Raw genomic sequence first — 53,835 nt, 5'->3', positions numbered from 1 at the left:
AAGGTTGAGATATTGAAAAATTAATCGAATCTGTTGGAGCTAAATTAATTTATTTGCCACCATATTCTCCTGATTTTTCACCAATTGAAAACTGTTGGTCAAAAATTAAAACTTCACTACGTTCTATTGGAGCTAGAAGTTATCCAGACTTAGCAAAAGCAATTGAAACTGCTTTTACTCAAGTCTCGTTAACTGATATTTATAATTGGTTTACCCATTCTTGTTACTGTACTTCACCAGACTGAGAAATGCTATATCTCATCTGCTTAATGGTTTGTTCCCTACCTACCGAATTATTCAAAAATTAAAGTCATCGGAACTGGAAACTAATCCTGTTAAGCGTCAATGTGAAGAAAAGGAAACTCGTTTATTTGTAGCTGCGTATATTCTACATGACTTTGAAAAATTCCCTGACTATCCGATTTGGTTGGAAGAAAATGATACAGATGATGTATTTAAAAACCGTGATTGGCGTAAAGACCCTGCAAAGAAATCAGATGCACCAAATTTAAGACGCGGGTATGTAAAACAAAAAATTCAGGATTTTAGTTTAGATAGTTTTTTGGGTGAAGATTGGGAAAATTGTATCGATGATATTGTGTGGCTGAGTAGTAATGCTGGTGATGGCAGTGATGCTGATCGAGGTTTAGAAATTCGTGGTTTGCGTCCTAATTTAGATGGACGAGTGCGGAATATACTACAAAGATTGTTAAAAATGTCTGATTTATTTGCTTCATTATTAAAGCATCCTCGTGATGTAGAAAGTGATGGCAGAAATGAGAAATTACCTGAGTTATTAAACGACTTAAGTAATGGTCAGTTAACATTTAGCTACCATGCTCTATCAGATAATCGTGGTGTGCTGACGAATATCATTAATAATGCTTTGATGGATGCACATCCTCAGCAATACTACACACAGTTATTGTATTTGCCAGATGGTGTAGTATACCTTGCCAGTAACGATGCACCTGCAATTCATACTGCTGATATTCCCAATCAAGTTGTAGATAAAATTAAAATATTATGCAGTAAGCAGTTAACAAAGCGACAAACAGGTTTTAGTCGAGATGGTAAAGGTTTCAAGTTCGCTGATTACTACTGGTTATTTTTCCGTGCTAATGAGTTAATGGAAGTCAGCATTAATGCAGCTATCAGTATACTGCCTGATACTAAATTAGCCTCATCTGGTAAGCGGAGTGAAAGTTTACAAAGTTTTCAGACACAAGGAGAATTACCACAAAATATAGATGTTGTATTTGGTAATGAAATTCAAATTGATAGATTAGCTGAATTTGGAGATATTATATGTCGAGGTATTTGGAGTAAATGGCAAGAACGCGCGAACGAATACCAAAAACAATTTCCTAAAGCTGAACGTAAAAATATTCCTGATTTAAACTTGACTGAAAAACTAGCTGAATACTTGGGTTTGCCAGAGGAAATACCAGCTATAAGACAAATTCAATCTCTCAAGAAAACAGGAGGTGTTCCTTTAGATTGGTATTATTTATCGGCTAAATATTACCAGAAAAATCTAGGTAAAAATTTAGCGCAAAATATTGAGTTGATGGAAGGTATGGTTAACTATACTTCCAACCTCATTGAACCTATTTTAGAAGATTTTGCAATTCCTGATGGTTGGAGTGATTTACGCACTTATGTAAGTCGAGTTATTTCTTTACCAACAGGTGCAGTTTTTGAACCTAAGCCAGACCAATTTTTAATAGAAATAAGTAGGTATAACGCTGCAAAATTTACAGGAAGAGGTAGAGAAAATGTTTGTGCTATATCTAGTTCTCCCTACACTATAACGGAGCAAATGGAGTCAGCAACGTTATTTGCACCACAAGTTTACAGCAATCGCCAAATTTTATTTAATGCTCAAGCTGCAAAGCGGCAAATTTGCTCAATCTGGTCAATTGAAATCATGTTGAGACAAATTATGATGAGTAAGACTAACGCGACTGGTGCAGACTTTGAAGGTCGTAAATATCGCTATCTCTATCTCTATCCTGCTTACTTCTTTACTCCAGAAACAAATAAGTTTTTGCAAAAGGCTTATAACGCCATATCTCAAACTCGATTTGATGCTGAACTTCGCAAACATTTTGTTTCCAAAGAACAAGTTGCAAATTTAACAATTGACAACTATCAACAAGTCGATGATTTGTTAATTAAGCAGGATATTTCACCAGAAGATGATAAGACATTTAAAATTAGCTATCCCGATGATGAAACATTAACTTTCTTCTTCATTGGTTTACCGCCAGGAAGAGAAGCAACAGATACAGAATCGTGGGTAATGCCAACTTGGTTAGCATTTGCTTTACCGCTTGTTCTTGATGTAAAAGTCGTTGCATCAGAGTCACCTGTACCACCTTTTATTAGTGGTGCTGATTTTGAACAAACAGTTTTAATTGATGGAGAACATCAAGCGATTCGTTCTTTAATTCAAAAAGATAACTATCGTTTAGATAGCATTCTACCTAGAATTTCAGAAAAGCGTGAATTTTCTCCCCTCAATACTCTCACTGCTGCTTATTCTATTCACTTGGAAGTTAACCGTAAAAAGGATGGCGATCCAGATTGGGGAAAATTAGCAGATTTAGCACGGGATTTAGAAACTAGTCCTCTCTATGTCTTCTATTACCTTAATAAATGGTTGCGAAAGCAAGACAAAATTGATTCTGTACCTATGGCGAAAGTTCGCCTATACTTGGATTTTTATCACTATTTTGAACCAGAAGGAAAAGCTGTGAATCAACTGCGTAAGTTAACAGAACTCTACCGTCGTTTTTATCGTTCTAAAAGTCAATATGCGAAAGCTAATGCAATTCTCAAACCAATTGATGAGGCTGCTGATGTAATTTTGAAAATTGATAAATCTATGGCTAGTGACACTGATTCTTTAATAGATGTGGTAGCGGCTCGTCTAGCCAAGCTGATGAACAATGTGCGACGGAGAGCGGCTGAAGGAAAACCAACATTAACTTTAATTGATGGTAAGTGGAAACCTGCCTTAACTTCCGAAGAAGAACGTCAAGCAGTTTATGAGTTTTCTAAGTATTTTGTAAAAGAAATATTTGAGGGAAGCTTTAAAAGCGATCGCGCACGTTTAGCAGGTACTCAACTTAACCTAATTCGAGATACCTGTGAATACCTTTATCGCCTAGCAGATGATGAAGAACGTAAAGCACGTCCACAAGAGGAACCGGATGATATTCCTGAATTAGAACTTGAAGCATCAGTCTAATTTATTCTTTTTTTACAACTAATTAAATCGGAGCAATGAAATCATGAAATTCTTGAAAACACTCGATTCTAAATTTTTCCACGATGTAATTCCTGCTAAACCAATGGGTAAGTATGCTCATTTTATTACTATTCGTGTTACAGAATCTTATCCTTTATTCCAGACAGATGGTGAACTCAATAAAGCCAGAGTACGTGCTGGAATTGAAAACAAAGAACCTATTAGTCGCTTGGCAATGTTTAAGCGCAAGCAGTCTACACCAGAGCGTTTAACAGGTAGAGAATTATTACGTAACTACAAAATTGGTGACTGGGAAAAATGCGACTACAACGTAGATTTCAGCAAAACTACTCCTGATTGTATTCTCTACGGTTTTGCTATTGGTGATTCCGGTTCTGAAAAGTCGAAAGTAGTTGTAGACACAGCGTACTCTATTACACCCTTTGATGATTCTCACCTTAACTTTACCCTCAATGCACCTTTTGAAAATGGGACAATGAGCCGTCAAGGTGAAGTAACCAGCCGTATTAATAGTCAAGACCATATCTTACCTCAAGTCTTTTTCCCCAGTATTGTCACGCTGAAAGATCCCACTGAAGCTGGATTTCTTTATGTTTTCAATAATATTCTCAGAACACGCCATTATGGAGCGCAGACTACCCGTACTGGTAGAGTACGTAATGAGTTAGTTGGAGTCATTTTCGCTGATGGTGAGATTGTTAGTAATCTTCTTTGGACTCAAAAGATATATGACGTAATGAGTAATGCAACTCCAAAGCAAATTAATCCTCCCGATCCGCTCAATGAAGACGAGGTTTTAGAGGCGGCTACACAAGCAATTACTGCTCTAATGTCTCAAGAGTGTATTTCTCATACTGATTTTTTTGGTGCATCCTTCACACAACTTTTGAGTGAAGTTAAGTCTATTACCAGTGATGAAACTCGATTGCAAGAAATGTTGAATCAAGCAAATGCTGAATCATCTATTTATGCTCAAACATGGGTTCTTAAATCAGGTAAGAAAGACCCTAAGAAAGATACCAAGAATAATAAGAAAGCTGCTGCTGTCACGGAGTAAGCAAGATGGCAATTATTTATCGCTGTCAAATAGAACTTCATGACAGCCTCTATTACGCAACTCGTGAAATCGGGCGATTGTATGAAACAGAGCCAATAATTCACAATTACGCTCTTTGTTATGCACTGGGTTTAGTTGATAGCCAAATCTACTCTACTACCGTTGCTGAAGAACATTCTTATCGATATTTTTGCCCCGAACAAGTGCCAAAATATGAGGAGCATTTAACGCCACTCAATCAACAGCAAATTTACGTAACTCCGGCGCGATCGCTCAATCATTCTTCCATTCTCAACACCTGGAAGTATGCTAACAATAACTACCACGTTGAAATGGAGAAAACACAGAAAAATATCCCCAGTTTTGGGAGAGCAAAGGAAATAGCAGCAGAAAGTAGATTTGAGTTTTTTGTCATATCTCAAAAAGAACTCAAATTACCAAAGTGGATTCGTTTGGGTAAATGGATGAGTAAAGCCGAAGTGACGGTTGAACAATTACCGAAACATAAAATTTTTGAAGGTATATTCACTTGTACACATCCATTAAATCCTTTAGATGTCATGTTCACCAATCAAGTGATTAGCTATGATGTTGTGAATATGCCCCCAGTTAGCTTAATTCAGAATGTCCAAATGTGAGGTCAATACTATCAATTTGATGGCATTCAAAACTTAAAAATTCCAGTTCATATACAATATCGTTTTCGGAGTTAATTACTTCCCAAAACCTTTACTACGGCTTTGATTTTTTCGAGGTTATATCGTCATTAACTCGGCTTTAAAACCTCTGGAATCTTGCAACATTAACTTACGTATTCGCTGGCGTTGATAAGTCTGCACTTCAGCCGCTAAAGGATGATTAGGATCAATCTTTAGGTGAGTAATAGAAGAAACATATTGTTCTTTACTTTCGGGATTATTTGGCTCTTTTAGTCCGCACATAATCCCGCCTTCATCTCCTGAATAGCCAACGAAATCAATTTCAAATTCTCTGTCTGGATCGGCGTTTACTCCTTTTTGCTTTAATGTCTTCAAAAACTCCTTCCCGGCTCGTGCTTTAATGGGTAAGTTCTCTTTCAGTTTTTCAGTTAGTGCCTTTGCTGCATTGTAATCATCAATTCTCATTGGTTTTTCTCGCTATGTAGTTTTTCTCACTTAAAAGAATACTACTATCATCACTCGACAGTCTTTAAAATTTTAGATACCACATTCAGCGATCGCTCCTCTATCCCCAGTGAAACACTATCAACAACAAACCAACGCTTTCCCCAGCGACTACCTAAACAACTTGTGGGGAGAAATCCAAGCTTGTCCTTACTTTGCTATCAACAACCTCAACCGCGATTTTGTCGCCACTAAAGGATTTTCTGTAGTATTTCAGCGTTCTGGATTACCAAAAGTAGAACAGCAGTTTCCCTACTTCAAACCTTACCTAGATTTAGCTCTCCAACCAAATTGTAATGCTTTTTACCTCAATCCTTTACAGCTAAAAGAAGGCTCTCGCGTCGATCCGCATATTGATCGCTCTTTACGTTCCTACTCCAAAACCATTGAACCGCCTGCGGTTGTCAGTGTCCTCTATGTGCGCGTACCTGCGGATATGGAAGGGGGAGAACTGGTATTGCGATCGCACAAACGCCAACTTGGGCAAATTAAGCCCCAATTCAATACTTTAGTTTACTTTCAAGGTGATTTAACCCATTCGGTTAACGCTGTCAAAACCCCAGGAAATCGCCTAAGTCTCGTTTGTGAACAGTATAGTTTGAGTGAAACTGAACTCCAGGAAATCCCTGAGTTTACTGTAGAGTCAAGAATCACTCAGTCTACAACCAAAAAAAGAAAGTATGCCTCATAGTTTAGTGTTGAATTTGCTACCTCAATCGCCCATTCCACCACAGTATCTTACAGGTAGACATCTCCACGCCTTATTTTTAACCCTCGTTAGTTCTGTAGATAGCACATTAGGCGATCGCTTGCACGATTCCACCGCAGACAAAGCTTTCACTCTTTCTCCCCTACAAATAAGGGGACAGGGGATAGGGGATAGGGGACAGGATTGGGGGAAATATAAATCTAAAATTTCTAATAGCAGTAGTTTGCAATACTCACATCAACAACCCATTCCCGCCGGAACTCCTTGTTGGTGGCGCATCTCTTTATTAGATGACACTTTATTTGGCAAACTTACCCAACTCTGGCTAAATCTTAATCCCAATCGCCCTTGGCATCTTGGCCCGGCTGACTTGTATATTACCAGCATTCAGGGTACACCCCAATCTATTCAACCTTGGGCAAATGCCACTACTTACGCTCAATTATACGAAGAAGCTAGCGATCGCAATTCTTCCATCAACCTTAGCTTTTCCACACCTACCGCCTTCCGTCAAGGACAGTATGATACTACTCTTCCTACCAGAGAATCTGTTTTCAATTCCCTACTTTCGCGGTGGAATAAATACAGTGGGATAGAATTGAATCAGATTGCAATTGAGTCAATATTTCCTTCTTTTGTCAATATTCACACAGAAATAGTAGCCGACTCCCGCAGCAAATTTATCGGCATTATTGGCGAAGTTAATTACAAGATATTGGGAGAAATTGAACCAATACAAATTAAACAGATTAACGCTTTAGCTGACTTTGCTTTGTATGCAGGAATTGGTCGTAAAACAACAATGGGTATGGGAATGACACGTAGGTTAAAGGGGACAGGGGATAGGGGATAGGTTATAAATAATGTATCAAATAGAACTTGGCTTAATCTGTAACCTGTCACCTGTCCCCTGTCCCCTATCACCTCTTTCCTATCACCTATGAAAATAGAGTCGCATCGAGATTTGATTGTTTGGCAAAAATCAATGGATATGGTAGTGCAGATATATCAATTAACTGCCAAATTTCCAGCAACAGAAACTTATCGATTGACTTCGCAAATCACTAGAGCAGCAGTATCAGTACCAGCAAATATAGCTGAGGGTCATGCACGAGGAACGAAAAAAGATTATGCAAACTTTTTAGCGATCGCTAAAGGCTCGTTAATGGAAACAGAAACTTTTTTAATGCTGACTGTAAGGTTGAATTATATACCTCAATCACAAGCAAACTCCACTTTATTTTTGATTACAGAAATCAGTAAAATGCTTACTACTCTTCGTAATCGACTAATCAATACGCAATGATTAAAAATATGAAAAACTATCTGTCCCCTGTAACCTCTCACCTATCCCCTTCATTAGAATATATTTCTATTGCGGCATTGAATCAATATGCCTATTGTCCGCATCGCTGTTGGCGGATGTTTTGTGCAGGGGAGTTTATTGATAATCAATACACAATTGAAGGTACAACTTTACACGCTCGCGTCCACACGACGAGCGATGTACAGCGAGGAGAAACTTGGCAAGTTCGAGCAATTTGGCTAAAGTCTGAGCAATATAAACTCATCGGCAAATCTGATTTAATTGAAGCCGAATCTGGTCAAGTTTACCCAGTGGAATACAAACGGGGACGTAAAGGCGAATAGGATAATGATGAGTTACAAGTTTGTGCCCAAGCCTTATGTTTAGAAGAGATGACAGGACAACCAGTTAACACTGGATATATCTATTATGCCCACTCCCATCAACGGCAATTAGTAGAGATTAATGCAGAGTTACGGCAAAGTGCGATCGCAACTATTCAATCTGTCACAAATCTCCTAGAAACAGGAACAAAGCCAAAAGCATTTTACAGCAAACGCTGCCAAGGATGCAGTCTTTATTCGCAATGTTTGCCCAAAGCAACCGATAAGGTCAAAAGTTATCAAGAAGTCAATTAAATCATACCCCAATACAGTTTTCATATCAGCCCAAAACCATCATGTAGAGACGCGATTTATCGCGTCTTGAAAGACAAATTATCTACGCCAACAACCCTTGCTAAACGTATTTAATTATACCCAAATCTCTTTCCTCAAACCCAGATTATTATTAGGAAAAATAAAAAATGGGAACACTTTACGTAACACAAACCGATGCTTTTATCGGCAAAGTTGACGAACGTCTCACCGTCAAAGCTGAACAAAAAACTATCATGGATATCCCTTTAATTAAACTAGAAGGGATTGTAGTACTAGGGCGGGCTACTATTTCTCCCGCCGTCGTCAGTGAACTTTTAGATCGTCATATTTGTTTAACATTTCTCACCGAAAACGGACGATATTTAGGGCGTTTAGAACCAGAAGCTACTAAAAATATCTTTGTTCGTAAAGCCCAATGGCAAGCTGTGGGAGAATCAGAACCAGCAATACATTTAGTTAGAGGATTTGTCCGGGGTAAATTGAAAAATTACCGCCATAGCTTACTTCGCACTCAGCGAGAACATCCTGATACTGACCTGAATAATAACATCACTCGATTAGAAAACGCGATCGCACCAATCGAAAAAACTAGCAGTATTGATTCCCTCAGAGGCTTAGAAGGTGCTGGGAGTGCAGCCTATTTTGGTTGCTTTCAACAGCTAATCAAAACCTCAGAATTTCAATTTGAAGCCAGACGCCGCCGCCCACCAACCGATCCGGTTAATGCTCTACTGAGTTTTGGGTATTCATTGCTACGTCATGATGTGCAAAGTGCTTTAAATATTGTTGGCTTTGATCCCTATCTAGGATACTTACACGTTGAACGTTATGGTAGACCTTCCCTAGCCTTGGACTTGATGGAAGAATTTCGTCCTTTAATAGTGGATGCTGTAGTGTTGTCGCTAATTAACAAGCGATCGCTAACCCTAACTGACTTTACCACCGAACCCCTCAGTGGTGCGGTAAATTTAACCAAAGAAGGACTGCATACATTTCTTCGCGCTTATCAACAAAAGAAACTATCGAGTTTCAAACATCCAGTTATGGGAACCAAATGCACCTACCAAGAATCATTTGAAATTCAGGCGAGGTTATTAAGTAAATACCTAATGAACGAAATCGATAAATATCCTCCCCTAGTTCTCAAATAACTTGTAATTTCTCCCCATTCCCCATTCTCTATTCCCTACTCCCTTCATGTATATTGTTGTCAGCTACGATATTCCAGAAGATAAGCGTCGTACTAAAATCCATTCGATTCTCAAGTCTTATGGACAATGGATGCAACTGAGTGTGTTTGAGTGCGATATCACTCCCACTCAGTATGCTAAACTGCGATCGCGTTTAGCCAAATTGATTAAACCCGACACTGACAGCGTGCGCTTTTATTTTCTCTGCGGCTGTTGTCAGCGAAAAGTCGAACGTATTGGTGGAGAACAGCCACGGGACGAAACAATTTTCTTTGCTGAGTCCCCTTCTAGCTAGATTTCTGTATCTCAAATGCGCGGAAGGGTAGGTGTAAAAATTTCACAGCCATAAAAAAGTGCTTCTATCCCAACTCCAGTAAGGCTTTCAACCCATTATTCGCCTAATCCTCATCCGCGCAATCTCTGAAATGCTTATCAAAAAACGATTTCAGCCTTTAAATTTTCCTGACACTCTTCCCAAACGAATTCTCTAATGCTATGATTGCCCTTGAATCGCGCAACCGCACCTTGAAAACTAAATACAGCTTGGGTTTCAGGCTCCCGCCATTGCAATTAATCAAAATCCCTATTAGGGATTGAAACATTAAAAGTAAACTCATAACCCTTAAAAGAAATTGCAATTAATCAAAATCCCTATTAGGGATTGAAACGTTAGGAGCGATCGCCTATCATGAACAATAAATTAAATTGCAATTAATCAAAATCCCTATTAGGGATTGAAACGTTCCCTGGTAAAATAAGTAACTCGTAGCTGTCCCAATTGCAATTAATCAAAATCCCTATTAGGGATTGAAACTTTGCATCTGGTGCACATTCATCTTTACTGAATATTTTATTGCAATTAATCAAAATCCCTATTAGGGATTGAAACTAATAAATCCTCTTCGATAATAAAACAGTTGCAGCGCATTGCAATTAATCAAAATCCCTATTAGGGATTGAAACAACTATCTCTTTTATTTCATCCTTGTAAGCAAAAATTGCAATTAATCAAAATCCCTATTAGGGATTGAAACGTAAAGCAGTTTGATACCCAACAGCCTCAACACTATATTGCAATTAATCAAAATCCCTATTAGGGATTGAAACAATCCACAATGGTATGACCTTTTCAGACATACCAGCAGAGATTGCAATTAATCAAAATCCCTATTAGGGATTGAAACACCGCTACGGTTCCAAATTGGTGAGAATAACTGAAGATTGCAATTAATCAAAATCCCTATTAGGGATTGAAACAAGATATTATCTGGATGATGGAATCCTTGGCGCAGACAATTGCAATTAATCAAAATCCCTATTAGGGATTGAAACAGAAACTCAAGATCAAAGATTGAAGCACCTGAAATGCCCAATGTGTAGATTGAACATCATCTAATTGATTTACTGAAGTCACTTGTCCTTGTAGCATTGCGCCCGATTCTTGGGGAATACTTTCAGGAATTAGCTGGGTAATTGAAGTTGGAGTAAGAGGAGAAAGTTTTTCCTCAACAGTCTCGGCTAAGGTAGGAGTTGCATGATTTAGGATGAGGAAGCTCAAAAGACTCAAACAACCCATTATATGAAAATCTGCAAACCAATAATTTTGCATACTTCAGCAGTAGGACAAGCTCGACATCAGTGGCAGTCGTCAGATCGAAGGTATGATGTGCAAACGTCCTCGCCTCAAAACTGAGAGTAATAAATTCGTACTCGGTGTTCCAATAAGCCGAATTGAGGATATCAGCTGGCACAACCGTCACATCGCCATATCCAAATTGCCGCTTTTGAAAGCGATGCTCGATCATCTCTTCAACCATTGGCGGCGATGGACTGCGATCGTGAATGATAATGCGATGTTGCCTGGAATAATTTTCTGCCAACTGATGTGGTGGATGGCGATGATATTGCAGTTGAATGCCGTCCCATCCTGCTTTGTCACTGGAGAGTAATGGCGCTTCCGGGTAAAGCTTCAGCACATCATCCTGCTGAACAAAATCAACAACTAAGATATCTGAAGTTACCATTGCTTGGCTCCTTCTATGGAACTGGATACTGATCAAATTGCTGCATCAGATCCAGTAGCTCAGTTTGGCTGGGTTGTCGCCCGTTTTCGGTTAACCGGGCTAACCCCTCAAAGTACTGCTCCCGTGAGTCGGCAGGACAAAAGAGGATCAGTAGGGTCGATCTCACTGTTCCAGGATTAGAGAACCCATGCGGTGTATTTTCTGGCACGAGCATCATTGCGCCCGGTGCAGCCATAATTGTTTGCCGATCCAACAGCAACTCCACTTCTCCCTCCACCACATAAAATATCTCGGTTAATTGCTTGTGGATGTGTGGACTGGCTCCTTTCGTTCCTGGTTCCATAACAAATTCAAACAAGCCAAAGTGTCCATTTGTGTTCTCCCCAGTCACTTTGAATGTGCAGGTACTGGTGCCGAGTTTAACAGATTTTCCTTCACCGGGTTGCAGAATAATCGGTAACGACATCATAAGCTCCTCTGGATTAAGAATTGGGAATTGCAGCAACCGCGTCTATCTCAAACAATAGCCCCTCGACTGCTAATCTCGGTACAGGAATCAAAGTACTGGTGGGTTTGCGATCGCCCGACCACACCTGATTCCGTGTGGCTGAGATCAATTGCTGTTTTTCGGCATCGTGATCAACTGAGAGGACTGTAATTTTCACAACTTCCTCTGGGGTTGCCCCAACTGCTGCTAATGCTGCACGAAGGTTAGCAAATGCCTGTTTCAACTGAGCTGCAAAGTCAGCCGCAACCAGATTGCCCGTCTCATCCATGCCCAATTGACCTGCGATATAGACAAGAGTTGTTTGTGTTAGCGGGAACCGTTACAACATGGGTGAAACCGTAATGAGATGGATCGAAGAATCCAGGAGGATTGAGGTGCTGAATTTGTTGAACCATGATTTGACTCCTAAATCAATTTTGTTGAAAGTTGCCAGTGCATGAGATTAACTGAGTGGAGACACAATTGCTCAGGCATAGCGATCGGACATCGCCGGAATATCAATCTCTTTCACACAGGAAACGCGCGATAGTTGGCGTAAACAGCGCAGTAAGAGAACCAAATCCTGCATTGGAATTTGCCTGCTGTCGTAGGTTTGGATTGCTGCCTCTGCCCCAGCTTCATAGGCGATTTCTGCCGCAATACTACCTGGGTTGAGCGAAGTCACTGGAATACGATGCTCTCGTAAACATTCTCGCAGGGCATGAACCACACCCCGCAGACCAAATTTAGATGCGGTATTCGCAACTTCCGGTGTGCCAGAGTTATCTAAGCCCGAAAGCGAACTCATATAGACAACACGGGGATTGCTTGAACGCTTGAGATTTGGCAACAACCGATGAGTACAGAGAATAGCAGCCAGCAGATTCACTTGGATAATTTGTTCCATCTCTTCTAAAGTGGATTGTTCAAAGGAATAGGTTGGCTCAAACGCATTCTCCTCCCAAATCCCGGCGTTGTAGAACAGGAAGTCAACCGCGCGATCGCCAATTGCCTCAGCCACCTTGACCGCAGCAGTTTGAGGAACCGACAAGTCTGCCCAAATCCAAACTCTAGACACTTGATCGCCGCGATCAAGGCTAGCAGGGCGAGTTCTGGAAATGAGAAACACAGTATCGCCTGCATCTGGCAACCCAACGCTGAAGCCTAAGCCAACGCCGCGACTAGCTCCAAAGATCACAATATTTGCCATTACTGCACCAACTTGAGAAGTTGCGACTTTATAAAGAAAAACCTTTAGTAAGAATCATAAGTGCTTAACTTGACTTTGTAAAGCTTTTTCTTTAATTTGTTAAGTATGAAAGCAGAATCAACTAGCGTTCGGACTCGACGGGCGATCGTCCAATATCTCAAACAAGAAGGAGCGTTAGATGCGGAAACGCTCGCCTCCCATTTGAACATCACCGCAATGGCAGTGCGGCAGCATATCTACGCTTTGCAAAAAGAAGGATTGGTGACGTACCAGGAACAAGCACGTCCGATGGGACGGCCTGCCAAGTTATGGGAGTTAACGCCTGCTGCTGATCGTTTCTTCCCTGATCGCTACGCTGAGTTAACGTTAGGTCTGATTAACTCAATGAAACAGGCATTTGGTGAACAGGGATTTGATCGGTTACTGGAAGTCAGAACTCGCGAACAAATTCAAGCGTATCGAGCGATCGTGCCAAGGCATGCTCCGCTTCAACAGCAACTAGAAGCGTTAGCAGTGCGGCGAACTGAGGAAGGCTACATGGCAGAGGTCACGGCTCAAGCTGACGGCACTTTTCTCCTCGCTGAAAAGCATTGCCCCATTTGTGCGGTGGCAACTGCTTGCACTGGGCTGTGTCGGATGGAGTTAGAAATCTTTCAAGCGGCTTTAGGTAACGATGTGAGCATTGAACGAATTGAACACATTTTGGCGGGTGATAGACGTTGTGTATATCTGGTTATCAGTACTTAGAGATTGTCAGGTAACAACCTTGCCTTTTTTGAGTTATAAATGCTTTCTCAGCAAGCTTTTTAGACAATAAATTGTAAAAGTTATTTCTTGACAGGCTCTTAAACAAAACTGAACAATAAAAAATTCAATTCTGACTCCTGACTCCTAAATTCTGAATTCTCTATTATTAAGAAGTAGAGCTATTTTTTTAGTCAATGCCCAGCAAAACAATTGATGTCCGAGAGTACACCGTCAGAGCGCACAAGCGGGAAATTCATACTCGCGTTTTTAACTTTGTGTGTAAGCAATGTGAACAACCCACACAAACAACGAGAAACCTTTGGTGTGCGACCGCTCTACTGTGAAACATGCCGTCCACCACAAGCACCCAAGCAATCGAAAATAGTCCCTATAGGCAAGAGGAAACCCAGAGCTATGAACTACAAGAGTTGGAAGGATATAGCTGGGTGATTTTTTGTTTTGAGGTAAGGGCGATTACCTAAAAATATTGTTAGTACTTACGCCAAGTGATTGTCTAGCCATCTGTTTATATTCATCCAAGTCTGACTTCAGCGCAAATTCCGCGATGGCTATGGGATAAGAAGCAGCCAGTTCAATCGCTTGTTCTGCCATCTTCGACCAAATACGTCCACCTGCCTCGGCGTATGCCGATATCAGCTTATTCAGAGCGTCTTCACCAAAAGTGCGGTAATGGGCGACAAAATCACGGGCTGGGTCAGTGACGGCAGCCTCAGTCCAGTCAATGAAGCCAGTTACTTGTACTTGGGCATCAATCAAAATATGCCCAGCGTGTAAATCACCATGAGTTAACACTGTTTCTTTCGTCCAAACCTCATCCTTTTGGAGCCAAGATTGCCAACGGTTCCACAACTCTTCACCAACACCAAACTCATCCTTCACTGCATCCATCTTCTGTTTCATCGCCGCACGTGCTTCTTCAGCGGTTTCAATGGGAAGACCAATTGCGCGTGCTTCCTCAATGCTAACTAGATGAAGAGAGGCAATCCCCTTAGCTAGCGATTTATGAAACTGATCAGGTGGATTTGCTGGATCAATTTCCCACACATAAGCTTTTGCTTCTGAGTCAATTGTGCCTGTTGGCACACCGTTTAATGCCCGGTAAGCAATGAGTTCATCTGTGCAAATAGTCCATTGTGGCACTTCCACATTGAGAAGAGGGGCAATCAGTTCCAGCGTGCGTTTTTCCTTATCCACCGACGGTAGAACATCCTCCCGCCGAGGAAGACGCAAAATCCAGCGTTCTCCATCAGTGTCCCTTGCTAACACAACTTGAAAATCAAGACCCGATTCATTAAATTGCAGTGAGTCTTCTTGGATAGTCAAATTATGATTGTGGGCTAGTTCAAGCACTTCCTGCTTTGATTTTGTCTTTTTAATCATGTCTTCTTACCACTACGCATCAAGAATGCTGAATACTGCTGCATAATAACTATTTAATGCCAGATCAGAAAGGCTGACAGAATGGAGGCAATAGCCAATCAGTTAAACCTGATTAAAATCAAGATTGATGTTACATCTCCAATTTCAAAATATGGAGTTTTGCGTTTATCGCGTAGAGTATAACTTGATGGATGGGCTTCCCCCGGATTTCTCACCACATTTCTTAAAGCCTGCATTTGTGCCGGGGAGAAGTAATAAGTAATAAGTAATGAGTAAGAAGTAAGAAGTTTTTACTCATTACTTATTACTCATTACTCATTACTCATTACTTATCTTCTGCTCCATCAAACGCCTTGAGAAGAGTGAGAAATGCGGGTTCCTACCTCAGCCCATCCTACGGCGCTTGAGTGCAAACGACATTCTTATCTCGGTTTGCAGGTTGCGGTAAGTTCTATATTGTAGAAAGTCCCTGGTTTGGGATTAATTGAACGCAATTCTTGGATAAAAGCATTAAATCTTGTATTGCTGATCCCGAAGCCAGCTTCAGCACAAGCAGATAAACCTCCTTCGATAGGAATAGATCCGGACTTGGGGCTATATACAATGAATTTATCGACGGTACTAGTGCCGACTGCAAACCCGATAACCTGGCGAACTGTTCGCAAAGCGGCATTATCTAAGGAACCACCAATACTGCCAATACTGATATTAACCGCACGACTATTAACCGCAGGACTTTCAGCCACAACGGGTGTATTGATTGACAATACTGCCCCGACAATCATAAAACAGGTGAATTTCAACATTATCCTCTACTCCAAAAAATTGAAAAACTAATAATTAGGTTTCGACATGGATGAAGTACATTACAGATGCTAGCCATTTGGAGATTACTTCAGCATTACGTCTTTCCTTTTCTGAAGAATGTTAATTTCTTAAAAATTCTTTATCAAATCGCCTTTGCAGACCCTGGCTGTCTAATTGGTGAGAATGTTTGAAAAGCTCAAGATAGTTACAGTTCGCCATTCTGAGCGTCACAAAGTAAAAGGAAGAATCCTAGTTTTCGTTGCTCTGGGTTGGCTACGTTACTTTTGATACAAAACATACTTTTCAAACGCCCTCAAAGAGAGTAGAGAATTTCATCCAATACCGAATAGCAATAATGACGTTAGATATTGCTCCGATTAAGGCTGACCAAGAAAGTCTCCTTTGCCAAGTTCTACACCGCAGTGCCTAAGAATGTCATACGCTGTTGTGACATGGAAATAAAGATTTGGTAAAACAAAATATAAGAGAAATGGCATTCCTTGAAAAGAGAGAGTATTGTCACGCATCTGTAGGGTAATTTCTCTCTCTTCTGAACCGTCAATTTGCTCAGGTTTAAAAGTATTTAAATGAGAAATAGTTTTTTGAATGCGGTCAATAAGTTGACCAAATGTAGTTTCATTGTCCTCGAATTTAGGTGGTTCTATTCCTGCTAACCGTGCAGCACCTCTATTTACTATGTCAGAGGCAATCTGCACTTGTTTTGATAATGGAAACATATCTGGGGATAGACGACTATTAATCAACACAGAAGGGTCTATTTTTTTAGTTTCAGCATAAGCAGCACCTTTTTCAAGAATGTTTATAAGGTTATTTAGTGTGTGAATAGACACGGGTATTAAAGCTTGGTACATTGAAATGGTCATTGAGATTTCTCCAGAAAAAGTTCAAACGACTTTGAGCCGTCCCATCTAATATTAGGGGGTATTGACTGTGATATTGTGTCAAATGAATATGGAACCGAATTTAGTCACAGATCCAAAGATATTGAATGTTTTGAACGAACTTATCAATCCATTGCGGCGCATCGACAAGCAGTTGAGCAAATTTGTCCGGGCAAACATCCTCAAACTCCAGCATCACGCTGCAATGCTCATCACTCGTGAGGGTATTGAGTAATTCTTTAATAGAATTGCCTATTTTTGGGCTTGAGCGATTCTTCGAGAACACCGCAGGCATCGCAGAACTTTTTGGTGTAGTGAGTGTATCTTAAGTTGCCACGGATGTGATAGCATACCTTCAACAATTTTAGATAGCATATCCAATCCATGAATCAAGTTCGACTCCCCAAAGTTAGCGTCGCCGTGATTGGTTGGGTAGTTGCAAGCGTATTTTATACCACTCCCGTGTTGGGAGGTATTCTAACTAGACAAGATTTTTTGGGTGATTTTGCCTTAGTTGATGCTAGTAGCCCTTTTTTAGAGAACTTTTTGCCAGAAGAGAGCGAATATTCGGGATTTGTGGTTTACTCAGAAGACGGGATTTTGAGTGATTGGGAGCTATCCGTCAACAATCTAGACCTGAATTTGCAGCCAAGCTTTAATTCCGGCGATTTAACCCCAAATGTCGATTTTGAGCTTGATTCTGGGTCGAATTGGAATTTAGTAGTTGATTTTGGCATTGCTTTTGATGCTCCAAGATATACCTTAGAAAAAACTTCAAGCTCTGAAATTAGCTTGACGGGTGAAGTCGGACGGGCAGGAACATACATCTATCAAGATTCTGCTGCCAATATTACCCTGAGTTCTTCATCTACATCAATACCTGAACCCACTTCCCTGCTAGGTCTATTGTTTGGAGTTGGTGCAATTGCTGCCTCTAAAAAAGCTGGGGAGACTAAATCTAAAGCATGAATTAACTCGACTCTTTACCAAAGCTTTATCGATCTACACCCCCACCAGGCAATCGCACATCACAGACGTACACCTACTATCCATTGTTAACCCAAACCTGCCACTGCCCCAGGTATGCGTTCCATATTGGTTCACTATCAGCTATCCCAATAGCCGAGCCGATTATGGAGACTAGCTGTTGGTAATCTCTCAAAATTAAATAAACTTGTTCAATTGACATAGAAACGGCGATCGCTGGGGCTGAGATTGGGGTACGCTGTGGGTTACAGGGTTTACACGAGGACTCAGCCTTCAAAGGGAGCATCATCGCTTCGTTAGCATAATAAAAAGGATAATTGAACAGTAAAAATAAATCCACTAACTTTTATGAGTCAAACACAATCGGAACTAAAGCTACTAACCTTCGATTATCCATAATGCTAGTTCGGTCAAACTAATAGTTGAAGTAGTGTCAACCAACTGGCAGGATGATTATTACGATAAGCTTCGTGACTATTACACCTAAACATGGTAGTTGGCTCAATATTGCTGAGAACGAACTATCGGCATTAACTCGACAATGTTTGGATAGACGGACTCCAGATCGTGAAACTTTAGAACGAGAAACATCTGCTTGGTACATTCAGCGCAATCGCAAGCAATTGTCGGTGGATTGGCAATTCTCAACCGCAGATGCTCGCATCCGCCTCAACCGTCTTTACCCACAAATAGAAAACTGACAGACCACTAGAGGTATCTTGGAATCGTAGAAAACTCGTTTGAGATTGTCTTTTTAGCAAACACAATTAAAGCTTTAATCTCGACTCTCAAGTTAGTTTTACCGTTCTAGGATAGAAGCATAATTTGCAATAGAAATTGATGAAATATAGACATTGCATAGTAAATGACCTCAATCCTATCCCTCTATTATGCAATGCCGTTTTTGCTCTCTCTAACAAACTAAACTAAGCTATGACAACAATATCAGCATTAGTCATGGCTAGTCCGGTACTGAGATTAGCTATTTGGACTTGTGCTGATCCGCCTAATCCATCTATGTCAAAGAATAGTTTGCCGTTAGTATTGTCATAGATAAATCGATGGCTAGCATTTATAGCAGCTGTTCCGATAATGAACCGTGCTGATGGCAGCGTACCTACAACCAAACCGCCTCCGAAACCAGATGCAGAAACAGTGATGAGATCATTAATAACGCTAAAATCATTTATTGTGTCAATACCTTCATTGCGAAAATTAAAGCTAAAGCGGTCTCCACCACTACCGCCAGTTAGAATATCATTCCCTGTACCACCATTGAGAGTATCATTGCCACTGTTACCAATTAGGCTATCGTTTCCAGCCTTACCAATCAGATTATCATTACCTGCTTTACCAATCAGGATGTCATTCCCTGCATTGCCATCGAGAGTATCATTTCCCTCGGTGCCGAAGAGGGAATCATTACCTGTGCTGCCAATTAAGTTAATGTTGTTGGCAATCTCAATAATGCCTCTGCGATTAGTACTTTGAACGTCATGATTCCAGCCAGAACTACCCAAATAAACAAAATCTCTAATTTGGTCAGTGCTGGGTAGCCCTGGTATCCAATTTTGATAAGCACTTTGCTCACCAATCCAGTTAAATGTTCCCTCTTTCCCGGCATCAGAAAAACCGATCCACGGATTTTGACTGGCATACTTACCAGCTAGAAAAGTTTGTTCTGCTACATCATTAATAGTAACGAGATTACCACCAAAACTTTGAGCTTCTACTTGTGTTTGACCCCAACTGCCTACTTTTGATAATAGATAAGTTTTGCCACCAAAAGTAACTGCGTCGCTGGCTTCATAAATTGTAGCGATCGCCTGATTATCTCCTAAAATAGCATTGGTTGGTGAACTCAGATTGACAAAAAAGCTTTCTGCGCTAATTGTGTCAGCATCTTTGAGGATAGTAATACTAATTGTTTGTACATTCTGTCCAGGCGCAAAATTCAACGTACCACTAGTTGCTTGATAATCACTGTCAGCAAGCGCAGTATTATTAGACGTACTGTATTTCACAGTCGCACTATTACTAGTATTGCCATGACGACGGATAATAAAAACAGCTTCTTTCGTACCGCTACTAGATTCAATTATCCCTAAATCTTCAATTACCAAAATCGGGGTAGTGGGGCTCTTGATTTCAATAATACCTCTACGATTAGTACTTTGAACGTCATGATTCCAGCCAGAACTACCCAAATAAACGAAGTCTCTAATTTGGTCAATACTGGGCAGTCCTGGTATCCAGTTTTGATAGGTACTGGACTCACCAAACCAGTTAAATATTCTCTCTTTACCAGCGTCAGAAAGACCAATCCATGAATTTTGATTAGCAAATAAGCCAGCCAAGAAAGTTTGCTCTTTGGCATCGTTAATGGTGACGAGATTACCACCAAAACTTTGAGCTTCCACTTGGGCAGATCCCCAACTTCCCGCTTGTGATAACAGATAAACACTATCACCAAAAGTGTATATTTGCCTTCCAGTCAGATCGGGAATGGGAACAGAAACAGGGGTGGGAATCTCAATAATGCCTCTGCGATTAGTACTTTGAACGTCATGATTCCAGCCAGAACTACCCAAATAAACAAAATCTCTAATTTGGTCAGTGCTGGGTAGCCCTGGTATCCAATTTTGATAAGCACTTTGCTCACCAATCCAGTTAAATGTTCCCTCTTTTCCGGCATCAGAAAGACCAATCCACACATTTTGATTAGCAAATAAGCCAGCCAAAAAAGTTTGCTCTTTGGCATCGTTAATGGTGACGAGATTACCACTAAAACTTTGAGCTTCTACTTGTGCTTGACCCCAACTGCCTGCTTTTGATAATAGATAAGTCTTGCCACCAAAAGTCACTACGTTACTAGCTTCATAAATTGTAGCGATCGCCTGATTATCTCCTAAGATGGCATTGGTTGGTGAATTCAGATTGACAAAAAATTGTTTACCACTGAGGGCTTCACCATCATTGCGGATGGTGACACTGATGAGTTTCTCTGTTTCTCCAGGATTAAAAGTGATACTACCACTGGTGTTTAAGTAGTTGATGCCAGATAAGGCCGTATCAGGAGTGATACTGTAATTTACCTTTATGGACTGGCTACTGCTGCCGAAGACTTTGACTTTAAATTGAACTTGTTTGCTGCCAGTTGCAGGTTCAATTATCCCCAAATCTTCAGTTACCAAAATCGGGGTAGCGGGGTTCTTGATTTCAATAATACCTCTACGATTAGTACTTTGAACGTCATGATTCCAGCCAGAACTACTCAAATAAACGAAGTCTCTAATATTATCAGTTCTTGGTAGTCCCGGTATCCAGTTTTGATAAGCACTCTGTTCCCCAGTCCAAGTAAATACACCCTCTAATGCAGCATCAGAAAGACCAATCCACGGATTTCGATTAGCAAATAAGCCTGCCAAGAAAGTCTGTTCTTTGCTATCGTTAATGGTGACGAGATTACCACCAAAACTTTGAGCTTCCACTTGAGTAGATCCCCATGTACCCGGAGCAGATAGCAAATAAATGCTATTGGCAAATGTGAAGATTTGCCTTGTTGTTAAATCTGGCATATGACAATCTTAGATAAATTTCTTAGTACGCGGATACTAAATAGGGCAGGTAGAATAAGTTGTCCGCAGCTTTAAAAACTGCGAGCAAAAGCAACTTGCCTGCATTTAGAATTTTGTAAATCAAGCTTATATTCAGTGCAAATGCTTACTTAGCTTCTAAATTTAAGTAAAGTTATTATGTTTATGCACTGTAAAAATAATTATCTTGTGTGTCAACGTAAATACGTTGTTTCAGGCTTTTATCAATCTCCCTTGATTGGTTGTGATCCCCAAAATATCATTGAAAAATCTTGCTATAAGCCTTGAAAACTACACCTGCTATTTTGGATTTTCTGTCAATGCGTAAGTCCTAGCTATTATGTTTATGCAAAAGTTGTGTGAGTAATTTAGCAAAATAGCGTAGTTTATGTCTACTTAAGCATCGAAAATCTACTGAAAAGTTCACAATCTTACTATAGCAATCCGATTTGATTTCTGAATCACTCGTAGAGGTAAGGGACTGGGGATTGGGGACTGGGAAAGAGGAATAAAGGTATACTGAGTTTTGTTCAAAAATCAAATATGAGTCCTATAGAAAAAATACGTGTATATTGAAGTATTCGTAAAGTAAATAGCAATTTTGTCAGTTTACCAGTGCCTTTGGCGGCCGCTTTCCCAGATAGGAAGACGTTAAAAAACCCGGCTTCAACAAAGTAAGCCGGGGTAAGCACTTATAAAAAATGACAGTTAAACGTTAGCCGTGGATAGCAGGGGCATTGAAAGCTACTGGTGCTGCTTCACCCGCAGCCAAATCTAGAGGGAAGTTGTGAGCATTACGCTCATGCATTACTTCCATACCCAAATTGGCACGGTTAATCACATCTGCCCAAGTGTTAATTACGCGCCCTTGGGAGTCGATGATAGACTGGTTGAAGTTGAATCCGTTCAAGTTAAATGCCATCGTGCTGATACCCAAAGCAGTAAACCAGATACCAATCACAGGTAAAGCTGCTAACACAAAGTGCAGCCATCGGGAGTTTTGGAAGCTGACATATTGCCAAAAGAGTCGTCCCAGATAGCCATGAGCCGCAACTATGTTATAGGTTTCTTGTTCTTGACCGAACTTATAGCCGTAGTTTGCAGATTCGGTTTCGCTAGTTTCACGAACTAAGGTAGAAGTCACCAAAGAACCGTGCATCGCAGAAATTAAAGCACCGCCAAACACACCAATGACACCTAACTGATGGAATGGATGCATCAGGATATTGTGTTCAGCTTGGAACACCAACATAAAGTTGAAAGTTCCAGAAATACCCAAAGGCATACCATCAGAGAAAGAGCCTTGACCAATGGGATAAATTAAGAAGACAGCAGTCGCAGAAGCCAGAGGAGCGCTATAAGCTACACAGATCCAGGGACGCATTCCCAAGCGGTAGCTCAACTCCCATTGCCGTCCCATGTAGCAAGCGCAACCAATTAAGAAGTGGAAGATTACTAGCTGGTAGGGGCCACCGTTGTAAAGCCACTCATCTAAAGAAGCTGCTTCCCAAATGGGGTAGAAGTGTAAGCCGATCGCATTTGAAGAAGGAACAACCGCACCAGAGATAATATTGTTGCCATAAATCAAAGAACCAGCAACAGGCTCGCGGATACCATCAATATCTACGGGGGGTGCAGCAATAAAGGCGATGATGAAGCAAGTGGTAGCTGTTAGCAGGGTGGGAATCATCAGGACACCGAACCAACCGATGTATAGACGATTATCGGTGCTGGTGATCCACTCACAGAAGCGCTCCCAGACATTGGCGCTAGAGCGTCTTTGTAAGGTAGTAGTCATAGTTTAGAATAATTTCAATGATTTTGTTGATGATTTAAAGTTGTTGTTCGTTAGGAATCAACAACTGATAGCATCTTAAAAAAGTTGCTAAATCTTTGCAGTAACTAATAGTTATTGAAAGTTACAAGTTGAAGTTAACTTTAGTAAGCAACCTCTGGGTAAATGACTGTCGAAGAAGCCTTAGCCATTGTTGAAATAATTCTAGGAAAAACACCTCTAAATGACTTGCAAGAAATTATTTTTCGACAGTCATGGGAACAGAAAACTTATCCAGAGATTGCTGAAAAGTTTGATTATGATGCCGACTACATCAAAATTGTTGGCTTTCGACTCTGGAAAATGCTCTCTAAGGCGATGGGTGAGAAAGTTACTAAAGATAACCTCCGTTCGTCTTTGAGAAGATGGTGTTCTCGTCAGAAGAACACTGGAGAAATCAAGCCTGATAATCCCATAAAAACTTATCAAGACTGGGGTGAAGCGCTCGACGTTTCGATTTTTTACGGACGTTTCCAAGAAATTGCCACCTTAGAGCAGTGGATTAATCAAGACCGTTGTCGGTTAGTGGCACTATTGGGGATTGGGGGAATTGGTAAAACTTCTTTATCTGTGAAGTTGAGTGAGAAACTTCAGGAGAACTTTGAGTATGTTATTTGGCGATCGCTCTATAACGCCCCTACCATTGAAGCGCTACTCACTAGCTTGATTCAAGTTCTCTCTCACCAACAGCAGGGAGATTTACCCGAATCTGTCAGCGATCGCATTTCTCGACTACTTACCTATCTCCAAAAACATCGCTGTCTAATAATTCTCGATAATGCAGAGACAATCTTAACCAGCAATGAGGGTCGAACAGGTCAATATCGCTCTGGTTACGAGGGGTATGGCGAACTTTTTAAGCGAGTTGGTGAGTTTCGCCACCAAAGCTGTTTGGTGCTGACGAGTCGAGAAAAGCCTAAAGAGGTGGCGGTAATTGAAGGCGAAAAGTTGCCTGTTAGAACTATGCAATTATCTGGTTTATCAATCGCTGATGGGCAAGCAATTTTTAGCTGCAAAGGTAGTTTTATTGGATCGGTTGATGAATGGCAAACTCTAATTCAATCCTATGCAGGTAATCCACTGGCACTGAAGATTGTCGCAACCACCATCCGGGATTTATTTGATAGTAATATTTCTGATTTTCTTGCTCAAGGCACTGTTGTCTTCGGCGATATTCAAGATTTGCTCGAACAACAGTTTCAACGTTTATCAGCTTTAGAAAAATCAGTCATGTATTGGTTGGCAATCAACCGTGAACCTGTAAGTTTTGCCGAAATACAAGCTGATTTATTATCCTTGGTTGCGTCTTCTCAACTCCTAGAAGCATTGTCAGCTTTAGAAAGGCGCAGCCTGATTGAAAAAGGTAGTGCTTTATTCACACTACAGCCTGTGTTGATGGAGTACATTACTAGTCGTTTGATTCAAGAGGTTTGTGTTGAAGTAGAAACTCAAAATATTTCTCTTTTCAAAAGCCATGCACTGATGAAAGCGACGGCGAAAGACTATATCAAAGAAATTCAACTTTACTTAATCCTCAACCCTGTAATTAAAAAGCTACTTTCTGTGTTCGGAAGTGCAAATTGGATTGAAGCTCAACTGATGACAATTCTGGCATCACTTCGCGGCAAAAAACCAATGGATGCTGGTTATGTGGGCGGAAACACGATTAATTTACTTCATCAGCTGCAAATGGATTTAAGCGATCGCAACTTTTCTAGTTTGACGATTTGGCAAGCTGATTTAAAAGGTGTGAATTTACACCAAAGTAACTTTGCGTACTCAGATTTAACTAAATCTACTTTTACGGCAAATCTCAGCTATACCTTTACACTAGCAGTTAGTCCAAATGGCAATCTTCTGGCAATTGGGGATACCCTTGGTCAAATTTCCCTATGGCAAACAACAGATGGACAGCAATGTTTAACCTGGGAAGCACACACAGGTTGGGTGCGTTCTATTGTATTTAGTGCCGATGGACAAACCTTATTTAGTGGCAGTGATGACCAAACTGTTAAACAATGGGATCTCACAGGTCGATGCCTACAAGTATTCAGGATGCACACAGGCTTTGTTTGGTCTGTAGCCCAGGCTCGGCAAGAAAACTATTCAGTCCTAGCCAGTGGTGGTATGGATCAAACGGTTAAATTATGGGATATTCAGACAGGGGAATGTCTGAAAAGTCTTGAAGGACACACAGATTGGATCTGGGCGATTGCTCTGAGTAAAGATGGTAAAATTTTAGCTAGTGGCAGCGCTGACCATACTATCAAAATTTGGGATGTCAATAGAGGAGAGTGCCGAAAAACCCTGCAAGGGCACACGGGTATTGTGTGGTCTGTAGCATTTAATGCCGATGACAAAATGCTGGTAAGTGGTAGCGCTGATGGCACTGTGAGGATTTGGGATTTAGAAGCAATGCAGTGTTTGCAAACTCTCCAAGGTCACACAGCCCATGTCTGGTGTGTAGGTTGTAGTACTGATGGTCAAACTTTAGCTAGTGGCAGTGCTGATACAACAATTCGCTTGTGGGACATTTACACTGGAGAATGTGTGAAAACTTTGTCAGGGCACACCCACACAGTGCGATCGCTGACATTCACTCCAGATGGAAAAACCTTGATTGCCAGTGATGACAACCAAACTGTTAAGTTCTGGAATATTCATACAGGACAGTGTTTCCGAACTTTTCGCGGACATGGTAGTGGTGTGTGGGCATTAGCGACCTCTCCACTTGATGAAAATGACCGCAGCCAAGTCTTAGCCAGTGGTGAAGACCAAACAGTTAAACTATGGGATATTCAGACTGGTAAGTGTATCAAAACCTTTACTGGTCATACTAATTGGGTACGAACCGTAGCTTTTCATCCCCAAGGTAATACCATTGCCAGTGGCGGTGCAGATGAAACAGTGAGAATTTGGGACATAGAGACAGGAGAGTGCCTGCAAGTCTTACGGGGTCATAGAAACTGGCTACTTTCAGTTACCTACAGTCCCGATGGACAAACCTTAGCCAGTAGTGGTAGCGACAAGCAGGTACGGATTTGGGATGTCAATACTGGGAAATGTCTGGGTGTATTATGTAATCACACTAATATTGTCTCATCACTTGTTTATAGTCCTGATGGCAAGATGCTAATTAGTTGCTGTGCAGATTCCCTAATTCGAGCTTGGGATGTTGCTACAGGCGAATGCTTGAAAATTTTTCGTGGGCACACAAACGGCGTGTGGTCAGCTAAATTTAGTCCAGATGGGCAAACCTTGCACAGTAGCAGTCAAGATGCAACCATCAAAATTTGGGATTTCAAGACTTGCCAATGTCTAAGAACCTTGGAAGGACATACTGATGCTGTGATCAGTGCTGCCAGTCCTGATGGTTGTGTGCTGGCAAGCGGGGGAACCGACCAAACCGTGAGAATTTGGGATATGAAAACTGGGAAGTGCTTGAGAGTATTGATTGGACACACACGATGGATTTTTGCGATCGCATTTATCCATTCTCCGGTTAAAAGTCCAATTCTTGCCAGCAGCAGTGAAGACCAGACCATCCGCTTATGGAATGTCGAAACAGCTGAATGTCTGAAAATTCTCAGAACTCCTAGACCTTATGAAGGTATGAATATTACAGGGGTCGTTGGTTTGACGGAATCTGTGCGATCGTCACTTTTGGCACTAGGAGCTATAATAGGAGGTTTGTGAACTATAAATTTAAGTGGGATATAGACCCAAGAGGAAATAAAGGTAGTTTAAGCGTAAGCTAAAAATAAAAGACTTGGGTGCTATGTCGATTCCAGAAATTTCTGAAGCAATAATACGTCATAACTCCAACGCTTCATCCTACAGTCGTGGTGAAGAATATTACCGTAGGGGGGCAATCGCTGAACTAAAAAAACGAGGTAATCTGATTCAGGCAGAGATAGAGGGTAGCGAAATTACACCATATCAAGTCAGTATTCGTTTTGATGCAGGTGGAATTACCTCAGCAAGTTGTACTTGCCCTTATAATTATGATGGTTGGTGCAAACATATCGTTGCCACCTTATTAAGCTGTTCGCGTCAGTCAGATAGGATTGAAGAACGTCCAACACTAGAACAATTATTAAATCGCCTCGATATTCTTCAAACTCAGCGATTACTGCAAGAACTGGTGGAAAATAGACCAGAAATAATTGATGATATTGATGAGTTTGTCAGTTTGATAGACTTGCCAAAACCAAAAACCAAACAGCCTTCTACCCGTCAAAGCAAAATTGACACATCACCTTTTCGCTCTCATGTCTTGCGGATTTTGCGGGATGGATTGAAAGAATTAGAGTATGGTTCAGAAGAAGACCCATTTACAGATGATTTGCTGGCTGTAATTGAGAAAGCGCGGGAGTTAGCAAAAAATGGAGATGGCAATAATGCGTTAGCGAAGCTTACCGAAGGTATCGCAATTCTCGAAACTCGCAGACGGGCAGAACCAATTATGGAACAAGGAAAAGCTGACCGTTATGACGCTGCGGTTAATTGGCTCAAAAAAGTAAAAGCTGCTTATATTCAACTAGGGCAAAAATCTGAATGGTCTGCTTATCGCTCCAAACTAGAAGCGGCTCATGGACGTAAACGTAAATTAATGGAATTATTGAAAGAACTAAATAAATAATATGACTACTTTTGAGCCGAATTCCACAATCCAACAAGCACTAATCGCAAGGAAATATTTCGAGTTACATCCTTCCATACAAAAAATTATCCAGTTGTTTTCGGTAATTTATGCACCGATAGACAAAAATTCATTCGTAAGTTGTCTTAGTAAAATTGACGCTTTAGATGAAAACAATAAACCTTGGGTTACTAAAACCCTCAGTTTCCAAATTGATAAATTGTTAAAAGCAGGCTTGTTAATACAGGAAAACAGGCAAGGTGCTGAATGTCATCCGTTACTCACAGAAATTGCTACTCGCCATGCTGTACAAACCGGACAGTTTGAAATCCTCGTCACAGCAGTAGAGGAGAAGCTACCAATACGTACTCACTGGAACAGAGATTCCCGAATTTTTTACAACTTACGCCAGTGTATCAGAGAAATCCGCATTGGTATTTATCGTCAAGACCTTAGTTTTATTAATCAGCAAATTGAAGCTTACCAAAAGTACGCTGATAGTGAAGAAAAAATAGTAATAGAAAATATCTTTGAGCAGATATACAATAATCCATTTGATGCAGATTGGTTTAACACCCTACCACAAGGATTATATGAAAGTGGTATATCTAGTATCCTCTTCAATTCAGCCTTAAAATTATCCGCTTCGGAAGATGCGTTGATGCTGCTAGAAGAAGAATGTTCTACACCTGGAAAACATTGCTCAGATTATCTACATCTGATTTTGACAGAACAACTGTTGTTACAAGGTTGTACCCAAGAAGCACAAGAAAGTCTGGAGCGGATATCAAATGAATATCAAAATAACGCTGCAATCTTTTGGGGTTGGTTAAGTTTTCTGCGGGATGATAATGAACAAGCCATCAAATATTATAAAGATGCCCTGAAAGCCATCAAAAAGGCTACAGGCAAACGCCAAATATATTTCAATACAATTGGGGGCTTATTTTTCATCCTCGCACTTTTAAAAGATGGTTCAGCGCAAAGCCTCAAAGAAGCAGAAGAGTACACCAGTTTGATGTCCCGTCAATCAGATCATTGGCTGAGGTTCACTTATGGCAGACTGAAAATGGTACTGCAAGTCCACCAAGGTGATATTACTCAAAAACAATTTGTAGTCAGTGGTCATATTTCTTCAGTGGAAGAAGAAAATAGCTTACAAACATTGTTTTGTTCACTATGCCTTTACTGGATGGATGCTGAGAGTGCTAAAAAACGCTTACCTAATTTATTAGAACCATTGTATCGGCGATCGCTTGCCTCCGGTTATCACTGGTTGGCAATGGAAACCGCAGAACTCCTATCCCGACTCAAACCAAGTAGTAACTATAAACAACTTGCAGAGGCACTGCGAGAAGATAGCAATATCCAAACCATCGTAGACTTAATTCGACCCCAAGAAGCTTGGGAAATGTGCCTCAATGCCTTGGCAAATCTCCAAAAAGAACCACAAACACCAGGAAAACCAGAATCGGAACTGCGTTTAGCATGGTTCATAACCTTCTATCCCAGCAGATGTGTCTTACAACCACGAGAACAAAAAGTTAATGCTAAAGGAGAATGGAGTAAAGGTCGCCCCATAGCTCTCAAGCGTCTAAGCAGTGCATTATCTGAGTTTGATTACATCACACCCCAAGATATGCGGGTATGTAGTTGTATTGAGGTATATAGTGAAGGCTATTACGGCAAAGTTGATTATACCTTTGGTGAAAAAGCCATCTCTGCTTTAATTGGACACCCCTTGGTTTTTTGGGAAGATACACCTACTATCCGTGTAGAAATTGTTAAAGGAGAACCAGAACTACTAGTTAAGAAAGAAAAACTTGGCCGTCTCACCTTAGAATTTTCTCCCAAATTACCAGAATCACAAAATATTCTGCATATCAAAGAAACTCCAACCCGCATCAAAGTCATTGAAATTACTGCCGAACACAGACGCATTGCAGAGATTATTGGTATAGATAATAAATTAAATGTACCTGCGATCGCAGAGAAACAAGTTTTAGCAGCCATAAATGCTGTCTCTGGTATCGTTACCGTACATTCTGACATTGGTGGCGGTTCAGAAGGTGCAGAAGAAGTACCCGCCCAGACTCTACCCCATATTCATCTTTTACCTGCCAATGCCGGCTTGAAAATCAGCCTTTTGTCGCGCCCCTTTGCCCAAGGTGGCCCCTACTACCGTCCTGGTACAGGTGGTGAAACTGTAATTGCCGAGATTGACGGTAAACGTCTCCAAACCAGACGAAATCTGTCTGAAGAAAAGCAACTTGCCAAAGATGCTGTAGCCGCCTGCACCACCTTGACTCAAACTGAAGAACAAGATGGTGAATGGATTATAGACGATCCCGAAGACTGTTTAGAACTGCTTCTAGAACTGCAAACACTGGGAAATAACGTAGTCATAGAATGGCCACAAGGAGAAAAACTGCGTGTTAGCCATAATGCCGACTTGAAAGACTTTAATTTATCAATTCAACGTCAGCAAGACTGGTTTGCAGCCACAGGGGAGTTGAAATTGAATAACGACCTAGTGCTAGATATGCAGCAACTACTAGAACTATTAGAGAAAACCCCCAGCCGTTTTATCCCCCTTGGTGATGGTCAATTTTTGGCTTTAACTCAAGCTTTTCGGAAACGCCTCGATGAATTGCGGATGTTTTCAGAAAAACATAGTAAAGGTATTCGTTTTCACCCATTGGCAACATTAGGGTTAGAAGATTTTGTCGATGAGGTCGGTAAGGTAAAAGCAGATAAACACTGGAAAACACATATCCAGCGTCTCAAGGAGGTGCAAAACCTCCAGCCGGAACTGCCATCTACGCTTCAAGCAGAACTACGTGACTACCAGATGGAGGGTTTTTGTTGGCTAGCGCGTCTGGCACATTGGGGTGTGGGCGCTTGTTTAGCAGACCAAATGGGACTCGGTAAGACCTTGCAGGCATTAGCTGTCATCCTCAGAAACGCCCATGAAGGGCCAACCCTAATAATTGCCCCAACTTCTGTGTGCATGAATTGGGTGAGTGAAGCGCAAAAGTTTGCCCCAACTCTAAATATTATTCAATTTTCTGGTGCTAACCGCCAAAAATTATTGGATGGTTTACAACCTTTAGATATGTTGGTATGCAGTTATGGTTTATTACAGCAAGAAGAAGTAGCACAAATGCTTTCTGGTGTACAGTGGCAAACAATTGTTCTGGATGAAGCCCAGGCGATTAAAAATATGACCACTAAACGTTCTCAGGCAGCTATGAACCTAAAATCTAATTTTAAGTTGCTGACTACTGGGACTCCCATTGAGAATCACCTGGGTGAGTTATGGAATTTGTTCCGCTTTATTAATCCTGGGTTATTGGGTTCTTTTGAAAGCTTCAATCAACGCTTTGCTACCCCCATTGAAAAATATCAGGATAAACTTGCACGTAATAAACTCAAAAAACTGATTCAACCATTTCTGTTGCGACGGACAAAAAATCAGGTATTAGAAGAGTTGCCATCTCGTACCGAAATTCTCCTTCATGTAGAGTTAAGTCGAGAGGAAAAGGCATTCTATGAAGCGTTGCGCCGTCAAGCAATATCTAAACTGACCGAAAGTGATGCAGAAGCAGGAAAGAAACATTTGCAGGTTTTAGCTGAGATTATGAAATTGCGTCGCGCTTGCTGTAATCCCAGCCTCGTTATGCCTGATACTGAATTACCTAGTTCCAAGTTACAACTTTTTGGTGAGGTGCTAGGTGAACTGCTGGAAAATCGTCATAAGGCGTTAGTGTTTAGTCAGTTTGTTGACCATTTGCACATCATCCGCGATTACCTGGAACAGCAAGGTATTAATTATCAATATCTAGATGGCAGTACTTCAGTGGCAGAGCGCAAAAAACGGGTCGATGCGTTCCAAGCTGGTTCAGGAGATGTATTTCTGATTAGTCTCAAGGCAGGCGGTACAGGACTGAATCTAACTGCTGCTGATTATGTGATTCATACAGATCCTTGGTGGAATCCCGCCGTGGAAGATCAAGCCTCAGACCGCGCCCATCGCATTGGGCAACAACGCCCTGTTACTATTTATCGTCTAGTAGCAAAAGATACTATTGAAGAAAAGATTGTGCAATTGCACCACCACAAGCGAGATTTGGCGGATAGCCTTTTAGAAGGTGCTGATATTAGTGGCAAGATATCAACGGAAGCCTTGTTACAGTTGATTAGTGAAGGTTAAGCTGTCAACACCTTCTCTGCGAGACGCTACGCGAACGGGGAATTCAAAATTCATAATTTTGAACCCCATAAATAAATTTAGGGGCTTGAGAAAAGGACACCTTTTTCCTCTCTACGAGACAAGGATGTGATAGCATACCTTCAACAAATTTAAATAGCATGACCAATACATGAATCAAGTTCGACTCCCCAAGGTTAGCGTCGCTGTGATTGGTTTGGTAGTTGCAAGCATATTTCATGCTACTCCCGTACTGGGAGTGATTCTAACTAGACAAGAATTTTCAGGTGATTTTATCTTAGTCGATGCTACTAGCCCATTCCTTACGAACTCTTTGCCAAAAGAGAGCGAATATTCTGGATTCGTGGTTTACTCAGAGTCCGGGACTTTGAGCGATTGGGAGCTATCCGTCAACAATCTAAACTTGAATTTGAATCCAGGATCTACTAATGGTGGGAACTTAACCCCAGATGTTGATTTTGAGCTTGGTTCTGGGTCGAATTGGAATTTAGTAGTTGATTTTGGCATTGCTTTTGATGCTCCAAGATATACCTTAGAAAAAACTTCAAGCTCTGAAATTAGCTTGACGGGTGAAGTCGGACGGGCAGGAACATACATCTATCAAGATTCTGCTGCCAATATTACCCTGAGTTCTTCATCTACATCAATACCTGAACCCACTTCCCTGCTAGGTCTATTGTTTGGAGTTGGTGCAATTGCCTCCCGATTTTCACGCTTACCCAACCGACCGACATAATCCAGATAGCGACCGGGAATTTAGGATTGATGGAAACTGTCAGCTAAAATAATAAGGTTAGTTATGCAGGAGCGCCAATGAATATCAGTATTAATATACCTGATGAGGTGCGCGTTTATGTAGAGGCACAAGTGATGTCAGGTGCTTACAGCAGCATTGGCGAATATTTTCTCTCATTGGTACAGCAAGACCAAAAACGCAAGGTACAAGTGAAGTTAGAAGGACTTTTGAAAGAAGGTATTCATGGAGAAGGGTAGGAAGTAACACCAGAATATTGGCAAAACCTGCGTTCTACCGTTTTAGGTCAGAACAGCATGGGCAACCCAAACGATACATGAGCTATCGATTAATTGTCAAAGACCGGGCAACGCAAGATTTGCGACATCCGGCAAATTACATATTAGTCAATTAGTATTACCTGAGCTAGTCGGCGTACTCCCTCTTGAATTTTCTGCTCATTGAGTTCAGCATATCCTAAGATAAATTCGCTACCAGGGCTATGTTTTAAATATTGAGGATACGCTGCCCCAATACTTACGCCAGCAAGAGCAGCAAGGTGGACTATTTTGTCATCAGTGAGTTCAGTATTGATTTTGACCATCAGGTGCATTCCGGCATTTTCCCCAGATATTTCAATTTTGTCACCGAAATAAGAAAACAAAGACTGCACCAAAGTCTGCCTGCGTTGGTCGTAGAGCGCACGCATCCGTCTAATATGGCGTTCTAAATGTCCTTCGGTAATAAAATCAGTCAGGGCGTACTGTTCTAACAAACTACATTGCCGATCTGCGAGCCATTTTGCACGAGCAAATATATGCACTAAATTCTGTGGTAAAACTAAATAACCAAGACGCAAAGCCGGAAATAGTACTTTAGAGAATGTACCCAGATAGATCACTGAGTTAGCTTGGTCTAATCCTTGCAATGCTGGTATGGGACGCTCACCATAACGATACTCGCTGTCATAGTCATCTTCAATAATCATCGTCCCTGATTTGTGCGCCCAAGCTAATAACTCTAACCTGCGAGAAAGAGATAACGTAGCACCTGTAGGAAATTGATGAGATGGAGTGACATAAACGAATTTAATGTTAGGGATGATATTTGTTGTTAGGCTACTGACTATTAAGCCAGATTGATCTACAGATATAGGGAATAGACTAGCTCCCTGTGCCAAAAAAGCTCGTCTAGCGCTTAAATAACCTGGTTCTTCTACTGCTATCCAATCACCACGGTCAATTAATACACGTGTAATCAAGTCAAGTCCCTGCTGTGAACCAGCAACAATAATGATTTGCTCTGGCTTACACTTAACTGCTCTGGAGCGTGACAGATAGTCAGCGATCGCCTCTTTTAGAGGTTGATATCCCATAGAGTCATAAGTATAGTCAAGCACGTATCGACTAAAGCGGCAATGGCGAGACAAGAGCTTACGCCACAAGTCTATTGGGAATTGATCAAAAGCTGGTCGCCCATAACTAAAGCTAATTTCTACTTCTGCTTCTGGTAGGTGTAAAAAAGCTCGATCGCTCAAACTTTCGCCATAAGTTGATAAGGATATTGAAGAATGAGGTAGTTGTGATTTTGGCTGAATCGGTGTGATATTTAGTAATTCATCAGGGAGTTGACGACAGACAAATGTTCCCGATCCGACAATTGTTTCTAGATAACCTTCACTTAGGAGCATCTCATAACTTTGGGTAACAGTGGTGCGGGAAACACTAAGCAATTGAGCAAGGGTTCGCGTTGAAGGCAGTTTTTTTCCTGGGGTTAATCTTCTCGAAAGAATAGCCTGACGTAGTTGGGCGTAAACTTGACGATACAAAGGTAAAGCTGCTTTTAGGTCAATACTAATAACAAAATCCATTCGGGTTAGGAATTACAAATGAGATAAGTGGACTGGTAATTTATTCAAAAAGTGGCACTTGTATCATTCCACTTACCTGATTACTCTAACGATATAGAGTATAAATTTCCAGCCATGCCTCAACAAAAAGCCTCTAGCCAAAGAACAACAGTTAAACGCGTACCCCAACGAGCAAACTATGAAAGCGACACCATTTATCAAATATTGGATGAAGGATTAGTCTGCCATGTAGGTTTTGTCGCAGATGGACAGCCTTTTGTGATCCCTACAGCCTATGGACGAGTTGAGGATACCTTATATATCCACGGTTCACCTGCTAGTCGAATGCTGCGAACCCTGCAACAAGGTATTGATGTTTGCGTAACAGTGACTTTAATTGATGGGTTAGTATTGGCACGCTCGGCGTTTCACCACTCAATGAATTATCATTCAGTAGTTGTATTTGGAAAAGCAACACTGGTCGAAGATGCAGAGCAAAAATTAGCTGCCTTGAAAGCATTTACAGAACACGTTATTCTTGGACGGTGGTCGCAAGTGCGATCGCCTTGCCATAACGAATTAGCCAGAACTATAGTCCTATCTTTACCGCTCACAGAAGCATCAGCAAAGATTCGCACTGGTGGGCCCATTGATGATGAAGCGGATTATCAAATACCTGTATGGGCAGGAGAAATTCCCTTAAAATTGACGGCGGCTGTACCCATAAACGATCCCAAATTACATCCACATATTGAAGTACCTGCAAATCTGAGCAACTACGCTAGACCACAAAAACTTATTCAATATTAAGCGGGAGCTTTATTGGTCTAAGCCGCTTTGAGCCAATCACAGACCACAGACTTACACCCCCAAGCAAAGTTAACCCAAACTTGCCACTGCCCCAGGTATGCGTTCCAGTAAGGCTCACCATCAGCAACGCCAACAGCCTCGCCAACCTTGGAGATTAACTCGCTGTAGGAAGAGCCAATACTGTCCAAGCCTTGCTGCAATTTCAGTTTCAGCCCTTTCCAGGCTTGTCCTTGGGGGCTGGACACTACCTCTTCTAATATTTGAGAGGTTGTGTCAATCACTGGTGTCGATAAAACTATATTATTAGTGACTGACACCAACTCACTGTAGGATGCTTCATCCCGATTTAACCACTGCCCAAAAATCGAATCACGCTGGTCATCAGGGGCAACAAACTGATAAACACACTCCCGATTTTCACGCTTGCCCAACCGACCAACATAAGCCAATTTCAAATCAATCTTTGCAAGTAGTTTCTGAGCGATGCCTTCGGCAACCCGAAGCGGGAACGCAATCGGTGTGTGTTTTTCAGAAATGGAAACATTCAGGTAATTTTTGATAACGTGCCGATGCTTGTCATAGACATTTTATATACGGGGATGTAGAGACAATGCTAAAGCCGAAAAAGCAACAAGGATGATTACCGCAGATGCCAATATGAAATATGCAAACCAGCCAATGAAAAACCCCAACCTCAGCAAAAGGTTTGGGGAATTAATATCAATTTAATCACACCCCCATCATGGCACAACTCGATATTCGTTCAAGCACTGTTCCGCTAGAGGTGGAATAATGACTAAACCAACCTCTAAGCGCAAAAAAGCCACCTCTGCCGTATCCAGTGACAGCACACCAACTGATGACCTTGTAGAAGAGGATATCTCCCTTGAAGAAAACCCAGGTTCAGCAACAATTACGGTTACTGCTGTTGAAGTTCCAGAGTTGACAGAAGAAGAACTGCGCGATCGCCAACACTTGGAACGCAAAGTGGAGAGAGCAGTTTTTGAAGCGGGGAAGGCACTGGCGGAATTACGCGATCGCAGACTATACCGTTCGACGCATAAAACATTTGAGGAATATTGCCGGGAGAGATTTGCTCATAGTCGTCGCCAGTCTTATCTTTTAATGGATGCGGCTGTTGTTTTTGATAACTTGGTTGAAATTTGTGATCAATTTGATCACAAATTGCCCACAGCAGAGGGACAAGTTCGACCCATGACAAAGCTTGAACCCCAGGAACAGCAGGAAGCATGGCTAAGAGCAGTATAAGTTGCTGGCTCTAAAGTGCCAACTGGTAGAATCGTCAAAGATGTGGTGCAAAGGATTATGGAGCGAACCCAAGTACCCAATACTTACCAAATCGGCGAAGTCTGCCAAATCCTTGCTAAGGACAATCCTGATCTGAGAGGCAAAGGTGGGTGCTGGGCTATTGTCAGCGCAGTGAATGACTTTAGTTGCAGCGTGAGAATGTGGGATGGTGAGTATACCGTTGGATTGCAGTATCTGAAGCCGTACAACTACTTGCCTGCCGAGTGTGAGCAGATGCAGGTAATTTGCGATCGCATCAGTCGAGTGTATTCAGATTCACTAGAGGAGACAGTCAAAAGTCTGTTGCAGTCGTCGGGGAAGGTGAATCGACCTTATCTAACAGGGCAAAGCCCAATGCATAACTCTGAAAGCAACAAATCATTTTTCTCTTCCACCCAAGACTTAATCAGGCTAAGATGTTCGTTTTGAATTGTTGGCTTTTGGTATCCCCCACGTTGTTTCGCCTCAATTTCTCCATTTTGGCGATACTGACGTAGTAGATTTCGTACAAATGACAAGCTGACCTTGAATCTTTGAGCTAAATGGCGTTGAGAGCCATCATGAGCTTCCCACGCTGCAATCACACGACGACGCAAATCCTCTGAGTAAGATACTGGCATCGAATCAAACAATTACTTCATGTCTAGTTTACCTGACTTGTGGTTCAATTACTTGAAAATAGCTGTAAGGCATTAATTCCTTTCACCTTTCAAAAATGAGCGAACGTACAGCACTTATAGAACCGGGGGACTTAAACCCACCGAATTTGTTAATTATTGCTTAACTATCATTGTATTAACAGCTTATAAGATGTATATTTTTATGGTATTAGCTCTATATCATCAGGTTAATTCTCAATTTTCAAGTCTTATCTAGAGAAATTCAACAAAGAAAGGAAAAAGAAATGCCTAAAAATGTCTATTAGTATTGATTCCAGGATTATTAGGAACTAAGTTAAAAACGCCTAAATGATTTCTGCTGTATCCGCAAGACTTACAGTAAGGTTTTCTTTGCTTAACTTTTGAGTTATTTAATGAATTAGCTCCAAGTCATGGAAAATTGATGGGGGTAAAGACGCAGAAGAAGAGGAAGAAAACATAAATGTGCAATCTATATTATCAAATAACGATTTGATCGGTGTTTCATCTACCAGGACGACAAACACAAGGATTTTTAGAAGCACTATTTATGATCGTGAGTATTGAGCTAGAAGTACCGGATCGCTCTATGGTGTCCCGTCGTTTAAACAAACTATCTTTGGAACTACCGATAGTTCCAAAGAATAAGGTTATTCATGTAGTAGTGGATTCAACTGGAGTTGTGGTACTTAATCGCATGATTCAGTCGGACAAGCCAGACAACTACAAAGTTGAAGACTAATAATCTACTCTACGGAGAGAAGGTGTACCTTTTTTAATTCATGTAACAACACCATTACACACCATTCAAACACAGAATTAACAAGGGAGTAGAGAAATATGCTGTCTGTCAAGAGTAAAACCGTTCTGGTGAGCCAGCCACCATTAGTTGAGATGGGGTTGCCATACCTGCCCATAATGTGGGGTATTTTTAAGACTTATTGGGAGAACTACGGTACTGGAAAAGACTATGTACGTTGGCTTTCGCCAATCAACCAAGTAGCAGAGGTTTCAACCCTTCTGCGTCCTTATCAGGATACCTCAATAGATGTGTTAGTACTAAGTTGTTACATCTGGAATTGGAAGTTGCAATGCCTAATTGCACAGCAAATCAAAGCTCTCCACCCACAATGTTTAATAATCGCTGGAGGACCAGAACCAGATTACAAAGATGTAGATTTCTTTAAGAAATATCCTTATATCGATATGGTTGCAGTCAAGGATGGAGAAATCACATTTACCAAGATTCTCAAAAAAGTCCTTGAATATGACGACACTGGTGAACTGATCGCTAATAAAAACTTATTTGGAGATATTTCTGGACTTTATCTCCCAGGAACCGACGGAAAAGGACATATTTACACCGGGCCGACTGAGATACCAACGGAATTCTACCATAGCCCTTATATTGAGCAAAGCGCCTACTATCAAGAGATGCTTAGTTCTATTAGTAGTGATGTCATTGTCATTTGGGAAACCAATCGCGGTTGTCCATACAAATGCAGCTACTGTGATTGGGGTTCTAATACGATGTCAAAAATTCGGCAATTACCGATGGAGAGGATCAAAGCCGAGATCGAATGGTTTGGACAAATGAAAATCGGCTTTGTCATGTCAGCTGACGCCAACTTTGGGATGTTACCAAGGGATATGGAAATTGCGGATCTCCTGATTGCTGCTAATAAAAAGTACGGTTTTCCTAAATATTTTTCTTACAACACGGCTAAAAATAATCCAGACAGAGCGTTGACAATTGCTAACAAGTTTCTCAATACTGGTCTTTTGTCAGCCCATGTGCTATCTATCCAACACACAAATCGAGAAGTCTTAGCCGCTACCAACCGTTCCAATATTTCTACACAAAAACAGTACGAAGTCGCACGGCAACTTATGGAGGATGGTATACCAGTCTATGTTCAACTAATTTTAGGAATTCCTGGAGACAAATACGAGTATTGGAAAGCTTGTTTTTCAGATTTGATGGAATGGGGAATCCACACGTATTATTGGGTTTTTCCTTATAATTTACTACCGAACGCACCAGCAGCAGAACCAGATTATATTCAAAAATGGGAAATTGAAACAGTCGATCGCTACGTTTTATTGAATCATGGTATGCGTCTGCGGGGGCCATTTGATCCCTTGACAACAAAATCCCGACTCATCGTCAAGACGAAGACATTTTCATCTGATGATTGGGTGAAAATGAATACCTATGCAGCTTACATTAAGTCCCTACACAATTGTAGTGTGACGCAGTTAATCGCCATCTATCTCAGGTTTACCCACAATATTCCTTACGATCGGTTTTACAATGATTTATTTGATAATTTTATCCAACAGATAAATCCTGCTAGAAACTGGTATCAAGCAGTCCAGGAAAATTATCAGGCCTATTTGGCAAATGATGATGCGATCGCTTTTATGGATATCCCCCAATTTCCTCAATTTGAATACCAAATAGAACCTAGTCATTGGATATTCATTCAAATCTGTTTACAACTTGAATATTTTTTCGACACGCTAAAAGAATATTTATTGCAGAGATATCCGGACTTTCGCAATCTAGAAAGTGTTGTTGAATACCAAAAACAATTGATTGTATTACCAAGTTATGATAAGAGCAAAGGAAAAATATTCACCACCAACTTTGATTGGATAACTTACTTCACGACAGCACGTCGTCTTGTTTCATATACTCCATTAGCACAACCGCAATGTATTCCCAATACGGTGATTAAAGTCAGCGATGTATCTTGGACAGACGAAGGTTTAACATTACCTTTTAATTGGGGAAATGGCAATGAAGAAGAACGATGGATTAAATGGTTTCATACTATGGTTTTTGGACGTAATTCCAGCTATAAAAACAACTTTCAAATACTTGAAATTCAGCAACAGAATGCTTTGGTTGCCCACGGTTGAACAAATAATTACTAATTCGTAATTCGTAAGCAACTTGCCGTTGTGGTACTTTGCGTCGATAATGCAGTAAAGCGCAAGTCTTCTTTTGTCAGAGACGTTGTAAAAACGAGGGTCTGGCAAACTCGCTAACGCAAGTTTGCGAGCGTAAATCGAAGGGTAATTCTTAATTAATAGGGTGCAATACTCCACCAAAATATCTAATGTGGTGGTAGTTATTTTTATTTAATTTTTGTCACTAATTCCAATAAAATGACGCTTTATTTTCAGTTTTAACTGTTATGGAGGGTCTAATTTAATTTGCTGTTTTATTCGTAAACGAATTGGAAAAAGTTTAACTTTTTTTTATTTTTTTATTTCATCTCGTGTCACCCATTGCAGGTAAGATGATGAGCATGGGTTTTAATTTAGTAAGGGAACTGAATATTTATTGTCATTAGATGCAATATTTACTTTTATTTGCACACAAATTTCTATAATTTAGTGCAGATAATATTCCTTTACTAAAGGAAAATTCCATAAGTTGAAATTAGAAAATAAGGATTGCAATTGATACCAGTCCTGTATGATTATGCGCCTATAGAGCTTGCCCAAAAATAGACACTATTTGGGCAATTCCTAAATTGCTTTGAAGTGAAAAAAAGCGCAATATTACAGGAATTGGTATAAGCAAATTGTTCAAATCGTGTAATTTTTCAAAAGGAGTAAAAATCATGTCAAATCCAGAAGCAAACATGAAGATTATGTCTCGTTATATAGAAGCCTTAACCAAAGGTGACTACAAGACTTTAGAAGAATTACTCTGTGATGAACTGGAACACAATCTCAGTCGCAGCGGTATGGATGTCAGTATATCAGGGAGCGCAGATGCGGTTAATGCTGCTAGACAAGCAGGCCCCATTGATGTGAAAGTTCATGATGTATTTGCGAGTGGAGATAAAGTAGTTGGACGGTATAGCTACACAATTTCCAGCGATGTTGTTCCTAATGCACAACCAGGAAAAACAACAGAAGTTTCCGGGATTGTAATCACTCGTATAGCAAATAACGAAATCGTTGAAGTATGGCATGAGCAAGATGCACTGGGGATGCATCTTGCCTTTGGACTAGTTCCTCAACCAGTCGCTTAACGAAATCGTTTCTTTGCATCCCTTGTTACAAGATTCAACCCAACACAACCAAAACATCAAAAGAGAGACAGTATGGAAACCGCAACCTTGTTTGTAGAAAAAGAAGCTACGAAAGATGCACAGAAAGTAATCAGTCAAGTTTCAGCAATGGCTATGGTGGACGAAGAGTTCAAAAGCCGTTTGGTATCGGAACCGACATCTGTACTTGAGGAATACGGTTTAGAGATACCATCGGATATGAAAATCGAAATTCGCAAGTCTTTTGAAGAAATACCAGCTGAACGCAACTCACATACTCTCTATCTCGTCATCCCCCAGACTGATGAATTGTCACATGAAGACTTGTCGATGGCTATATATGCAGCTGCTAGTTGCCAAACAACTGCAAGTTCAGCTTGCACAACACCTTCATGTCTTTCCTCAGCTTCCACAGCATCGTCAAACAGCTGTAGTTAATGCTTAGAAGCAGAATTGAGAATTTAGAATGCGATCAAATGACGGTTTGAATCGTCACCTGATTGTAGACCTCGAAATCTGCGATTTGCTAAATCATTCATACACAATTCCTCCTTAATTCAGTGTTGCTGAATCAAGGGACAATTTTTGTGGGATGAGCATCTTGCCCATCCAGAAATACAAGGAATAGGCTTTGTGTCCCATCCCACAAAAGCAATGAAAGGGAACTGAGGTTGCAAGATCCCCCACTTCTTCAAGAAGTTGGGGATCTAACTACCGCTAACCCCTCATTCCCCGTTTCCGCCCCAGAAGGGCTTGGTAAATATGCAACGCCCAATCGTAATAGTTGCAAAATCCAGGATCGTGCATTAATGATTAAACAACCCAAACTGAAGAGCCACCTACACGTTGAAATTGTTGGCAATGACAAGGTTCTCTTGATTGCAGAAGGTCGTTATTTCGCCTTGTCTGGTCGTGTGTATGCCCGAATCATGCCTCTGATTGATGGGCAACGTCACACCGAGCAGATTGTTGACAAACTACAAGACGAATTTTCGCAGACTGAAATATACCATGCTCTGCTGATTTTAGAGCGTAACGGTCATATTGAAGAGTCATTCACAGGTCTACCAGACTCGATCGCAGCATTTTGGAATACATTCGGGGTAGACACGCAAACCCTCGCCAAGGTCTTGGCTGCTAAAACTGTGAGTGTGACTTGTTTTGGTGACGTTCCCAATGAAGAATTTCTGACTCTTTTAGAAAAACTCTATATCCGTATAGCACCTATAGAAACTGCCCAGTTCTCAGTTGCACTTGTTGACGATTATCTTCAAGATGGTTTAGAGGAGTTTAACCAACATACCCTAAAACTTGGCAGACCTTGGTTAATTGCTAAACCGAACGGTATTTACTCTTGGATAGGGCCGTTATTCCAACCTGGAGAAACCGGTTGTTGGGCCTGTCTGGCTCAAAGATTGCGTAACAATTACGAAGTCGAAGAGTTTGCACGACGGATTAACAAACGAATTCATCCCTACCCTGCTTTAGCATCCTTACCTGCAACCATGAACATGGGTTTAAGTATGGCTGCAATTGAGGTAGCAAAATGGTTAGTCTTGGGTGAGAATACGACACTCAAGAATAAATTAATCACATTTGATACAGGTAGGCTGCAAATACAAGAACATACAGTTGTACGCCGTCCCCAGTGTCTAGAATGTGGAGATGCAGAATATCAAGCATCTCGATCGCCAAGTGCTGTTGTGCTGAATAGCGTATGCAAAACTTTTGTTGCAGATGGTGGACATCGCGCTGTATCCCCAGAAGAAACACTCAAAAACAACAAACATCACATTAGTCCACTGACTGGAATCGCTAAAAGTTTAATTCGCGTTACAGACCAAGACAATTCACCTTTGCACGTCTACATGTCTGGGCATAACATGGCAGTACGCTATGACTCATTTCAAAAACTACGGCGTCACATTCGGGGTTCCTCTTGTGGCAAAGGAATTACCGATGCACAAGCCCAAGCCAGCGCCCTTTGCGAGGCAATTGAACGCTATTCCGGCGTTTTTCGCGGTGAAGAAATTCGGCGCAAAACCAGTGCTGATGCTTTAGGGACACAGGCTATCAACCCACAAGACTGTATGCTCTTTAGTGAAGCCCAGTATCGCGATCGCGACGAATGGAACGCCCGCGATCGCCGTTTAGATATGATTCCTCTACCCTTTGACCAGGAAGCCGAAATTGACTGGACTCCCCTGTGGTCATTGACACACAAAGAATTCCGCTATTTACCCACTAGCTACTGTTATTACAGCTACCCTTCATTGCCGGAGCATTTCTTCTGCTTACCAGATTCTAATGGTTCTGCTGCTGGCAATACCAAAGAAGAAGCAATTCTCCAAGGCTTTATGGAGCTAGTAGAACGAGATAGCGTTGCTACATGGTGGTATAACCAATTACGAAAACCAGCAGTTGACCTCGATAGCTTTGACGATCCATACATTCAAAATTTAAGGCAGTATTATCATAGTATTCACCGAGAGCTTTGGGTTCTCGATTTAACAAACGACCTTGACATTCCAGCATTTATAGCAATTTCTCGCCGTATCGATCGCCCCTTGGAAGATATCATCTTTGCACCTGCGGCACATTTTGACCCCAGACTAGGTATTGTGCGTGCATTAACAGAATTAAATCAAATGTTACCTGGTGTCTCTACCAGCAAACCTGATGGTACAGGCTACAGCTATGACGATCCAGAAGCAATCCAATGGTGGCGCACAGCTACACTAGCAAACCAACCATATCTTGCACCGTGCGATCGCATTTTGCCCCGGCGACGCAGCGATTACAAATCAGCTCAAACCGACGATTTACGAGACGACATTTTGCTTTGTCAGTCAGTTGTTGAGCGCCTGGGGTTGGAAATGCTCGTTTTAGATCAGACTCGGCCGGACATTGGCTTATCTGTGGTCAAAGTAGTGGTTCCAGGTCTGAGACATTTTTGGGCGCGTTTCGCACCAGGGCGTCTGTACGACGTTCCAGTAAAAATGGGATGGCTGACCGAACCAATTTCTGAAACAGCACTTAACCCCGTGGCTATCTTTATCTAAAAGTTTAGAGAATTTTATGCAATGGCACTTAATACACTCAGCAAGTCTCTAAGCAACTCATTACAAGTTGCGCTGCGAAAGGAATTGATTTTGCAGGATCAGCCAGATGCAAGTCTTTGTATTAGCTCTGCATTTGGTCAACTCACTTTCAAGTGCTTGACACCAGGCTTACGAGCCGCATTTACTACCTTGAAAGAGGGTAAAGCAACTGTAGATGAATTAAGCGAGTCGGTTTTAACTGCTGACGGTGGTGAAGCGCTGACCCGATTCTATTACCACTTTGACCAACTTCTGACACGAGGCTGGCTGCAACATACAGTGGTTGCTAGTGGAGTAGCGATCGCCACGATTGTGTCTATCAGTCCCAGCTACCGCTTTCATTGGCGAGATTTAGACCTCGATCGACCCTATCAACTTTCTCGCTTCGCTTATTGCCGACGCGAAGACGAACATCTAGTACTTGAGTCTCCTGTCGGTCATACACAGATTATCTTACATGATTGGCGAGCTACAGCTTTAATTGCACTGCTGGCACAACCGCAATCCATACGCCAATTGAGAGGATATTTGGCAGGTATTAATGATGAAGTTGTTGCAGGTTGCTTGCAACTTTTGTTAAATGCAGAAGCGTTGACAACTGTCTTTGCAGATGGAGGAGATAGCGAAGATAGTAATTTGACTTTGGCACAATGGGACTTCCACGATCTAGTCTTTCACAGTCGCAGTCGTTACGGTCGGCACGCCAATTTGTTTGGAGCTAACTTTCGTCACATTAACCGAATTCAACCATTGCCAGCAGTCAAACCATCTCCTGAAGGCCCAAAAATCGACCTTTATCAACCAGAACTTGCACAACTGCAAGCTAATGACCCACCACTGGGCTATGTGATGGAAACACGGCGTTCCGTGTACACTTACGACACAAAACCGATTACGCTCCAGCAGTTAGGTGAATTTCTTTATCGGGTTGCACGAGTACGAACTCTCAGTGAAATTTCAGTTCAGGCTGCTAATGGATATGGAAAAGAGGTAATGCAAGTCAGTAGCCGCCCTTATCCGGCTGGGGGTAAATGTTACGATTTGGAGTTTTATCTGACGATCGATCAGTGCGAGGGATTACCGAGCGGATTGTATCATTATGAGCCATTGCAGCATCAACTAACTCGGCTGCGGGAGCGCGATCGGTTCGTAGAGTCATTGTTAAACTATGCAATCATCGCGGCACGGCAAAGCAATCCCCAGGTATTGATTACACTGGCTGCTAGGTTCCAACGAATTTCTTGGAAGTATGATGCGATCGCTTATGCCACAACACTAAAACACGTGGGTGTAGTTTACCAAACCATGTACTTAGTAGCAACAGCCATGAACCTCGCTCCTTGTGCTTTAGGCAGCGGTGACTCTGACATGTTTGCTGCGGCGGCGAAGACAGACTATTTTGCAGAAACCTCAGTGGGTGAATTTATCTTAGGAAGTTTACCAAAACCTCACCAATCATAACTAGAAGTTGGATAAAGATTTATGTCCTTAACTACCTATCACAGCAAACTCCAGGAACATGCTATCTTTAAACGCTTCAACGAACGATGGGTAGCCGATCCAGACTTCCGCAAAGCACTGAATGAAGATAAAGCAGGAACACTTGCTGGCTATGGTATTAATTGTAGCCCAGCAGATGTGCAATCGTTATTTGAAGCCGATGTTTCTCAGCCTTCAAAAGCTATGCGTGCCATGTGGCAAATCGTCGTTACCAAAACCAACTGGGTCAATGAATTTTATAAAAAACAGGCCCTACCTAGTGATTTGCGGATTTATAGCTGGCGAGAGAGACAAATTGCTAGGCAATTACTGGAACTTGGGCCTTTCCATACAAAGTCTAATCTTCACGCCTCATTGAGCATTGAATTGACCAAAGGCTGCTCGGTGGGATGTTGGTTTTGCGCCTTGAGTCCAGATCGTCTGAGTGGTATCTTTGAATACAGTACTGCCAACCAAGTATTGTGGAACGACGTGCTGCTAGTTCTGCATCAATATTTGGGAACTGGCGTCCAGAGTGGTTTTCTTTATTGGGCTACCGATCCACTGGACAATCCAGACTATGAGAAATTATGTCTTGATTTTTACAAGATTACTGGGGTGTTTCCCCCGACCACTACAGCCCAAGCATTAAAAGACCCAGCAAGAACGCGTGCCTTGCTGAAAATATCACAAGAACGGGGATGCTGGCTGAATCGCTTTTCTATTCTCAGTATTAAAATGCTGAATCAAGTTCATGCCGAGTTCAGCGCCGAAGAGTTGGCACAGGTTGAGTGTCTATCACTCAATCGTGAATCAGCTTTTGCCTTTGGCAATGCAGGTAAGTTCCGCGAGCGAGCTAACAAAGAGCCTGAACTGTTGCAGAAACAGCGAAAAAACCTGCTTTGGGCGCCTTGGTATACTGGCGATCCGGCCTATGCAAACACCGAGGAATATCCTTTGGCCAGCATCGGTTGTGTGACTGGGTTTTTATTGAATATGTGCGATCGCACTGTGCAGTTAATTAGTCCTGCCGCTGCTAGCGATCGCTGGCCTCTCGGTTACTACATTCATGCTCAGGGTACTTTCAACGATGGTGCAGAGCTAGCTGCATTGCTGAATCGTATGATTGAGGAACATATGTCGCCATTTTTGCGCCCTAGCGATCGCCTTTGTTTTCACAACTGGCTGCAATTTGAAGAGTTAGAAACAGGCTTTCGGCTCAATGGACGATTTCATCAATCTACAACATTTCAAGGTCAAGAACGCCACAGTCAATGGCGAGAAATTGGCGATCTAGTCCACAGGGGTGGAAAGACTGTAGCAGAAATTTCAGAGATTGTCTCTGTAAAATGCAATGTTAACCCAGAAGTTGTTCAATCGATGCTAAATGAATTGCTGCGTGCGGGAGTATTAGATGAAATTAACAATTGATATATGGGCTAGACTTTCCAAAGAGCAGCAAGAACGGCTACAACAAATCATTGCTCGCGCTGTTCCATCCCATGAGCGTACCATGAGCGAGTTTTTCTTGCCGCGATCGCCTGTAAATCAAGCGCGAATTGAGAAACTGACACAGCAATGGCAAAAAGCAATTACGAACGATGCACCGGAAAAATTTGACATCTATCTGCAAACTCAAAACCTGACCCATAACGCACAAATCAAAACATCTGTTTCCCAGTCAACAGTCATCAACCAAAATTATTTTCCAGCTAAATTTGTTGAAGTCTTAATTAAAAATCCCCAAGAACTACCTGAATGGGCTAATGCTCTTGTGGAGTTAATTAGTCTGGCTACACTCCCAGAGGAACAGGTAAAACAATCAGACAATATCTCAGACAATCAACAAATCCCATATCATCAAGTCATAGAACCTTTCCTACAAGGTGCAAAGCTTACCCTGCAACAGTGTATTGCAACGTCGGGATTAACTGTATCGGCTGCGGGTTTAACTGACATGCTAGCTGTATTTGCCAATCGACTTTGGCATCTGGTTGGCTCAGTTGTGGACTTTGAACTGCATCTTTTAGCGGCTAATACAGGCTTGTTGAATAACCTGGGGGCTAAGTCTCAACCGATTTTAGATGGCGACGTGACTAGTTGGCTAGACAGATTTGAACGATTTCCCGTCCTTGCATACTTGGTTGCCGTTTCCTATATGAATTGGCGGGGATGGATGACCGAAATTTGTCAACGTCTAGCAGCAGATCGGGAGTTACTCTGCACTCAACTGTTTAGGGGAATGCAGCTAGGACAGTTAACTGGCTTTCAAGGAGACGCAGGTGATGTTCACGCCCAAGGACGCACAGTGGCAATTTTGACATTTGCATCGGGTAACAAGGTCGTCTATAAACCAAAAGACCTGCGGTGTGCTGCTGCGTTTATTAACCTGGTTACCGATCTGAATCAATCAGGTTTAGAACCTCAACTACATGTGCGTAGCATCTTGACAAGGGGTAACTATACCTGGGAAGAGTTCGTGGAATACAAACCTTGTCAAAATTCCCAGGAGGTTCAAAGATTTTATACGCGCATGGGCATGACAATCCGCCTTTTGCAATTGCTGGAAGGACGTGACTTTTGGTTGGATAACTTAGTTGCTCATGGGGAGTACCCTGTATTTATCGATCTAGAAACCATACTCCAACCACGCCCAACCCCAACCAATTTGTTACCCGCAGAACAAGTTGCCCGGCAGATGTTGGCCGAGTCAGTAGTGGAAACTTGCATCATCGCCATGCCAACACCTATTGAGATGGGGATTAAGGCTGAGGATTTTGGTGCTTTGGCCATGCCTGGCGAGTTCATCACTCCTTATAAACGTCCAACAGCAAGCAGACACAACGGCAACAGGCCTAATGAACAGGACTACTTTACCTGGAGTCATACTCAACATGCTCCAGTTTTGGATAATAATCCAGTTGATGCGGCAGAATATCTTCAGGAAATTCTTGCAGGTTACAAGCTGATGCAGGAATGTTTGCAGACCAATCAGACAGCACTGCTGGCTGCTGATAGTCCTTTGGTCTACTTAAGTAATGTCCCAGTTAGGTTTATTTATCGTGATACCTGGACTTACCATAAGTTGATTCGTTCCAGTCTGACTCCGACGCTGCTGGTTGATCCTATTCAAAGAGAGATTTTTTTCCAACAACTACTCGGACCCGTTTTTACACAGGAACTGGAAACCGAATCCAGAAATCAGCACTGCCAGATCGTGGAAAGCGAAATTGCAGCTTTATTAAGGCTTGACATCCCATTCTTCACTTCTCGTCCTAATAGCAATGCTGTGTTTACCTTAGAGGGAAACGAAGTTGCCGGGTATTTCGATGATACGTCCTGGAATTGCTTGCAGCAAAGGCTCCATTGCCTGAATAAATTTCCTCTAGAACAACAAATGGATTTGATCCGTTCTTGTTTTGCGACAAGCCGGCCTCATGTTGACTTGCAGGTTACAGAACGCAATATGAAATCTGCCGTAATTGAAAATAGCTGGATTTCAGAAGCGATCGCTTTAGGTTCTTCTATCTTGGCAGATTCGGTAACATCATCTGCCAACGATCTAGCTTGGCTAGGGCTTGTTTATCATCCCCACATGGATCTTCTTTCTCTTGAGGTGCTACAGTCCGATTTACTTACTGGAACTTGTGGTTTAGCTATATTATTTTGCGATCTCTACACCATTACAGGTCAAGCATCTTGGAAAGATGCGGCGCGAGGAGCCTTAGCAGCAACGCTCAAGTCCGTTAACCATATTTCTGAAGCTTGGCAAGAGCCTGAATGGAGCGATCGCATTCAGAGAAACCCCTATTGTGGTGCATTTTTGGGAGTTGGCGCACAAATTTTCTGTCTACGTTATTGCGCTCAGGCATTAACAGCACCAGAACTTGACAAAATTGCTAATACCTGCATTCAAAACTTACCTCTAGAGACACTCATTACTCATCCCAGCTGCGATTTTGTATCTGGATTGTCAGGTCTTATGCTTTCTATGGTGTCGTCAACAGAAGGCCTAGAAATTGGTATTAAACTCATCACACATTTATTAGATATACGAACTAAAAATGGAGAACTTCCTCCACCGCTTTATCCACACCCTAGTTTATGGATGAACAGTTTCCCTGACGCTACAGCAGTATTGACTATGGGACTTGCGAAATTGTTAAAGCATGAGCATAGAATGGCGCCTCGGTTCCAACATGAGTTAGAAAGTCTTTTATATGCACAATTACAGAATTATCCAGGGGTTAGGCACTCTCCAGGACACCTACTTGCTAACTTAGATATTATTCAATCTACGAGAATAAATGCAGAGCAAGTACTTAGGAAAATCGACGAATATCTTGCTGTTGAGAGATTAGCAACCGATACAGTTGGACTGTTGGATGACCTAGAAGTTGCCATCACAGCATTTCAAGTTACTGGTAAAGATAAATACCTCCAGCACGCATTTAGTTCAGCTGAACAAATAAAAACAATCCGAGAGTCCTATGGATCTTGGTTTCCCAGGTCATTTGCTGCTGATCGGCATAATCTTTCTGTTGTATGGGGTGTTACTGCCATTGCACGCGCTTTTCTAAGATTGCATAGCCCATCTGTTTTCACCTCTATTCGTATCGTTGGAAACCCGAACTTTAGCTGACATTGTTTCTTTCTGTAAATTTTTCAGTGAGGGTTTTGTAACTACTCGGCGTTGCTATAAGCGTGTTAATCCTTCGTACTCACGCAAAATGCAGAGATTTACAGAGCACGTTAAACGCTAGATTTCGATTTTATACCCTTGTCTACACAATCGATACTTAAATTTGGACTATTTTGCATTGCCTTGAAAACGATAAGTTTTCGTCATTTCGGTATAAATAGCAACAATTACAGAGTTGATAATTAAAATTTATTTGCACTTTTTAACAAATGAGCATTCATATGAAATTGTATTCATGCTTAGTGTCTCATATTTGGTAACTCTCCGGTTCAACAGTTTTATGCTTGCTTTTTACTCTCGTTCATGAGAATATAAGCTTCATTTAAAATACGTTATTTCGACCGACAAACAGTATTTTCTAAGTAGTTACAGTGACTAAAACAAGCAGTAGAAAATAGAGGACGTATTATATCAGCTTAAGCTTGAACCTACAAAACCAGAAATATACGGTTTGCTTCAGTAGTAAATGCATCAAGAAAGCAATGACTACACGACCTGACGAAAAAACCATCTTTGCCACAACCAGAAGCAACCTGTGAAGAAGTCATCAAATCGATGCAGAAGACTTATCTAATTTGTTAATGCCAGTCCTGGGGCGATCGCAATATGACATCATTAAAGACCTCTAACACTCTTGGCCGGCTCGACCCCTTTGAAGCATCAATCGGTACGCGTAACTCCTTTGCCAGCAATGTCTGGCGCTTACGGCACTGGATGGTTCCGTACCGATGGCGCATTGCGTTAGCGCTGCTGTTTGCTATGCTCTCGGCCACCGCCGCCGTGTTAGTACCAATTGTGGTTAGTCGAGTGGTAGTAGACGGTATCCTGATGCATAACTACCGGACTGATCTCCCAGACTATGGACAAACGGCATTAATCAAATGGTTAGCAATCACGCTGGACACCAAACAAATAATCGCCGCCTGCGTAGTCGGCTTACTCTGGGTAATGCTGTGGTCTGGTTTTGGGTACGCCTTCCGCATCCAGTTGTCCCGTGCAGCACTATTGGGTCTGAGCGACTTGCGTCGGGATCTGTTTGCCCATGTCGAGCATCTCCCTGCTGCTTTTTATGACCGGGTTATGGTTGGGCAGGTATTGACTCGGATCGCTAACGATATCGAGAGCTTGTCTGAACTGCTGACTGGTGTCGGTGCGCTAGCTGGAGAATTGATTCCCCTAGTTGTCGCTGTTAGTGTAATGCTGTCTCTGGATGCGATACTGGTAGCAAAGCTATCACCTTTATTGATTGTTGTGGCGGGTGTGATCGTCACGTTCAGATATTATTCTAGTCCGATTTATCAGGTCATCCGTGCCACCTTATCGCGCCTCAACGAGCATTTGCACGAAAACTTATCAGGTATTGAAATCGTGCAGATGTCAGGGCGGGAGGCACTAAGCTTTAAACAGTATTCTGCTATTAACGATGCCAATCGGGTGGCTGAGACGAAGGCCATCATGGCAGAGACCATATACAACCCGATCGTCGATAACATATCTTATTTGGCGATCGCTTGCATCCTCTGGTTTGGTGGGCAACATGTACTGAACCACACTACCACCCTGGGATCGGTCGTGTTGTTCTTGCAATTCAGCGACATGCTGTTTCGTCCGATTGTGGCTTTGGGCGATCAAGCAAATGCAGTGTTCCGAGCGGCGGCGGCTTGCGATCGCATATTCCGGCTGCTGGACTGGAAAGAGTCTTTATCCGTGCCGTCGCAGCCTACACCCTTGCCTGAAGGCTTACACGGACGTATCGAGTTTCGTGACCTGAATTTCCGTTATGAAACTGGCGAACCAGTTATCCAGCACTTCAATCTGAATATCGCACCCGGTGAGAACATCGCTATTGTCGGGCCTACTGGCTCTGGCAAGACCACGCTAACCCGGCTCATCTGCCGTTTTTACGATGTGCCTGAAAAAAGCTTGTTCATTGACGGCATCGACATTATGCAGATAGACCCTGCACAAATCCGTAAGCGTGTAGGTGTAATCTTTCAAGACTTTCATCTATTCCCTGGCACCGTCTATGACAACATTGCATTGGGTAACTCGACCATCACGCCAGAAGATGCCCGACATGCTGCCAAACTGATACAGACCCTAGATTTCATCGAGGGCTTGCCACTAGGCTTTGATACGGTATTGGAAGACCGCGGCCAAAATCTATCGCAAGGTCAACGCCAGTTGTTAGCGTTTACGCGTGTCATTGCCTTGAACCCCGAAATCCTCATTCTGGATGAAGCCACTGCCAGTATTGACCAAGAAACTGAAGCTGCTATCCAAGCAGCGCTGGCCAAAGTCACCACCAACAGAACTTCCATCATCATTGCCCACAGATTACAGACCATCCGCCGAGCTGATCGCATTGTTGTATTAAACCATGGCCAGTTAGTGGAAGTTGGAAATCACACAGAATTGATGCTTCGTAATGGTTTTTATAAAACGCTTTATGAAGCACAATTATACAAGGGTATACGTCAAAACACACCAAACTACCCAACTAAAGATTTCTAATATTGAGGTGATTCCCGAAATAGACATTTGTACAAAAAATTGACTTCAATTAGGCTATATTAACCTGATTATTCGGAAATTAAAAAGCTGTAGATTATCTTTAAATACAAAGTGCTGTGATTAAGCAATTCAACAAAACAATCGCCTTTATTCAATATTTATTTTTCCCTATATAACTCAAGTTGCTAGTTACATACCAAGAAAGATGACATAGGGGTATAAAAACAATAAAATCCCTCCAGACAGAAAATTAGGAGGGAAATATGTTAAATGAAATAGTTACTATCTATTCTGTCATAGATGACCTATTGAAGGCGATTGGACATGATGAGGATATTCGTCGTGAAATGAGTGATGCAGAAATTATCACCACGGCAATGATAGCGGCAATGTTTTTTGGTG

At 41.7% G+C, this 53,835-nt stretch carries 41 protein-coding genes, 6 pseudogenes and 1 CRISPR repeat array; of the genes and pseudogenes, 32 read left to right on the top strand and 15 right to left on the bottom strand.

What is annotated here, in order from left to right; genetic code table 11:
- Positions 1-11: 11 nt before the first annotated feature.
- The 4 genes and pseudogenes from A4S05_RS14700 to cas5d all read left to right on the top strand — a co-directional run.
- A pseudogene (locus A4S05_RS14700) lies at positions 12-245 on the top strand (transposase); the annotation flags it as partial.
- On the top strand, positions 206-3,256 hold the full coding sequence (cas10d, locus tag A4S05_RS14695) for a type I-D CRISPR-associated protein Cas10d/Csc3 (protein ID WP_256090981.1): 3,051 nt from the start codon (positions 206-208) through the stop codon (positions 3,254-3,256). The pseudogene A4S05_RS14700 and the gene cas10d, both read left to right, overlap by 40 nt.
- 43 nt (positions 3,257-3,299) lie before the next feature.
- Complete coding sequence (cas7d, locus tag A4S05_RS14690) at positions 3,300-4,334, top strand: type I-D CRISPR-associated protein Cas7/Csc2 (protein ID WP_069070569.1); 1,035 nt, start codon at positions 3,300-3,302, stop codon at positions 4,332-4,334.
- Positions 4,335-4,339: 5 nt separating this feature from the next.
- Positions 4,340-5,047 (top strand): annotated as a pseudogene (cas5d, locus tag A4S05_RS14685) (type I-D CRISPR-associated protein Cas5/Csc1).
- Between the two features lie 42 nt (positions 5,048-5,089).
- On the opposite strand, the gene A4S05_RS14680 reads toward cas5d, so the two are convergent.
- Positions 5,090-5,458 (bottom strand): hypothetical protein, encoded by a 369-nt coding sequence (locus A4S05_RS14680; protein WP_069070568.1) that lies wholly within the window; start codon positions 5,456-5,458, stop codon positions 5,090-5,092.
- A 109-nt stretch (positions 5,459-5,567) separates the two neighbouring features.
- Between A4S05_RS14680 and A4S05_RS14675 the strand changes: the two genes are divergently transcribed.
- The 6 genes and pseudogenes from A4S05_RS14675 (at position 5,568) to cas2 (ending at position 9,656) form a co-directional block, all read left to right on the top strand.
- On the top strand, positions 5,568-6,188 hold the full coding sequence (locus A4S05_RS14675; protein ID WP_069070567.1) for a 2OG-Fe(II) oxygenase: 621 nt from the start codon (positions 5,568-5,570) through the stop codon (positions 6,186-6,188).
- On the top strand, positions 6,178-7,059 hold the full coding sequence (gene cas6 / locus A4S05_RS14670; RefSeq protein ID WP_069070566.1) for a CRISPR-associated endoribonuclease Cas6: 882 nt from the start codon (positions 6,178-6,180) through the stop codon (positions 7,057-7,059). The genes A4S05_RS14675 and cas6 overlap by 11 nt, the downstream gene beginning before the upstream one ends.
- Positions 7,060-7,146: 87 nt before the next feature.
- Positions 7,147-7,512: a four helix bundle protein gene (locus tag A4S05_RS14665; protein WP_069070565.1), complete on the top strand. Its 366-nt coding sequence runs from the start codon at positions 7,147-7,149 to the stop codon at positions 7,510-7,512.
- An 8-nt stretch (positions 7,513-7,520) separates the two neighbouring features.
- Positions 7,521-8,150: pseudogene (gene cas4 / locus A4S05_RS14660) on the top strand (CRISPR-associated protein Cas4).
- 167 nt (positions 8,151-8,317) lie between these two features.
- On the top strand, positions 8,318-9,322 hold the full coding sequence (gene cas1d, locus A4S05_RS14655; protein ID WP_069070564.1) for a type I-D CRISPR-associated endonuclease Cas1d: 1,005 nt from the start codon (positions 8,318-8,320) through the stop codon (positions 9,320-9,322).
- Positions 9,323-9,368: 46 nt separating this feature from the next.
- Positions 9,369-9,656, top strand: coding sequence for a CRISPR-associated endonuclease Cas2 (gene cas2 / locus A4S05_RS14650; RefSeq protein ID WP_069070563.1), 288 nt, complete (start codon positions 9,369-9,371; stop codon positions 9,654-9,656).
- Between the two features lie 268 nt (positions 9,657-9,924).
- Positions 9,925-10,693: a CRISPR direct-repeat array (repeat unit 37 nt; unit sequence ATTGCAATTAATCAAAATCCCTATTAGGGATTGAAAC).
- 173 nt (positions 10,694-10,866) lie between these two features.
- Here cas2 and A4S05_RS38890 read toward each other — a convergent pair.
- The 5 genes from A4S05_RS38890 to A4S05_RS14625 all read right to left on the bottom strand — a co-directional run bounded on the left by A4S05_RS38890 (position 10,867) and on the right by A4S05_RS14625 (position 13,082).
- Positions 10,867-11,385, bottom strand: a complete 519-nt coding sequence (locus A4S05_RS38890; protein WP_176727012.1) for a hypothetical protein — start codon at positions 11,383-11,385, stop codon at positions 10,867-10,869.
- A 13-nt stretch (positions 11,386-11,398) separates the two neighbouring features.
- Positions 11,399-11,854: a cupin domain-containing protein gene (locus A4S05_RS14635; RefSeq protein WP_218107950.1), complete on the bottom strand. Its 456-nt coding sequence runs from the start codon at positions 11,852-11,854 to the stop codon at positions 11,399-11,401.
- 13 nt (positions 11,855-11,867) lie between these two features.
- Complete coding sequence (locus A4S05_RS14630; RefSeq protein ID WP_218107949.1) at positions 11,868-12,161, bottom strand: RidA family protein; 294 nt, start codon at positions 12,159-12,161, stop codon at positions 11,868-11,870.
- Entirely contained in the window at positions 12,154-12,288 is a 135-nt protein-coding gene (locus tag A4S05_RS43315) for a hypothetical protein (protein ID WP_256090980.1), read from the bottom strand. Before A4S05_RS43315 ends, A4S05_RS14630 begins: the two co-directional genes overlap by 8 nt.
- A 71-nt stretch (positions 12,289-12,359) precedes the next feature.
- A complete protein-coding gene (locus tag A4S05_RS14625; protein WP_069070559.1) occupies positions 12,360-13,082 on the bottom strand; it encodes an SDR family NAD(P)-dependent oxidoreductase in 723 nt (240 codons plus the stop codon).
- Positions 13,083-13,187: 105 nt separating this feature from the next.
- On the opposite strand from A4S05_RS14625, the gene A4S05_RS14620 reads away from it, so the two are divergent.
- Together A4S05_RS14620 and A4S05_RS43310 are read left to right on the top strand one after the other, a co-directional pair.
- A complete protein-coding gene (locus tag A4S05_RS14620; protein WP_069070558.1) occupies positions 13,188-13,829 on the top strand; it encodes a helix-turn-helix transcriptional regulator in 642 nt (213 codons plus the stop codon).
- A gap of 194 nt (positions 13,830-14,023) precedes the next feature.
- A pseudogene (locus A4S05_RS43310) lies at positions 14,024-14,279 on the top strand (hypothetical protein).
- A 24-nt stretch (positions 14,280-14,303) separates the two neighbouring features.
- Here A4S05_RS43310 and A4S05_RS14615 read toward each other — a convergent pair.
- The 3 genes from A4S05_RS14615 to A4S05_RS14605 form a co-directional block, all read right to left on the bottom strand.
- The gene (locus tag A4S05_RS14615) at positions 14,304-15,230 is read right to left on the bottom strand and encodes a macrolide 2'-phosphotransferase (RefSeq protein WP_069070557.1); all 927 of its coding nucleotides are present in this window, start codon (positions 15,228-15,230) and stop codon (positions 14,304-14,306) included.
- Positions 15,231-15,652: 422 nt separating this feature from the next.
- A complete protein-coding gene (locus A4S05_RS14610) occupies positions 15,653-16,036 on the bottom strand; it encodes a hypothetical protein (RefSeq protein WP_069070556.1) in 384 nt (127 codons plus the stop codon).
- A 378-nt stretch (positions 16,037-16,414) separates the two neighbouring features.
- Positions 16,415-16,921: a DUF1993 domain-containing protein gene (locus tag A4S05_RS14605; protein WP_069070555.1), complete on the bottom strand. Its 507-nt coding sequence runs from the start codon at positions 16,919-16,921 to the stop codon at positions 16,415-16,417.
- Between the two features lie 88 nt (positions 16,922-17,009).
- Between A4S05_RS14605 and A4S05_RS41620 the strand changes: the two genes are divergently transcribed.
- Both A4S05_RS41620 and A4S05_RS14600 read left to right on the top strand, forming a co-directional pair.
- Positions 17,010-17,174 carry a hypothetical protein gene (locus A4S05_RS41620; RefSeq protein ID WP_176727011.1) on the top strand — a complete coding sequence of 55 codons (165 nt, stop codon included), beginning with the start codon at positions 17,010-17,012 and terminating at the stop codon, positions 17,172-17,174.
- A 149-nt stretch (positions 17,175-17,323) separates the two neighbouring features.
- Complete coding sequence (locus tag A4S05_RS14600; protein WP_069070554.1) at positions 17,324-17,908, top strand: PEP-CTERM sorting domain-containing protein; 585 nt, start codon at positions 17,324-17,326, stop codon at positions 17,906-17,908.
- Between the two features lie 76 nt (positions 17,909-17,984).
- On the opposite strand, the gene A4S05_RS14595 is transcribed toward A4S05_RS14600, so the two are convergent.
- A complete protein-coding gene (locus tag A4S05_RS14595) occupies positions 17,985-18,266 on the bottom strand; it encodes a hypothetical protein (protein ID WP_069070553.1) in 282 nt (93 codons plus the stop codon).
- Between the two features lie 45 nt (positions 18,267-18,311).
- Between A4S05_RS14595 and A4S05_RS38880 the strand changes: the two are divergent.
- Positions 18,312-18,404: pseudogene (locus A4S05_RS38880) on the top strand (Uma2 family endonuclease); the annotation flags it as partial.
- A gap of 1 nt (position 18,405) precedes the next feature.
- Positions 18,406-18,627: pseudogene (locus A4S05_RS14590) on the top strand (IS630 family transposase); the annotation flags it as partial.
- Between the two features lie 225 nt (positions 18,628-18,852).
- On the opposite strand, the gene A4S05_RS14585 reads toward A4S05_RS14590, so the two are convergent.
- Together A4S05_RS14585 and psbA are read right to left on the bottom strand one after the other, a co-directional pair.
- Positions 18,853-21,504, bottom strand: a complete 2,652-nt coding sequence (locus tag A4S05_RS14585; protein WP_069070552.1) for a lectin-like protein — start codon at positions 21,502-21,504, stop codon at positions 18,853-18,855.
- 733 nt (positions 21,505-22,237) lie between these two features.
- Entirely contained in the window at positions 22,238-23,320 is a 1,083-nt protein-coding gene (psbA, locus tag A4S05_RS14580; RefSeq protein ID WP_069070551.1) for a photosystem II q(b) protein, read from the bottom strand.
- 162 nt (positions 23,321-23,482) lie between these two features.
- On the opposite strand from psbA, the gene A4S05_RS14575 reads away from it, so the two are divergent.
- From A4S05_RS14575 to A4S05_RS14555, 5 genes are all read left to right on the top strand, one after another.
- A complete protein-coding gene (locus tag A4S05_RS14575; protein WP_069070550.1) occupies positions 23,483-27,052 on the top strand; it encodes a helix-turn-helix domain-containing protein in 3,570 nt (1,189 codons plus the stop codon).
- An 82-nt stretch (positions 27,053-27,134) separates the two neighbouring features.
- The gene (locus A4S05_RS14570; RefSeq protein ID WP_069070549.1) at positions 27,135-27,998 is read left to right on the top strand and encodes an SWIM zinc finger family protein; all 864 of its coding nucleotides are present in this window, start codon (positions 27,135-27,137) and stop codon (positions 27,996-27,998) included.
- Position 27,999: 1 nt separating this feature from the next.
- Entirely contained in the window at positions 28,000-32,211 is a 4,212-nt protein-coding gene (locus A4S05_RS14565) for a DEAD/DEAH box helicase (protein ID WP_069070548.1), read from the top strand.
- Positions 32,212-32,380: 169 nt separating this feature from the next.
- Positions 32,381-32,965 carry a PEP-CTERM sorting domain-containing protein gene (locus A4S05_RS14560; RefSeq protein WP_069070547.1) on the top strand — a complete coding sequence of 195 codons (585 nt, stop codon included), beginning with the start codon at positions 32,381-32,383 and terminating at the stop codon, positions 32,963-32,965.
- A 77-nt stretch (positions 32,966-33,042) separates the two neighbouring features.
- On the top strand, positions 33,043-33,222 hold the full coding sequence (locus A4S05_RS14555; RefSeq protein WP_084227111.1) for a ribbon-helix-helix domain-containing protein: 180 nt from the start codon (positions 33,043-33,045) through the stop codon (positions 33,220-33,222).
- Between the two features lie 143 nt (positions 33,223-33,365).
- On the opposite strand, the gene A4S05_RS14550 is transcribed toward A4S05_RS14555, so the two are convergent.
- Positions 33,366-34,832: a MocR-like pyridoxine biosynthesis transcription factor PdxR gene (locus tag A4S05_RS14550; RefSeq protein ID WP_069070546.1), complete on the bottom strand. Its 1,467-nt coding sequence runs from the start codon at positions 34,830-34,832 to the stop codon at positions 33,366-33,368.
- Positions 34,833-34,946: 114 nt separating this feature from the next.
- Between A4S05_RS14550 and A4S05_RS14545 the strand changes: the two genes are divergently transcribed.
- Entirely contained in the window at positions 34,947-35,621 is a 675-nt protein-coding gene (locus A4S05_RS14545) for a pyridoxamine 5'-phosphate oxidase family protein (RefSeq protein ID WP_069070571.1), read from the top strand.
- Between the two features lie 17 nt (positions 35,622-35,638).
- Here A4S05_RS14545 and A4S05_RS41615 read toward each other — a convergent pair whose 3' ends face one another.
- The gene (locus tag A4S05_RS41615; RefSeq protein WP_069070545.1) at positions 35,639-36,076 is read right to left on the bottom strand and encodes a hypothetical protein; all 438 of its coding nucleotides are present in this window, start codon (positions 36,074-36,076) and stop codon (positions 35,639-35,641) included.
- A 337-nt stretch (positions 36,077-36,413) separates the two neighbouring features.
- Here A4S05_RS41615 and A4S05_RS43305 point away from each other — a divergent pair, with 337 nt between their 5' ends.
- Positions 36,414-36,890 carry a hypothetical protein gene (locus tag A4S05_RS43305; protein WP_256090979.1) on the top strand — a complete coding sequence of 159 codons (477 nt, stop codon included), beginning with the start codon at positions 36,414-36,416 and terminating at the stop codon, positions 36,888-36,890.
- Between the two features lie 371 nt (positions 36,891-37,261).
- Here the strand turns inward: A4S05_RS43305 and A4S05_RS14530 are convergent, their stop codons facing one another.
- Entirely contained in the window at positions 37,262-37,549 is a 288-nt protein-coding gene (locus A4S05_RS14530) for a helix-turn-helix domain-containing protein (protein ID WP_069070544.1), read from the bottom strand.
- A gap of 517 nt (positions 37,550-38,066) precedes the next feature.
- Here A4S05_RS14530 and A4S05_RS14525 point away from each other — a divergent pair.
- The 9 genes from A4S05_RS14525 to A4S05_RS14485 all read left to right on the top strand — a co-directional run bounded on the left by A4S05_RS14525 (position 38,067) and on the right by A4S05_RS14485 (position 53,433).
- Positions 38,067-38,309 carry a transposase gene (locus tag A4S05_RS14525; protein ID WP_069070543.1) on the top strand — a complete coding sequence of 81 codons (243 nt, stop codon included), beginning with the start codon at positions 38,067-38,069 and terminating at the stop codon, positions 38,307-38,309.
- Positions 38,310-38,407: 98 nt separating this feature from the next.
- Complete coding sequence (locus A4S05_RS14520; RefSeq protein ID WP_069070542.1) at positions 38,408-40,492, top strand: B12-binding domain-containing radical SAM protein; 2,085 nt, start codon at positions 38,408-38,410, stop codon at positions 40,490-40,492.
- A gap of 710 nt (positions 40,493-41,202) precedes the next feature.
- On the top strand, positions 41,203-41,619 hold the full coding sequence (locus A4S05_RS14515) for an ester cyclase (RefSeq protein ID WP_069070541.1): 417 nt from the start codon (positions 41,203-41,205) through the stop codon (positions 41,617-41,619).
- 72 nt (positions 41,620-41,691) lie between these two features.
- Complete coding sequence (locus A4S05_RS14510) at positions 41,692-42,075, top strand: nitrile hydratase subunit alpha (protein WP_069070540.1); 384 nt, start codon at positions 41,692-41,694, stop codon at positions 42,073-42,075.
- A 233-nt stretch (positions 42,076-42,308) separates the two neighbouring features.
- Positions 42,309-44,699, top strand: a complete 2,391-nt coding sequence (locus A4S05_RS14505; protein ID WP_256090978.1) for a TOMM precursor leader peptide-binding protein — start codon at positions 42,309-42,311, stop codon at positions 44,697-44,699.
- A gap of 21 nt (positions 44,700-44,720) precedes the next feature.
- Positions 44,721-46,199, top strand: a complete 1,479-nt coding sequence (locus tag A4S05_RS14500) for a SagB family peptide dehydrogenase (RefSeq protein WP_069070539.1) — start codon at positions 44,721-44,723, stop codon at positions 46,197-46,199.
- Positions 46,200-46,220: 21 nt separating this feature from the next.
- On the top strand, positions 46,221-47,648 hold the full coding sequence (locus A4S05_RS14495; protein ID WP_069070538.1) for a radical SAM family RiPP maturation amino acid epimerase: 1,428 nt from the start codon (positions 46,221-46,223) through the stop codon (positions 47,646-47,648).
- A complete protein-coding gene (gene lanM / locus A4S05_RS14490) occupies positions 47,632-50,859 on the top strand; it encodes a type 2 lanthipeptide synthetase LanM (protein ID WP_069070537.1) in 3,228 nt (1,075 codons plus the stop codon). Before A4S05_RS14495 ends, lanM begins: the two co-directional genes overlap by 17 nt.
- A 666-nt stretch (positions 50,860-51,525) precedes the next feature.
- On the top strand, positions 51,526-53,433 hold the full coding sequence (locus tag A4S05_RS14485; protein WP_069070536.1) for an ABC transporter ATP-binding protein: 1,908 nt from the start codon (positions 51,526-51,528) through the stop codon (positions 53,431-53,433).
- The last annotated feature ends 402 nt before the right edge of the window (positions 53,434-53,835 follow it).

The sequence above is a fragment of the Nostoc sp. KVJ20 genome (assembly GCF_001712795.1).
In the GTDB taxonomy this organism is placed as follows: Bacteria; Cyanobacteriota; Cyanobacteriia; order Cyanobacteriales; family Nostocaceae; genus Nostoc.
Note: the sequence above shows the minus strand (reverse complement) of the source record. Positions and strands in the feature narration are given on the sequence as shown.

Coding starts and splice junctions, on each gene's coding strand:
- cas7d (WP_069070569.1), top strand. CDS start 3,300: ATGAAATTCTTGAAAACACTCGATTCTAAATTTTTCCACGATGTAATT.
- A4S05_RS14565 (WP_069070548.1), top strand. CDS start 28,000: ATGACTACTTTTGAGCCGAATTCCACAATCCAACAAGCACTAATCGCA.
- A4S05_RS14545 (WP_069070571.1), top strand. CDS start 34,947: ATGCCTCAACAAAAAGCCTCTAGCCAAAGAACAACAGTTAAACGCGTA.
- lanM (WP_069070537.1), top strand. CDS start 47,632: ATGAAATTAACAATTGATATATGGGCTAGACTTTCCAAAGAGCAGCAA.
- A4S05_RS14620 (WP_069070558.1), top strand. CDS start 13,188: ATGAAAGCAGAATCAACTAGCGTTCGGACTCGACGGGCGATCGTCCAA.
- A4S05_RS14625 (WP_069070559.1), bottom strand. CDS start 13,082: ATGGCAAATATTGTGATCTTTGGAGCTAGTCGCGGCGTTGGCTTAGGC.
- cas2 (WP_069070563.1), top strand. CDS start 9,369: ATGTATATTGTTGTCAGCTACGATATTCCAGAAGATAAGCGTCGTACT.
- A4S05_RS14610 (WP_069070556.1), bottom strand. CDS start 16,036: ATGTTGAAATTCACCTGTTTTATGATTGTCGGGGCAGTATTGTCAATC.
- cas6 (WP_069070566.1), top strand. CDS start 6,178: ATGCCTCATAGTTTAGTGTTGAATTTGCTACCTCAATCGCCCATTCCA.
- A4S05_RS14600 (WP_069070554.1), top strand. CDS start 17,324: ATGAATCAAGTTCGACTCCCCAAAGTTAGCGTCGCCGTGATTGGTTGG.
- A4S05_RS14495 (WP_069070538.1), top strand. CDS start 46,221: ATGTCCTTAACTACCTATCACAGCAAACTCCAGGAACATGCTATCTTT.
- psbA (WP_069070551.1), bottom strand. CDS start 23,320: ATGACTACTACCTTACAAAGACGCTCTAGCGCCAATGTCTGGGAGCGC.
- A4S05_RS14485 (WP_069070536.1), top strand. CDS start 51,526: ATGACATCATTAAAGACCTCTAACACTCTTGGCCGGCTCGACCCCTTT.
- A4S05_RS14585 (WP_069070552.1), bottom strand. CDS start 21,504: ATGCCAGATTTAACAACAAGGCAAATCTTCACATTTGCCAATAGCATT.
- A4S05_RS14630 (WP_218107949.1), bottom strand. CDS start 12,161: ATGGATGAGACGGGCAATCTGGTTGCGGCTGACTTTGCAGCTCAGTTG.
- A4S05_RS43315 (WP_256090980.1), bottom strand. CDS start 12,288: ATGGTTCAACAAATTCAGCACCTCAATCCTCCTGGATTCTTCGATCCA.
- A4S05_RS14665 (WP_069070565.1), top strand. CDS start 7,147: ATGAAAATAGAGTCGCATCGAGATTTGATTGTTTGGCAAAAATCAATG.
- A4S05_RS14570 (WP_069070549.1), top strand. CDS start 27,135: ATGTCGATTCCAGAAATTTCTGAAGCAATAATACGTCATAACTCCAAC.
- A4S05_RS14575 (WP_069070550.1), top strand. CDS start 23,483: ATGACTGTCGAAGAAGCCTTAGCCATTGTTGAAATAATTCTAGGAAAA.
- A4S05_RS14515 (WP_069070541.1), top strand. CDS start 41,203: ATGTCAAATCCAGAAGCAAACATGAAGATTATGTCTCGTTATATAGAA.
- cas1d (WP_069070564.1), top strand. CDS start 8,318: ATGGGAACACTTTACGTAACACAAACCGATGCTTTTATCGGCAAAGTT.
- A4S05_RS14500 (WP_069070539.1), top strand. CDS start 44,721: ATGGCACTTAATACACTCAGCAAGTCTCTAAGCAACTCATTACAAGTT.
- A4S05_RS14530 (WP_069070544.1), bottom strand. CDS start 37,549: ATGCCAGTATCTTACTCAGAGGATTTGCGTCGTCGTGTGATTGCAGCG.
- A4S05_RS14635 (WP_218107950.1), bottom strand. CDS start 11,854: ATGATGTCGTTACCGATTATTCTGCAACCCGGTGAAGGAAAATCTGTT.
- A4S05_RS14605 (WP_069070555.1), bottom strand. CDS start 16,921: ATGACCATTTCAATGTACCAAGCTTTAATACCCGTGTCTATTCACACA.
- A4S05_RS14510 (WP_069070540.1), top strand. CDS start 41,692: ATGGAAACCGCAACCTTGTTTGTAGAAAAAGAAGCTACGAAAGATGCA.
- A4S05_RS43305 (WP_256090979.1), top strand. CDS start 36,414: ATGACTAAACCAACCTCTAAGCGCAAAAAAGCCACCTCTGCCGTATCC.
- A4S05_RS14555 (WP_084227111.1), top strand. CDS start 33,043: ATGAATATCAGTATTAATATACCTGATGAGGTGCGCGTTTATGTAGAG.
- A4S05_RS41620 (WP_176727011.1), top strand. CDS start 17,010: ATGGAACCGAATTTAGTCACAGATCCAAAGATATTGAATGTTTTGAAC.
- A4S05_RS14520 (WP_069070542.1), top strand. CDS start 38,408: ATGCTGTCTGTCAAGAGTAAAACCGTTCTGGTGAGCCAGCCACCATTA.
- A4S05_RS14680 (WP_069070568.1), bottom strand. CDS start 5,458: ATGAGAATTGATGATTACAATGCAGCAAAGGCACTAACTGAAAAACTG.
- A4S05_RS14560 (WP_069070547.1), top strand. CDS start 32,381: ATGAATCAAGTTCGACTCCCCAAGGTTAGCGTCGCTGTGATTGGTTTG.
- A4S05_RS38890 (WP_176727012.1), bottom strand. CDS start 11,385: ATGGTAACTTCAGATATCTTAGTTGTTGATTTTGTTCAGCAGGATGAT.
- A4S05_RS14615 (WP_069070557.1), bottom strand. CDS start 15,230: ATGATTAAAAAGACAAAATCAAAGCAGGAAGTGCTTGAACTAGCCCAC.
- A4S05_RS14550 (WP_069070546.1), bottom strand. CDS start 34,832: ATGGATTTTGTTATTAGTATTGACCTAAAAGCAGCTTTACCTTTGTAT.